Genomic DNA, 57,671 nt, shown 5'->3' with positions numbered 1-57,671 from the left:
GCAGGTCGGTGACCCGGGTGATCTGCCGGGTGCGGGCCGCGACCTCGGTGAGGGTCGTCAGCCCGATGTCCGGAAGTCCGAGATCGGCGCTCAGCACCGCCCCCGACACATAGACACCGTCGAAGCCCCGGCGCTCGATGAGCCGCGCCGAGAGCGGGTTGAAGGCGCCGGGCAGCCGCAGCAGTTCACCGGAGGCCAGCCGCCGGCGGAAGGACTGGCGCTTCTCGGTGGGGGTTCGCGTCGTGTAGAGCATCGCCCGCTCCTCAGAGAATTCCGGGTCGCCCGGCGGGCGGCAGCTGGCCCGCCCGGACGACGAAGGTCAGGTCCCGGACCTCGTCCGCCGTCAGCTCCGGGAGCCGCAGCGCCAGACCGAGGAACCGCTTCACCTCGTCGTCGCCCAGCACGGGTGTCGCGAGGGTGCGGAACTTCTCGACGTACTCCTCCCGGGCGAAGGGGCGGGCCCCGGCGGGGTGCGCGTCCGCGACGGCGATCTCGTCCTCGACGGTCCGGCCGTCCAGGAACGTCACCACGACCCGGCCGCCGTACGACTGGCTGTCGCCGGCCGCGTGGTACCGCTCCGTCCACACCGGGTCCTCGACCGTGGTGATCTTCTGCCAGAGCGCGACGGTGTCGGGGCGTGTGGCCCGCTCGGTGGCGTACGAGTCGACATGGTGCCAGCGCCCGTCCTGGAGCGCGACGGCGAGGATGTAGGGCAGCGAGTGGTCGAGTGTCTCCCGCGAGGCGCGCGGGTCGTACTTCTGCGGGTCGTTCGCGCCCGAGCCGATGACGTAGTGGGTGTGGTGCGAGGTGTGGACCACTATGCTCTCGACCCCGGCGGGGTCCGCCGCCTCGGGGTGTTCGCGCAGCAGCCTCCGCGCCAGGTCGATCCAGGCCTGGGCCTGGTACTCCGCCGAGTGCTCCTTGGTGTAGCTGAGCAGAATCGCCTCCTTGGGCTCTCCCGGACCCGGGAGCGGCACCTCGTACCGTCCGTCCGGGCCGTCGAGCAGCCAGGCGATGACCCCGTCCTCGCCCTCGTAGATCGGGGCCGGGCTCGTCTCCCCGCGCATCGCCCGGTCCACCGCCTCCACGGCGAGCTTCCCGGCGAACCCGGGCGCGTACGCCTTCCACGAGGAGATCTCGCCCTTGCGGGACTGGCGGGTCGTGGTCGTGGTGTGCAGCGCCTGGCCGATGGCCTGGTGGATCACCTCGGGGTCCAGGCCGAGCAGCGTTCCGATGCCCGCCGCGGCCGACGGGCCGAGGTGCGCGATGTGGTCGATCTTGTGCTTGTGCAGGCTGATGGCGCGCACGAGGTCGATCTGGAGCTCGTAGCCGGTCGCGATGCCGCGGACGAGCGCCCGCCCGTCCCTGCCGGCGTGCTGTGCCACGGCGAGGACCGGCGGGATGTTGTCACCGGGGTGCGAGTAGTCCGCGGCCAGGAAGGTGTCGTGGTAGTCGAGTTCGCGGACCGCGACCCCGTTGGCGTACGCCGCCCATTCGGGACTGGTGCGCACATCCGGCCCCAGCGCGAAGAGCGTCGCCCCCGCGCCCCCGCGGCTCGGCGCGTGCGACAGGGCCTGCTCGCGCGCCGACGACGGCGCCGAGCGGCCGACGGAGGCCGCCGCGACGGCCGCGTTGTCGATGAAGCGGTTGACGATCATCTCGGTGACGGAGTCGCCGACCTCGACCGGGTCCGTGGCCACCTGCGCCATCTTCCAGGCCAGTTGCTCCTCGCGTGGGAGGTTCTCCTCGCTGCGGTGGGATCGGAGGGGGTGGTTTCTCATCGGGGCGTCTCCGTTGCTGTGGTGGGGCCGGGGCCCTCGGACGCGTCCCGCTCGGCGGGACGCCAGGACTGGCGGAAGTGCTCGACGCTGTTGTGCAGATGAACCTGGGTGGCGTGCAGGGCGAGCGCCGCGTCGCGCCGGGAGATGGCCCGGGCGATGAGCGAGTGTTCCGAAGCGGAGGCCTCCAGCCGGCCCTGGGAGTGGCCGGCCATGCGGCGCACCCGGGCGACATGGGTCCGCAGATTCTCCATCGCGTCGGCGAGGAAGGAGTTGTCCGCCGCCTCGCCGATGGCGGTGTCGAACCGCCGGATGAGCGCGAAGTACTCGCTCACCTGGGCGTCCGAGACGGCCGGGCCGCGGAAGAGGGTGTGCCACCGGGTGAACTGGTCCCCGAAGGCGGCGAAGACGACGGGCTCGCCACGGACCGCGGCGAGCTGCGCGGCCTGGGCCTCCAGACAGGCGCGCAGTTCGAAGAGGCTCCGCACATCGCGGTCGTGGACCTGGGTGACGACGAGGCCCCGCTTGCCCGACGGCTCGACGAGGCCCTCCGCGGACAGGCGGCGCAGGGCCTCGCGCACGGGGGTGCGGGAGACTCCCAGCCGCTCGGACTGCTCCACTTCTAAGAGGGGAGCACCGGGGGGCAGGACACCGTCGAGTATCTCCGACCGCAGGTGTGCGTAGGCACGTTCCGCGGCGGTGGGGGAAGTGGTCGACATGGGCGGAGTGTATACACGAGTTGGTCCCTCGGTCACGATAGACCGCTATATCTGCACAGACTCTTGTGGGCACCCCGCTGTCTGTATACATTCCGTCTCCCACGACACTCCGTCCGAGAGACAAGGACGTCTCCATGAAGTTCACCCGTACCGCCGCCGCAGCAGCGGTCGCTGTCCTTGCCCTCAGCGCATGCGGCAGCGGCAGCGACACCTCGTCGGGCGACAAGCCCCGGGGCGGCGGGCAGTTCCAGGCGCTCGACCGGCTTGAGATCATCGCGCCCGCGGCGCCGGGCAGCGGCTGGGACCAGGCCGCCCGCGCCGTCCAGGACGCGCTGAGATCCACCGACCTCGCGAAGGCACCGGAGGTGAAGAACGTCCCGGGGGCCTCGGGCACCGTGGCCCTCGCACAGGTCGCGCCCCAGAAGGGCAAGAAGGACCTCTGGATCGCCTCGGGCCTCGCCATGATGAGCGGTGTCATCAGCAACGGCACCGATGTCACGCTGGACGACCTCACCCCGCTCGCCCGGCTCATGGGCGAGTACGAGGTCATCGTCACGCCCGAGGACTCGCCCTACGACTCGGTCGAGGACCTCTTCGCGGCGATCAAGAAGGACCCCAAGTCGGTCTCCATAGCGGGCGGCTCGGCCGGCAGCGCCGACCACATCTTCATCGGCCTGCTCGCCGAGCACTACGGCGTCAAGCCCGCCGACGTCAACTATGTGCCGTACAGCGGTGGTGGCGAGGCGACCACGGCGATCCTCGGCGGCAAGGTCCAGGCGGGCGTCTCGGGCCTCAGCGAGTTCTCCGCCCAGATCAAGGACGGCAAGATGAAGGGTCTCTTCGTCTCGTCGCTCAAGCCCATGGAGGGCGTCGAGTTCGCCCAGACCGCCGCCGACGTCGACCCGTCGCTGGAGTTCCAGAACTGGCGCTCGATGATGGCCCCGGGCGGCATGGACGCCGCGACCAGGACCCAGCACGTCGAGGCCCTGAAGCGGATGCACGACTCGCAGGCCTGGAAGGACCTCGTCGTCAAGAACGCCTGGAACGACAACTTCATCGCCGGTGACGAGTTCGGCACCTGGCTGAAGGAGGAGAACACCCGGGTCAAGGGAGTCCTCGACAAGCTCGGCCTGTCCAAGAAGTAACCCCCGAGTCCCGTGGTGGGGTGCCCGCCGCTCCGTGCGGGCACCCGCCGACCGGCGTGAGAAAGGCACTCCCATGAGCACCCACCCGACACCACCCGAGCCACCCCCGGCCCCGGCCCCCGAACACCGGGGTGCGGCCCTGGGCGAGTGGGCCGTGACCGCCGGGCTCCTCGCCATCGGCGTGGTCATCCTGCTCGACGGCATCGGGCAGGCGGCCTCCACCTCCGCGTCGGGGGTCGGAGCCGGCTTCATGCCGAAGGTGGTCGGCGTTCTGCTCATCGTCCTCGCGGCCGTCCTCGGTGTCCAAGTGGCCCGGGGACAGCGCGGTGAGGCCGATTCGGCCGAGGGCGACGTCGATGTCCGCACCACCAAGTGGATACCGTTCGCCGTCTGCACGGCAGCCGTGCTGATCTTCATCGCCGGTGTCGAGACGCTCGGCTATGTCATCGTCTCCGCGCTCGCGTTCTGGCTCACCGCCTGGGCCGTCGGGGCCCGGAGCCACCTCAGGTCGGCGGGTATCGCCGTCGTGCTCTCCCTCGTGGTGTACCTCGTCTTCACCCGGGCCCTCGGCATCTCGCTCGCCCCCGGTGTGCTGGAAGGGGTGCTCTGATGTCGGGCTGGGAAGGACTCCTCCACGGGCTCTCGCACGCCGTCACCCCGGAGAATCTGCTCTTCGCGCTGATCGGCACCATGGTCGGGACACTGATCGGTGTACTGCCGGGCATCGGCCCCGCGCTGACCATCGCCCTGCTCCTGCCGATGACCTACGGCCTGGAGCCGGCCGGCGCGTTCATCATGTTCGCCGGCATCTACTACGGCGCCATGTACGGCGGATCGACCACGGCGATCCTGCTGAAGACCCCCGGCGAGTCCGGTTCGGTCATCACCGCGATCGACGGCAACAAGATGGCACGCGGGGGCCGCGGTGCCGCCGCCCTGGCCGCCGCCGCCATCGGATCGTTCGTCGCCGGGACCATCGCCACACTTCTGCTCGCCTTCTTCGCGCCGTGGATGGTGGAGGTCGCGATCCGGCTGGGCGCCCAGGACTACTTCGCGCTCATGGTGGTCGCCTTCCTCACCGTCAGCGCGCTCGTCGGCAGCTCACCCCTCCGCGGCCTCGTCTCCATGGCACTCGGGCTCGCCGTCGGCCTCGTCGGACTCGACTTCCAGAGCGGCCAGCAGCGTCTGACCTTCGGACAGGTGCCCCTGCTCGACGGCATCGACACGGTCGTCCTCATCGTCGCCCTCTTCGCGATGGGCGAGGTGCTCTATGTGGCGGCCCACCAGGCGTCGAGCCGCTTCGACATCATGCCCGTGCGCAAGGGCAAGCGCTGGATGAGCCGCGAGGACTGGCGGCGCTCCTGGCGGCCCTGGCTGCGCGGAACCTCCATCGGCTTCCCGCTCGGGGTGATCCCCGCGGGCGGCTCCGAGATACCGACCTTCCTCTCCTACACCCTGGAACGGAAGCTGTCCAAGCGCCGGGAGGAGTTCGGCCACGGCGCGATCGAGGGGGTGGCGGGGCCGGAGGCCGCGAACAACGCCAACGCCGCCGGCACCCTCGTACCCCTGCTGACGCTCGGCATCCCCACCTCCGCCACGGCGGCCGTCATCCTCGTCGCCTTCCAGCAGTACGGCATCCAGCCCGGCCCGCAACTGCTGGACACCCAGGGCGCGCTCGTCTGGGGGCTCATCGCCAGCCTGCTCATCGCGAACGTCATCCTGCTCGGGCTGAATCTGCCGCTCATCGGCCTCTGGGTGAAGATCCTCAAGATCCCCAAGCCCTATCTCTTCGCCGGGATCATGGTCTTCGCGCTGCTCGGCACCTACGCCGTGAACGGCAGCCCGTTCGATGTGGGAGTGCTGCTCTTCTTCGGTCTCGCCGGCTATCTCATGCGCCGGTTCGGCTTCCCCGTGTCACCGATGATCGTGGGCGCGATCCTCGGGCCGCTCGCGGAGGTCCAGCTGCGGCGGGCGCTCGACATCGCGGGCGGTGACATCACCACGCTGGTGTCGACGCCGTTCACGATCGCCGTGTACCTCACGCTGGCCGCCGTCCTCCTCGGCGGGTTCCTGCTCCGCAGGGCGGCGCGGCGCCACAGCCCCGTGCCCGCCGGAGCCGGCCGCGACGACGAGGTTCCCGAGCTCCGGGAGTCCTCGGACCGTTGAGACTCCCCGGGCCCCCGAGGGTCCCCGCGGCCCTCCTGTTCCACGCGTTCCTCCTCCAGCTCGCCGCGTACATCGTCCGGCCGACCTCGGCCTACCGCGCGATCGAGCTGGGGGTGGACCCGCGGCTGGTGGGCCTCATCGCCGCGAGCTTCGCTCTCCTGCCGCTCGTCGTCGCCGTCTCGATCGGGCGCTGGAACGACAGCGGCCATGTCGGGCCGAGCCTGGTCATCGGCGGTCTGCTGATGACCGGAGCGGGGGTGGGGGTCCTCACCTGGTCGGAGAATCTGGCGAGCCTGCTGATCTGGAACGCCGTCGTCGGCCTCGGGCACCTCCTCGCGATCGTCGGCCAGCAGACACTGGTCGCCCGGCTCGGGCGCGAGCGGCTCGACTCCGCCTTCGGCACCTACACCTTCGTGGGCTCGCTGGGCCAGGCGGCGGCGCCGCTGGTGCTGTCGGTCGTCGGGGGGAGCGCGGTGCTCCCGGACACCGGTCTCCTCTTCGCCATCTACACGGGCACCTGTGTGGCCCTGCTCGCGGTGACCGGACTTCTGGCCCCGCCGGGGACCGCCGACCGGAAACCCGGCGGCGGTCAGTCGCTGCGCTCCGCCCTCCGTGTCCCCCGGACGACCCGGCGCACCATGACGGGCGCGATGCTGCTCAGCATGCTCGTCCTCGCGGCGGTCGACCTGATACAGGTCTACCTCCCCGCTCTCGGGGTGGAGCGTGAGATCCCGTCGGCGACCGTCGGTGTGCTGCTGGCGGTGCGCGCGGCGGCGACGATGGCCTCGCGGCTCGGACTGGCCCGGCTGGCCGACCGGGTGGGCAGGACCCGGCTCGCCCATGTTTCCACCATCGTCGCCGGCGCGGCCGTGGGCGCCCTCGCCGTTCCCGGGCCGGTCGTGGTCTCGGGGCTCCTGCTCGCCGTCGCCGGATTCGCCCTCGGGATCGGCCAGCCGCTCTCCATGTCGATCGTGACCGCCGCCGCGCCGCCCGGCACCGTCTCCACCTGGCTGGCCCTGCGCCTGAGCGGCAACCGCGTCGGCCAGTCACTGATCCCCGCCGTGCTCAGCGCGTTCACGGGCAGCATCGGGACGGGCGGGATCTTCGTGGTCACGGGGATCGGACTGCTCGGCACGGCGGCCGCCGCGCGGTTCCTGATCAGCGACGATCCCTGACCGGTTCGCCCGGCCCGGGGCGGCCCCGGTTCTCCCGGGCCCTGGTCGCGAACACCCAGCGGTTGCCGGCCAGCGCGTCGTTCGGCTCGGGCAGCGGGCCCCGCCCGAGCCGGCGGGTGAAGTCGAAGGGGGTGAGGACCGACGTGGACCAGCCCCGGCCCGCCAGATCACCGGTGGAGTCGGGCCGGGGCTCCCTGTCGAACAGACCCAGCAGATCGATGCCGATCTGCTCCGCCGTCGCGGTGTAGAGCGGACTGTCGCGGTACGCCAGCAGATCCGGCTCCAGTTTGACCTCGAACGCCAGGGCGCTCCCCTCGGTGCTCAGCCGGTCCACCGTCCCGATGAGAGACGACTCCGTGGCGGGAGGCAGATAGAACAGCAGCCCCTCGGCCAGCCAGACGCTCGGCGCGGCCGGGTCGAAGCCCGCGCCGGTGAGCGCCCCGGCCCAGTCGGCGCGCAGATCGACCGGGATCGGCACGCGCGCGGCCCTCGGCGCGGCCGAGACCCCGTCGAGCACCCGGTGCTTGAAGGCGAGCACCCCCTCCCGGTCCATCTCGAAGACCACACAGCCGGAAGGCCAGTCGAGCCGGTACGCCCGTGCGTCGAGCCCCGCCCCGAGCAGCACCACCTGACGGGCGTCCCCCGAGCGCACCGACCGGAGGAGGAAGTCGTCGAGGACCCTCGTCCGCAGACCGAAGTAGCGCGCGAAGCGCCCCCACAGCGGGTTCGCCTCCCCGTCCGCGACCTGCTCCGGGCGGACCGGCCACCCCGCGGACGCCGGCGCGGCGCGGACGAAGTGCTCCGCGTAGACGTCCCGTGCCAGGGCGTCGTGACGGTGGGTCTCGATCGCCCGTGCCGCGGCGACCAGCAGAGCGGTCACGCCGATGCCTCCCTCCACTCCCTCGGTACCGGTGTGAGGGGGCGCTGTGCCGGTCATCTGTCCTCCTGGGACGAGTGGGGACCACGGAACGCCGCGCTCACCGGCTCCCCCGCTCCGGCAGCAGCACGGGCTTGACCACACGGCCCGCGTCGCAGTCCCGCTCGGCCTCGTTCACCTCGGCCAGCGGGTAGGTGCGGATCAGCTCGTCGAAGGGGAACCGTCCGGCCTGCCACAGCCCGGTGAGCCGCGGGATCAGCAGGCCCGGCACGGCGTCCCCCTCGCAGATGTGGGAGATTCTCCGGCCCCGGTCCAGCGTTCCCGGCTGGAGCGCCAGCGCGGTGTGGAGCCGGGCCACCAGGCCGAGGTGCCCGGCCGGGCGCAGCGCCCGGAGCGCGTCGTTGATCAGCGGGGCGGAGGCCGTGGTGTCCAGCGCGTACTGTGCGCCGCCGTCGGTCAGCCGCGCGATCAGGCCGGGCAGGCCGGCCGAGGCGGAGTGCAGCGGGACCGCGCCGAACCGCTCGGCGAGTGCCAGCCGTTCGGGGTGGCGGTCGACGGCGACGACCGTCGCTCCCGAGGCGGCGCACGCCATCACCGCGGCCAGGCCCACCGCGCCCGCGCCGAGAACCGCCACGGTGTCGCCGGGCCCCGCCCCGAAGGAGTGGAGAACCGCCCCGGCGCCGGTGAGGAAGCCGCAGCCGAGCGGCCCCAGCAGTTCGATCGGGAGCGAGGGGTCGACCCGCACGGCGTTGCGGGCCGCGACGATCGCGTACTCGGCGAACGAGGACTGGCCGAACCACCGCGGGGCCAGCCGGCCCCCGGCCGCGTCGGTGAACCGCGCGGCGCTCTCCGCGCGCCCCCCGAAGAGGTTGAGCGGGGCGAAGGACTCGCAGTGGGCCGGGGCGGCGCCCAGGCAGCTCCGGCAGCGCCCGCAGGAGTCGAAACTCAGCACGACATGGTCGCCGGTACGCAGACCGGTGCCCGGGCCGCCCGTCTCCACCACGACCCCGGCCCCCTCGTGGCCGAGGACCGCCGGCAGCGGTGAGCGGCCCGCGGGACGCCGGACCACGAGATCGGTCCGGCACATCCCGCAGCCGGCGATCCTGACGAGGATCTCGCCCTCGGCCGGACCCTCGTGCAGCAGCACCTCCTCCACCGCGAACCGGCCATCGGGCGAGCGCAGCACCGCCGCGTCGAACCGCATCCCCATGCCTCCCACGCCTCCTCATGCCTCTCACGCCTCTCACGCCTCCTCGGGACGGTGCAGAACGAACGGCCGGAGATTCCCGTACAGCCCCCAGGGCCCGCCCGCGACGCCCACGCCGCTCTCCTTGACGCCCGCGAAGGGCTGCGCGAGGGAGAGTTCGGCGTGGTGGTTGATCCACGCCGTCCCGCACTCCAGCCGCTCGGCCACCGACTCGGCCCGGTCGAGATCCGTCCCCCACACGGAGCCGCCCAGCCCGAAGCCGGTGCCGTTGGCGGCGGCCACGGCCTCGTCGAGACTCCCGTACGGCAGCACCGGCAGGACCGGGCCGAACTGCTCCCGCGTCACCACCGCGCTGTCGGGCGGCACATCGGTCAGGATCGTCGGGGCGTGGAACCAGCCCGGCCGGTCCAGCCGCCCGCCGCCGGCCGCGGCCCGGGCGCCGGCGGCCAGGGCCCGCGCCGTGCGGCGCTCGACCCGGGCCAGCTGGGGGGCGTTGTTGACCGGGCCCATCCGGGTGTCCGGATCGAGGCCGGCGCCGACGACCGTGCTCCTCGCCCGGTGCGCGAGCGCCTCGACGACGGCGGAGTGGAGCCGGGCCGGGGCGTAGACGCGTTTGACCGCCATGCAGACCTGTCCGCAGTTGCGGAACGCGGCCCAGAAGAGCCGGTCCGCGATCCCCTCCACATCCACGTCCTCCAGCAGGACAGCGGCGTCATTTCCCCCCAGCTCCAGGGTGACCCGGGCGAGCGAGGCCGCGGCTCCGCGCGCCACGGCCCTGCCGGTGGGAGCCGAACCGGTGAAGGTGACATGGCGGATGCCCGGATGGGAGGCGAGCCGGGCGCCGAGGGGTTCGTGGCCGGTGACGACGGTCAGCACGTCCTCGGGGAGCGCCGCGGAGACGACGGACACCAGCCGGCGGGTGGCGAGAGGGGTGTGGGGGGAGGGCTTGAGCACCACCGTGTTGCCGGCCGCGAGCGCGGGCGCGAACTTCGCCGACGCGAGCTGGAGGGGAAAGTTCCACGGGACGATCGCGGCGACGGGCCCGAGCGGCCGCCAGCGGATCTCGCCGCGCACCGGCCGGCCGTCCGCGATCGGCCGGCACTCGGGGGCGAGCCCGGCGAAGTACCGCAGCCGGGCCGCCGTGCGGGCGATCTCCGCGTACGACTCGGCCAGGGGCTTGCCCTGTTCCCGGGTGAGCAGGGGAGCGAGGTCGGCCCCGGCCGCCTCCACGGCGGCGGCCGCCGCGAGCAGCGCGCGGGAGCGGGCGGCGGGGTCGGCCCGCCAGCCGCGCCAGGCCTCGTGGGCCCGGCCGACGACGGCGTCCAGGGCGTCCGGCCGCAGATCCGGGGCCTCGTCGAAAGCCTCGCCGGTCGCCGGGTCGAGGACGGCGAAGCGCTCGCCGCCGCTCCCGGGCACACGACGGGGCCGGGGGGTCGCCATACCGGCGGTCAGCCCGCGGTGGTGACGGCGGCCGCGTGCTCCCGGGCCCGCCGGTCCATCTCCGCCCGGAAGGCGGCCACCAGCCGGGGCTGAATCCTCCCGGTGGTGCGGTCGCCCCCCTCGCAGACCGCCCCGCGCACCCCCACGATGTCCGCGCCCACACGGGTCAGCACCCCGAGATCGCCCACCCGCACACTGCCCGCGAGAGCGGCGAGCAGACCGGCGTCGTGGGCCCGCCGGACGAACTCCGCGCACGCGTCCGGCGGAACGTGGTCGAAGAGCCGGGTCCCGTCCTTGACCGCGGTGTCGAGCATCGCCGCGTCGGAGCCGGAGCGCAGCGCGATATCGGGCAGGGCGAGCGGATTGACACAGCCGATCCGGTGGGCGTCGGCATAGCCCGATGCGACGACGAACGCGTCCGGCCGGTACTCCTTGACCGCCCGGACGACCCCGCGCATCACCTCGACCGCCTGCTCCGGGGTCGTGCATCCATAGAGACCGACCTTGATGTACGCGGCTCCGGAGACGGCGGCGCCGAGCGCCGCCTGGGCCACCGTGCCGGGCTTGTACGGCACGTCTCCCACGGTGGCGGAGACCGGTTTGTCCGCCGGGACCGCTTCGCGGATCTCCCTGATCACCCACGGGAAGTTCGCGCCGAGCGAGCCCTCGTCGGGCTTCTTGACATCGACGATGTCGAGATGCTCCGCCGCCTTCGCGCAGTCGAGGGCCTCCTCGACACCGTCCGGGGAGATGAGAAGCAGCACGGTGGATTCCTTCCTCCGCGTGTCCACCCGGCCGCGCGGCAGAGATGCGGAGTCGCCTGGATCACATGCGGTCCGCTTCATCATCACCGCGGCCCGGGGCCCTCGGTAGGGCGCTCGGCGCCCGAAGAGAGATCTCCGCGGTGCGTGCCGTGTGCCGTGCACGCCGGTACGGAGCGGCGCTCGCCGATCCCTTCACGCCCCTCGGCACCCCGGCTCGGGACGCACCCCCGCCGACCTCCCCGGACCCGGAGGAGCCCTTGACCGCCCAACCGTCCGGCCAGCGGGCGCCGGTGCCGCCCACCCGCGCCCACAGCGCCGTTGACCTGCCTGTTAGCATCCGTGCCTCGTTACATGGTGACACCATCGGTCAGGGGAGACCGGGGTGGACTGCACCGGCGGCATCCCACGATGCCCTTCTTTCTTCTTCTGCCTTCGGGCAGTCAGGTTCTGGGGAGGACCCTGTTGACCGGATCGACTCAGCCGCGCCCGCGTGCGTCGGCGACCGGACGTGCGACCCGACGTGCGGACGGCCCGAAGGGGGTACGCCGGGGAGCCGCCGCGGCGGTGGCGCTGTCGGTCGGAGCGGGGCTGCTGACCACCGCCCCGCAGGCCCGGGCCCAGCTCCCGGCGCAGCCGCAGCCGCAGCCGCAGGCCAGGGCCGCGGGCGAGACGGTGCTGCCCGCCGCGACGCGGACCACGCCGCGTGAGCTGAGGGTCAGCGGACTCGGCCAGACCGGCTTCGCCTCGAAGCCCGAGGGCTCCGCGCACTACCGCTGGACCGAGTACGCGACGGGCAGGAGCTGGGATCTGTCCTGGCTGAGGAACCATCAGCCCCGGCCCGGCGCGTCCGACACCTTCCACGAGTACCGCTTGGGCACCTACCACTTCAGCGGCCCCGACGGAGGGGGCCGGGGCTCGGTCACCGTCCCCCGCGAGCTGCGCACCCTCAAGGTCGCCGGCACCACCGTCATCGCCGCGCGGATGGACGGCACCCGGACCGGGTCGCTTCATCTGCTGAAGCCCGGACCGGGCGGCTCCACCCTCCAGCGGCAGATCAGCGGCTTCCCGGGCAGCCCGTCGCCGGTCACCGTGGCCGTGCGGGACGCCCGCACCGCGCTGATCACCCACCGGGTGCTCGACGGGGAGACAGGACCCGGCGCCCACCAGGCGACTCTGGTCGATCTGGAGTCCGGCCGGATGACCCCGTTCCTTGAGCCCGTCCAGGGACGCGACTCACGCCGGTATCTGCTCTCCGACCAGTACATCGGATGGCGCGCGGAGAGCGGTGAGATCCGGCTCCAGCGCCGGGACGACCCGAACGCTCCGGAGATCGCCCTCACCGCCGACTCCCTGGCGGGGACCTCCGGCCACATCCTCGTCGGCGACCATGTGGTGGCGCGGGAGGCGGGCGAGCTGGGCGCGCTCGTGGCCCTCCCGCTCGACGGCGGACCGCGGCGGCAGCTGCTCGAGAAGTCGCACGGCTCCACGCTGGGCGGCGGCCCCGGCGGCGCCGCGGACGGATCGGGTGTCCACGCCGGTGGTACCGGCGCCGACGACTGGGCCGTGCACCGGGTCACCCAGGAAGCGGACGGCACCCTCGCCGTCACCCGGCTGGCCGGCCTGCCGCCGATCGAAGCCGCGGTCACCGGCCTCGCGTTCTCCCGTTCCACGCTCAGCTGGACCGACCGCACGGCGCCGTCCGCCGGACAGGTCCGGTTCCACTCCCGTACCGTCCCCGCCGGGAAGAACCCGCAGGCCGGGCCGGTACGCCAGGGCGCGCTCCACCAGCCGTCGTGCGCCGCCGGCATCGCCTGCGAGGAGCTGTACGGCGCCGGTGACGGGTCCGTGGTCCACCAGCAGCGCGAGCGGCTCTTCCGGCAGGACGCCCAGGGCCGGGTCACCGAGGCGACCGCCCCCGGACTCGCCTGGAGCACGGTGCGGAGCGTCAGCGGCAGCCATACGCTCACCTCCCGCGGCGACGGACGCCACTTCCTCCTGGACTGGCGCGAGCCCACCACCGCCAGGGAGTACCGGGCCAGGGCCGCGGCGCTCTGGGAGGGCCGGCTGTGGACCGCGGAGAAGCCGGGCAAGCTCTCCCTGACCCGGCTGGGCTCCGCCGACCCGGCGGTCACCGTCAACACCGGCACCGCCTGCGTCCCCGATGAGCTCCAGGCCGTGGGCCGCTGGGTGTACTGGCACTGCGACGCCGAGAACAAGGCGGGTGTCCTCGACCGGGCCCGCGGCGGCTCCGTCCCGGTGAGCGACAGCCCGGCGCTGCTGGGCGACGGCGTACTCGTCCACCAGGACCACGGCAGCGCCGCGCTCTGGCGCACGGCGCTGACCTCCGGCAAGGCGGTCACCGGCCGGCTGGCGCAGGTCGCCCCCGACGAGGGCGGCTCCATCGGCGACCGCAGGCAGCTCCGCTGGACCCTGGACCCGCACACCAACCGGGTCGCCCACGTGGGGCCGGGGGAAGCCATCCATCTGGTGGAAGCGGCTCCCGCCGCCGCCCCGGCCTTCCGGGACCACGCGGGCGGGGACGGCGTCGCCGACCTGCTGACGCTGAACTCCTCGGGCGCGTTCACCTTCCAGCAGGGCACGGGGGCCGGCGGTTACGCCGGGAAGGTCTCGGGCGGCGGCTGGAAGGCGAGGACGGTGGCCGTGCCCTTCGGCGATGTGAACGGCGACGGCTGCAACGACGTGCTGGTGCGGCGGCCCGACGGCGAACTGCGCGCCCACCGCCCCGGCTGCGGCAAGGCGCTCACCCCGGCCTCCCCGTCGACCTCGCTGGGCCAGGGCTGGTCCGCGTACAACGTCCTCACCTCGCCGGGCGACCTCACCGGCGACCGGCGGCCCGACCTGCTGGCGCGCAAGGCGTCCGACAGCACGCTCCACCTCTTCGCGGCGAAGAGCGACGGCACCCTGGCGGCGGGCAGGAAGATCGGCTCCGGCTGGACGTACACCCACATCACCGGCGCCGGCGACCTCAACGGCGACGGGGCCGGCGATGTCGTGGCCCGCGCCCGGGACGGGGTGCTGTACCGCTTCGACGGCACCGGCAAGGGCACGCTGAAGAACCGGGTGAAGCTCTTCACCGGCTGGGGCAACGCGTACAACACCATCGTCGGCGCCGGTGACATCACCGGGGACGGCCGCCCCGACCTGGTCTCCCGGGACTCGGCGGGCGACCTCTACCGCAACAGCGGCGACGGCAGGGGATCGTTCGGCCCCCGCACGAGGATCGCCGGCGGCTGGAAAGGGTACACGGTCATCTTCTGATCCCGCCTCCCGGTCTCCTGATCCCGCCTCCCGGTCTCCGTCCGGATCGGGCTTCCCGGTTCCGCCCGCCCGTGCCCCCGGCCGCTCAGGCCCGGGGGCACGGGCGCGCCGGAGGGAGCGGAGTGACCTACTCGTACGGGATTCTGAGCACCGCCCCCTCGGTGCCGGTCTGCACCCGGGAACCGCTGTCGCCGAGCGCGTTCCAGATCTCCAGCCGGACGGTGCCGCCCACCAGGTCGCCGAGGCCGCCGGTGGCCGCCTTGACGCCCACCGCCTGGGTGTACTCCTCCCAGCCGGTGACCGGGTCGGTCGCGAAGTAGCGGTAGGTCTCCGTCCGGTCGAAGGTGCCATCGCCGGTCAGGTCGTAACCCACCCGCACCTGGGGCGCGAGCCCGACGGCCGTGCCCGCGTCCACCCGCAGGCGGAAGGCGGTCGCGGCGCCCGGTACCAGCCTCCCGTCGACCCTCCTGATCTCGTAGACCGCCGGGCGGTACGGAGTGCCGTCCCGGTTGACGCCGTCCGCCGACGCCAGGGTGTCGGCGCCCGGCTGGTCGTCGGTGGCGGTGGTGAGGATGCCGCCGGTCCTGAGCCGGAAGGTGTTGCCGGTGGACGGACCGGGGTCCCCGGGGTCCGGGTTTCCGCCGCCGCCGGTGCCGGTCGCGGTCGAGCGGGCGGGCACGGACAGGGACGCGCCGTCCGAGAAGGTGACCGTGCGGGCGGCCGGGCCGTGGTTGTGGGCGACATAGGTGCGGACGCCGTTCCCGGCGAGGACGGCGGAGGTCGGGATGGAGCCGCTCACCGTCATGTCCGGCGCGCCGAGCGCGTCCAGCGTGGCGATCCAGTGGTAGGTGTGCGCCCTGGACTCGCCCTGCTCCGGGGTGTAACCGGCGTGGCCCGCGTCCCACCGGGACTTCGCCCGTGCCGGATCGGCCAGTGACTCGAACTCCCACAGCAGATCGCGCCACTCCTGGGCCGGACCGCCGTTCTCGCGTTCCATCTCCGCGATATTGCGCGTGATGGCCGCCTTCTCCCGGGCCAGATGGAGCGAACCGCCGGTGACCGGGAGCACATTGATGCCGTGGATCTCCTCCGGGTTCGCGGTCCACCAGGTGGCGTACGCGCCGCCGCTGCCCCAGACCATCCCGACCGTGTCATGGCGGAAGGAGTCGGGGAAGACCTGCCGGCTCGCGTCGAACCAGTACTGGGTGATCGCCTCGGACTCGGTGGTCAGCAGATAGCTGCCGAGATCGCGCAGCGCGGTGTCGCCGGTGGCCGAGCCCCACAGCACCAGTGCGGCGCTGAGGTTGACCGACTCCGACGAGGCCTCCTGGTTGTTGCCCGCCGCGAAGCCCTGGTGACCGGAGGCCCAGCTGTGGCCCGCGTAGACGTCGAAGCCGCGCAGGAAGGGGTAGGCGGAGTCGGTGCGGCTGGGGTTGGCGGTGTCGCGCACCAGGTGCCCGACCATGGCGCCCCAGGCCGATTCCGCCGCCCAGGCCTGGTCGTACTGGGCGATGACCGCCGCCGCGTAGAGGTAGTAGCCGTAGTGGAAGTGGTGGTCGTTGAGTTCGGTGTCGCTGCCGTACGAGGCCGGGTAGCCGGTGAGGGTCTTCCACTCGCCGTCGTAGCCGAACTGGCCGGAGCCGCCCGCCGTGAACCACTCCTGGAGCCGGCCCTTCATCAGTCCGATGAGCTTGTCGCGCACGGCGGGCAGGCCGATCTGGTCGGCGATGGGCACCAGCTGGGCGAGCCGGCCGAGCGCCTTTCCGGTCCAGTAGGTGTCCGTCGCCCCGGAGAACGGGTCGGAGGCGTTCGCCACCTCGTGGAGGTAGCCGGTCAGCCGTGCCCGGTCGACCCGGCTGGACGCGGGCAGGGCGGGCAGCACACCGCTGCCCCGCTGGCTGGTGGTGAAGGACGCGGACTCCCGCACCTTCATCGTGCCGCGCGGCGAGACATAGGTGTACGGCGTGAGCGGGTCGGTGGTGTGCAGCCACTGATGGCGGTAGAGGGCCTGGAGGGTGCCGCGCTCGGTGCCCTCCCTGGCCTCCGTGGTCAGGGTGTACGTGGCCCTGACCGTGCCGCCGGTGGACTGCCAGTCCACCCGGGAGCCGGTGACGAAGCTGAAGGCGTACTTCCGGTAGACCGCGAGCGCGTCGGTGGAGGGCAGGACCGCGAGCGAGAAGTACTCCCTGGAGCCGAGCGGGGCCGTGATCGTGGAGCCGGAGACGTTCCAGTCGCCGCCGGTCGGGGCGAAGAGGGCGTAGTGGTGCCCGGCGACGGTGATGCCGAGGACATTGCCGCTGTCCGCGAAGACGGTGGGCGCGGAGGCGGTGGTGACACGGGCGTCGCCGCCGGAGCCCCTGGCGTACACGAAGGGCAGACCGTGGCCGATGGTCGCCCGGAAGGTGCGGGTGCCGTCCGCCCAGTAGGGGGTGACCGTCCAGTCGGACCAGGCGTCGGCCCTGGTGTCGGGGGAGTTGAGGCCGCTGAGGCCGATGGTGAGGTCGGCCCGGTGGGGGTACTCGTACTGCCGGCCGTCGCCGACGATCGCGGGCGCGGTCGGGTAGCCGACTTCGAGGCCGGAGGCTTTCGCCTGGTAGGTGAGGGGGTGGCCGTACATCGGGGTGGAGTACGGGTTGTCGCCGTAGCGCTGGTAGGCGAGGGAGGACCACCAGTCGTTGGTCGGGACCGGTTTGTTCCGGGCGGCGGCGGTCAGCTTGGGGGTGACCGGTGTGCCGGTGTCGGTGGCCGGCCCGGAGGTTCCGGCCGGGCGGGTGTCGGTGTAGCTGCCGGAACCGGCGGGGACGGTGCCGGCGGCGGCCGGGGCGGCGGCGGGAGCCGGACCCGCGAGGGTCAGGGCGACGGCCAGGGCGATGGCCGGGGAGGGTCCGGGGAGAGAGGTTCGCATGGGCAGCACCTCGGAGTCCTGGGGGTGAGGAGCGGGGGAAAGCGCTCTCACGTGCCCAGGAACGTAGAACTCCTGAATCGTGAGTGTCAAGGGAGCCCGCTGACGGGACCGGAGGCCCCGGGCCCGCGATCCGGAGGCCCCGGACCCGGAGGACCCGGAGGACCCGCACCCTCAGGGCCCGCCGGGCCTGGACCGGGGGTCCCGAGCCCCCGGGGCAGGGCCCGCCCCCGCCTCCGCGACAGAGAACCGGAGAATTTCCCTGTCCGCGATGTCGAGAACCCGTGTCCGGCTCCGTCCCCGGGGTGAAGGCGGCCAGGATGGGTCGCACCAGCACCGAGGAGAGAGACACCATGGCCAAGTACCTGCTGCTCAAGCACTACCGGGGCGCCCCGGCCGCGGTCAATGACGTGCCCATGGACCAGTGGACACCCGAGGAGATCACCGACCATGTGCGGTACATGAACGACTTCGCCGCCCGGCTCGAAGGCACCGGCGAGTTCGTCGACGGCCAGGCGCTCGCCCCCGAGGGCACCTTCGTCCGGTACGACGGCGAGGGCCGCCCGCCCGTCACCGATGGCCCGTTCGCCGAGACCAAGGATCTGATCGCCGGCTGGATGGTGATCGATGTCGACAGCTACGAGCGCGCCGTCGCACTGGCCGGAGAGCTGTCGGCGGCCCCCGGGGCGGGCGGGAGGCCGATCCACGAGTGGCTCGAACTGCGTCCGTTCCTCACCGAGCCGCCCACCGTCACCGAGTGACCACCGAAGGGGACGAGGCCCTGCTCAGAAGCCTCACACCGAGCGTGCTCGGCATCCTCGTCCGCCGCGGAGCCGACTTCGCGGCGGCCGAGGACGCCGTACAGGACGCGCTGGTCGAGGCGGTCCGCGTCTGGCCGGACGGCCGGCCCCGGGACCCGAAGGGCTGGCTGGTCACCGTCGCCTGGCGCAAGTTCCTCGACGCGGCCCGCGCGGACACCGCGCGCCGCAGACGCGAGGAGCTCGTCGACGAGCAGCCGGAGCCCGGGCCCGCGCCCTCGGTGGACGACACGCTCCGGCTCTACTTCCTCTGCGCCCACCCGTCGCTGACACCGTCCTCCGCCGCCGCGCTCACCCTGCGCGCCGTCGGCGGGCTGACCACCCGCCAGATCGCCCGGGCCTACCTGGTGCCCGAGGCGACGATGGCCCAGCGCATCAGCCGCGCCAAGCGCACCGTCTCCGGCGTGCGGTTCGACCGGCCCGGCGATGTCGCCACCGTGCTGCGCGTCCTCTACCTGGTCTTCAACGAGGGCCACTCCGGCGACATCGACCTCGCCGCCGAGGCCATCCGGCTCACCCGGCAGCTCGCCGCGGCGATCGACCACCCCGAGCCGGCCGGACTGCTGGCCCTCATGCTGCTCCACCACGCCCGGCGCGCCGCGCGGACCACGCCCGACGGCGCTCTGGTGCCGCTCGCCGAGCAGGACCGGGGCCGGTGGGACACCCGGGCGATCGCCGAGGGCATCGGCATCCTGCGGGCGGCACTCGCCCGCGACCGGCTGGGGGAGTTCCAGGCCCAGGCCGCCATCGCGGCACTCCACGCCGACGCGCCCACCGTCGAGGAGACCGACTGGGCGCAGATCGTCGAGTGGTACGACGAACTGGTGCGCCTCACCGACAGCCCGGTCGTCCGGCTCAACCGCGCGGTCGCCGTCGGCGAGGCGGAGGGACCGCGCGCCGGCCTGGCGGCGCTCGCGGCGCTGGAGGAATCCTCCCCGGGCCCGGCGGGCCCGGGGGAGCCCGTGCCCCGTCACACCGCGGTGGCGGCGTACCTCCACGAGCGCGACGGCGACCTCGCGACGGCGGCCCGGCTCTACGCCGAGGCGGCCCGCCGGGCCCCCAGCCTCGCCGAGCGCGACCATCTGACGCGCCGCGCCGCCCGGCTCAACGCCCGAGGGCGCCTCTGAACCCCGCCCCGCCGTCGCCCCCTGGCCGGAAACCCCCGCTGCCGGTATCCGCCGGGGCCCGCCCGGTGGGGCCGGATGGCTGGTCGCCGCCGGGGACGGCCGTCCGGTGCGGCGGATTCCGCACGGCGGGCCGTACGGTGCCCGCATGGCCGCACCTCACCGCGGGAGCCGGCGCCCCGGGTACCTCGTCGCGGCGGCGGTGTTCGCCGTGGGCATGGCCGGTACCACCCTGCCGACACCGCTGTACGGGATGTACCGCGCCCAGATCGGGTTCTCCGAACTGATGGTGACGGTGGTGTTCGCCGTGTACGCGGTGGGTGTCATCACCTCCCTCCTGCTGGCGGGCGACTACTCCGACCAGGTGGGCCGGCGCCCCGTCATCCTCTGCGCCCTCGGGTTCGCCGCCGCCGCCGATCTGTGCTTCCTGTTCGAGGCCGGGCTGCCGCCGCTCTTCGCGGGCCGGCTGCTCTCGGGGTTCTCGGCCGGACTCCTCACCGGCGCGGCGACCGCCGCCGTCCTGGAACTCGCCCCGCCGGGCCGCGCGGCACGCGCCGGGTTCGCCGCCACCGCCGCCAACATGGGCGGTCTGGGCTGTGGCACGCTGCTGGCCGGAGTCCTCGCGGAGTACGCCCCGGCACCCCTGCGGCTGCCCTTCGCGGTCCATCTGGCGCTGGTGGCCCTCGCCCTGGTCCCGGCCCGGCTGCTGCCCGAGACCGTTTCCCCCACCCGCCGGCTGCCCCGCGGACGGCCCCAGGGGATGGCCGTGGCACCGCGGGCGCGTGCCGTGTTCCCCTCGGCGGCGATCGCGGCCTTCGCGGGCTTCTCGCTGCTCGGGCTCTTCACCGCCGTCGCCCCGAGCTTTGTCGCCGAGACGCTGGGGATCGACGATCTCGCCCTGTCCGGGGCCGTGGCCTTCTCCGCGTTTCTCGCCTCCACCCTGGGACAACTGGCGACCGGGCGGCTGGGCGTGCGCCGGTCGCTGCCCGCCGGGTGTCTGATCCTGGTGGGCGGGCTCCTCCTGGTGGGCGCGTCCCTGTGGGGGGAGTCGCTGCCCCTGCTGCTGGCCGGCGCGCTCGCCGGAGGCTTCGGCCAGGGGCTCGCCTTCCGGGCCGGTCTGACGGCGGTCGGCGACGCCGCGCCGCGCGAGCACCGGGGCGGGACCATCTCGGCGTTCTTCGTCGTCGCCTACACCGGAATCGCGGTACCCGTGGTCGGGGTGGGCGCGCTGACGATTCCGCTGGGGCTGCGGGGCGCGGGCCTGGTCTTCACGGCCGTGGTGACACTCCTCGCCCTGGGCGTCGGGCTGTATCTGCTCCGCCGGCCCCCGACGGAGGAGGACGCCCCGGCGGACCCTTCGGCGGACGCCCCGGCGGACCGCCGGTAGGAGCCGCGCCACCCCCCGGGAACCGCCCGCGCGGGGCGTGCGCGCCGACAGGCGGCGGGCCCGCCCCCCACGGAGGACGGACCGTCCAGCGGTGTCCGGACCGTCCTCCGTGAGGGGCCGGGGACGCCGGGAGGTCCGCCCGCCGGCGGGGCGATGCCCGCGTCGGAGGCGCGCCTCGATGGCGCCGGAGGGAGCCGTTTCGCCGTCAGGGCCGGTGCGGCTCCCGGAGGAAGGCGAGAAGCGCCGAGGTCAGCTCGGCGGGCGCGTCCTCCTGGACGAGATGGCCCGCACCCGCGACGCGTTCGAGCCGGGCGCCCGGGATGAGCGCCGCCAGCTCCTCCCCCCGGGCCGGGGGAATCCAGGTGTCGTCCTGGCCCCAGCACACCAGCGTCGGTACGGAGATCTCGCCGTACCGCTCCTGCACCTCGTCGGTGTGGAGCTGGTCGGCCTGGGCGATCTGCCGGTAGAAGGCGGCCTGGCCCGGCGCGTCCAGCCAGGGCCGGGCCAGCCGGTCGAGAACCGCCGGATGGAGGCCGGGGCTGCTGGCCGAGCTGATGTACTCGCGCACCAGCGCCCGGTGCAGCGCCGGCGGCAGCCGCTCGAAGACCTCGGGGTGCTCGCCGACGAGACGGAAGAACGGGGACCCCCACGGCGCCAGGGCCACCGGGTCCACCAGCGCGAGGGCGCGGTAGCGGACGCCGTGCAGCAGATGCGCCCGCAGAGCGACGGCCCCGCCGAAGTCATGGGCGGCCACCAGCGGCTCCACCAGGCCCCAGTGGGTGAGCAGCTCGGTGAAGACCCGGCCCTGGGCGGCCAGGGAGACATCCTGCCCGGCGGACTTCTCCGAGCTTCCGTAGCCGGGCATGTCCCAGACGAAGACCTGGTGGCGCCGGGCGAGCGCGCGGGCGACAGCGCGCCAGACATAGGAGGAGAAGGGCGTGCCGTGGAGCAGGACGACCGGGTCCCGGCCGGGTTCTCCGAGGCTGTCCCAGCGGACCTCGCCCGAGGTGCTGGGGAAGGTCTCGGTCAGCTGCCATGCACTCACGGGCGCTCATCCTCTCGGCTGTTCCCCGGCTCGGCCGGGCTTGATCACGAGCCTTCCCGGTCCGCGCACTCCCATGACCCCCGGACGGCCGTGGACACCGCCGGCGGAACCCGTCCGCCGGATTGCGGTCGTGGACCGGTACCGGGTGTGGGACAGTCGGGCGGGTGCTGTCGGACCGGGCGGGGCGGGGCCCGCGGTGTGGGTATCCGCCTCTCCCGCAGGGGCGTTGAGGGGGAGTGCGTGGCACGGGTGATCGACGGCCGCTTCGAGCTGCTGGCGCGGCTCGGCGGTGGTGGCATGGGGCTGGTGTGGCGGGCGCGGGATCTGATGCTGCACCGGGAGGTGGCGCTCAAGGAGGTCCGTCCGCCGGACCCGTCGCTGGCCGAGTACGACCCCGAGGGCGCCCGGGCCCTGCGCGCCCGGGTGCTGCGGGAGGCGCGGGCCCTGGCTCGTGTCGACCACCCCGGAGTCGTCACGATCCATCACATCGTGGACCTGGGCGAGGGGGGCTATCCGTGGATCGTCATGGAACTGGTCACCGGGGGCTCGCTCCAGGACCGCCTGAACCGCGGCGCCCTCACACCGGGGGAGGCCGCCGGCGTGGGCCGGGGGGTGCTGGCCGGACTGCGCGCCGCGCACGCCGCGGGCATCCGGCACCGGGACATCAAGCCCGCGAACGTCCTGCTGCGGCCGGACGGCCGTCCGGTCCTCACCGACTTCGGCATCGCGGAGATCCAGGGCTCCACCGTGCTCACCGCCACCGGCTCCGTCATCGGCACGCCCGACTACATGGCTCCCGAGCGCGTCGGCGGCGACGCCGGCGGAGCGGCGGCCGACCTCTGGTCGCTGGCCCTGACGCTGTACGTGGCGGTGGAGGGACGGAACCCGCTGCGCCGGGCGAATGCCCTGGCCACCCTCGCGGCGGTGCTCGGCGAGGACGTCCCGCCGCCGCGCGCGGCCGGACCGCTGGCCGGGGCGCTGATGGCCGTGCTGGTACGGGACCCGGCGGCGCGGCCGGACGCGGAGGCGCTGGACTCCCTGCTGGCGCGGGTGGAGTCGGAGGCCCCCGTGTCCGAGGCCGGCCCGGTGACCTCGTATCCCCTCGCGCCCCCGGCCGTCGCCTCCCCGGAACCGGAACCGGAACCGGAACGTGAGCCCGAGCCGGAACCGGAACCGGAGCCCGTTCCGGCGCCGACCCCGCCCCCGGCGCCGACCCCGCCCCCGGCGCCGACCCCGCCCCCGGGGCGGACGCCGATCCGGGGGCGGCGCGTCCGGGCGTACACGGCGGCCTTCGTCGCGGTGCCGCTCGGTGCCGTCCTGCTGTGGACCCTGCTTCCGGACGGCGGCACGAACAGCGCCGGAGCCGGAGCCGGTGGCGGCGGCCGTTCCGCCGGATCGGGCGAGGGGCCCGGCCCGGAGAGGATCAGCATCGGAATCAAGTTCGACCAGCCAGGCATCGGGCTCAGGGACGGGAACGGCGGGTACCAGGGGTTCGACGTGGCCGTGGCGACCTATGTCGCCCGGGCCCTCGGCTACCGCCCCGCCGACATCATCTGGAAGGAGGCGAGCGGCTCCGAGCGGGAGAACATGCTCCTGAGCGGCGACACCGACTTCATCGTGGCCACCTACGCGATCACCGACAAGCGCCGGGAGACGGTCGATTTCGTCGGCCCCTACCTGGTGGCCCGGCAGGATGTCCTGCTGAGCGTGGACAATGTCGCCATCAGCAGACCCGCCCACCTCAACGGCAAGAAGGTCTGCGCGGTGGTGGGCTCGTCCGCGGTGGCCGCTCTCCAGGCGTGGGTCGCCCCCGGGGCCCTGACCGAGGGGCGCGACACCTACGCGCGGTGTCTGACCGATCTGGCGAACGGCGTGGTGGACGCGGTCACCGCCGACGACGCCATCCTCGCCGGTTACGCCTCCCAGAAGCCGGACGCCTACCGGCTCGGCGGCTTCCGGCTCACCGAGGAGCGGTACGGGATCGGCATCCCGAGGAACAGCCACCACAAGGCCGGTATCCAGGCCGCGCTGGAGCGGATGGAGACGGACGGCTCCTGGCGGAAGGCACTGCGGAAGCACCTGCCGCTGCTCCAGCGGGAGACACCTCGGTCCTGACCTCCGCGCCGCGCGATCCGCGCCCGCTCCGGGACGGTGCGGCGTCAACCAGGGCCGGGGGAAAGGCCGTTCGGTTCTCCGCGCGCGTGGTGAAAAGCAGCCACCGGAGGGTGGAGCCGACCACGGAGCGGCCCCGGCGCCGATCGCGTTCTTGCTAACGTCGACGGCATGGAGCTTCGGACGCTTGAGTACTTCGTTGCTGTGGCGGAAGAAGGGTCCTTCACCAAGGCCGCCGCGCGCTGCCATGTCGTCCAACCCGCGATCAGTCAGCAGATCCAGGGCCTGGAGAGGGAACTGGGCGAGCCGCTGTTCGACCGAGGGCCCAGACGTGTCGTCCTCACCGCCGGTGGCGCCGCCCTCTTACCGCACGCCCGGGCCGCGCTGGCCGCCGCGAAGGCCGCCTCCCTGGAGTTCGCCGGCCGTGCCGGGCGCCTCGGCGGCTCGCTCGCGCTCGGAACGGTCGGTGGTCTGGAGGCCACCCGCTTCCCCTATCTGCTGGGGGAGTACCACCGGCGCCACCCCGGGGTCACGGTCGATGTGACGGGGCAGTCGAGCCCCTCCCTGCTGGCAGCCGTCCGCAACGGCACCCTGGACGGGGCGGTCATGGCGGAGCCCAGGGAGGACCTCTCCGAGATCCTCGGCTCCTGTGTTCTGCTGCGGGACTGGATCGTCGCCGCTCTCCCCGCCGGCGGCTCGGCGGACCGGCCGCTGACCCTCGACGAGGTGTCGAAGGCGCCGGTGATCACCTATGGACCCGACAGCGGCGTCCACGGCTTCATCAGCGAGGCCTTCGCCGCCCGGGGCCTGCCCTTCGAGATCGCGTACGCGACGAACAACGTGGCCCTCCAACTCGCCCTGGTCGTCGAGAAGGTCGGCATCGCGCTGGTTCCCCACTCCAGTCCCGCGCTCTCCGCCGACAGTCGGGTCGTCGCGGTCCCGCTGATCCCCGCCATCTCCTTCAACAAGGTCTTCGCCTGGCGGCTGGACAACCAGATGAATCCGCCCCTGCGGGCGTTTCTCGAGATGTGGTCGGAGTCGGACGAACCGGGGGCCGGGTCCGAAGCCGCCGGATGAGGGACCCGCCGGGCGGTCACCCCGGCGAGGGGGGCCGTTCACACCATCGCGGCGGACACCGCCATCGCCCCCGGACGCAGCGGGGTGGCGCCCGGCCGGGCCCACTGGCTCCAGCGGAACCGGCGCGGCGCGAAGGAGGCGAACAGCCCGGCGGCGGCGCTGACCGAGAACGCCGCCCAGGCGGGGTACTCCGGCTCACGCGGCGGTTTCCCACAGCTCTCGGCCCGAGCGCACTGCGCCGGCATGCCGACGCCGGACACACCAGCCCGATCCGGGCGGACGGCCGGCCGCCACCGCTGATCGCGGGTGCCGGCGCGGGCGGCCCGGCGGCCCGGACGCGGACCCGGTTGCGCATGCGGATGACGGTGCGGGGACATTCTCTGCATGGTCAACAGGGGGCCACGGGCGAGCCCTCGCCGGAATCCGTACGGACACTCATCCACCTCTCCGGCCGCGCCGCCCGGGTCAGGGTGAGTCCGCCGACAGCCGGTCGGTCCTCTCCCGGACCGGTGCCCAGGCATGCTCCGCCCGGAGCGGGGCAGGCGCAGGCCGAGGCGGGAAGCGGGCGCCGGGCGCCACCGGCGGAGGGATCGGCCGGACGGCCGCCGTCCCCGCTCTCCCCTACATCACGCAGAGAGGAACCCGTCATGAGTGTGCACCCCTGGAACTACTCGTCCCTGGCCGGCTACACCGCCGGCTCCGACCTCAACGGCTTCCGGGTCGAGGCCGTGGACGGTGCCATCGGCAAGGTCGACAAGCACACCGAGGACGTGGACGCCGCCTGCCTGGTCGTGGACACGGGTCCGTGGATCTTCGGCAAGGAGGTCCTCATTCCGGCCGGCGCCGTCACCCGGATCGACCTGGTGGAGAAGAGCGTCCACGTCGACCGGACGAGGGACCAGATCAAGCGCGCCCCCGAGTTCCACCGCGAGACACACCTCGGCGACAGCGGCTACCGCGATCTGCTCGCCGCCCACTACTGGCCGCCGCGCGCGTGACGACCGCCCCGGCGGCGGGTGACCGCCGCCGGGGCGCCGATCGCCGTACCGCCCGTCGCGCGTCAGGACGCCGACGCGGGGCTGCGGGAGCAGCGGCCGAGCCGGGGGATGTGGTCTCCTGGCCGGTGCCGATCATGAGAAGTGCCCCCGAGCCGTGCCCTGGGACGGGCCCGCGCCGGGGGCCGGGAGGTTGCCGTGGTGCGGAGTGTGGGTGTCGAGGAGGAGCTGCTCCTGGTGGACGCCGTCAGTGGTGAGCCGAGGGCGCTGGCGACGGCGGTGCTGGCCGCCGCCTCGCGGGAGGCCGGCGGGCAGGAGGAGGTCTTCGAGGCGGAGCTGCACCGGGAGCAGGTGGAGTTCGCCACCCGGCCGCAGACCGACATGGGTGAGCTGGCGGCCGAGATCGACCGCTGCCGGGCCGAGGCGTCCCGCCACGCGGAACGGCTCGGGGCGTCCGTCGCCGCGCTCGGGACCTCTCCGCTGCCGGTCAGCCCCTCGATCGGTTTCGGGGAGCGGCACCGCTGGCTGGAGGAGCACTTCGGACTGACCACACAGGAGCAGCTCACCTGCGGCTGCCATGTGCATGTGTCGGTGGAGTCCGACGAGGAGGGTGTCGCGGTTCTGGACCGGATCAGGCCCTGGCTGTCCGTGCTCCTCGCGCTGAGCGCGAACTCGCCCTTCTGGCAGGGCCAGGACAGCGGATACGCCAGCTACCGCAGCCGGGTGTGGGGACGGTGGCCCTCGGCGGGCCCGGTGGAACTCTTCGGCTCGGCCGAGCGGTACCACGAGCAGGTACGGGACATGGTCGGCACCGGTGCGCTGCTGGACGAGGGGATGATCTACTTCGACGCCCGTCTCTCCGCCTCGTACCCCACGGTCGAGATCCGGGTCGCCGATGTCTGTCTGGACTCCTCCACCACGGTCCTCATCGCCACCCTGGCCCGCGCCCTGGTGGAGACCGCCGCCCGCGAGTGGAAAGAGGGGCTGCCGCCGTCCCGGCAGCGGGTGGAGGTGCTGCGGCTGGCCGCGTGGCGGGCCGCCCGGTCGGGTCTTGAGGACCGGCTGCTCCACCCCCTCACCATGCGGCCCGCACCCGCCGAGGCGGTGGTGCGCGCGCTCTTCGAGCACGTACGGGACGCGCTGGACGACAGCGGCGATCTGCCGGCCGTCCGGGAGGCGCTGGCCGCGCTGCTCAGGACGGGCAGCGGCGCGCACGTCCAGCGCGAGCTGCTGGCCGGCACCGGTGAGCTGCGCGCCCTGGTCGGCGCGTGTGCCCGGCGCACCCTCGGACAGCCACCGTATGGCTCTCCCGGTTAGCGCGCCCGGGGGTGGCGGGCGTCGTATGGAACCGGGTGCCCGACGGCGCGGACGGCGGGCGGCCGCGCCGGGCACCCGTTGTCGCGGGCCCGCCCGGGCCCGCCCGCGCGAGAGCGAAGGAGCAGGACCATGCCGGCAGGATCGAGCCCCAAGCGGGAGCGTCAGTACGAGCACGTCAAGGAGAGCGCGCGCAGGCGCGGTGAACCGGCGGGCCGGGCGAAGGAGATCGCGGCCCGCACGGTGAACAAGGAGCGGGCGCGGGCCGGGGAGTCGAAGACGGCGAGCCGGACCTCCACCCGGGACCCGAAGTCCGCCTCCCAGCGCGGTGGACTGCGCTCGCACAGCGGAGCGCAGGGACCCACGAAGGACCAGCTCTACGCCGAGGCGAAGAAGCGGAACATCGACGGCCGCTCCACCATGAACAAGCAGCAGCTCGCCCGGGCCCTGGGCCGCTGACCCGTCCGCCCGGACCCCGGGGGCGGGCCGCCACCGGTCCGGGCGCGCCCCGCATTCCGCCGCCCGGACCGGGTACCCGCCCGTGAACCTTCCCCCTCGACTCGCTGGAGGACCCCATGGCCGTACGTCACCGGCTGATCCGCAGGCCGCCCGAGGCGGTGTGGGCGGTGCTCGCCGACGGGTCCCGCTACGGCGAGTGGGTCGTCGGGCCGGACGCCTCCCGGGAGGACGGGAGCGACTGGCCCCGGCTCGGCGCCACGATCGAGTACACCATCCGCCTCGGCCCCTGGTCCGGGAGCGGGAAGACGACCGTGCGGGACGTGGAGCCGCCCCACCGCATCGAGCTGGAGGCCGACAGCGGGCGGCTGGGCACCGCCCGGATCGCCATCGAGGTGCGGCCCTGGGGCGAACACACCCTGGTCGTCGTCGATGAGCACCCGCTGCGCGGACCCGGCGGCCATCTCCACAACGCGGCGTTCGACGCCCTGCTCCAGCTCCGGCACCGCCGGATGCTCGGCCGGCTCGCCGAGGTCGTCGAGCGGTCGCCCCGTGCCCCGGGCGAGAGGCCCCGGCCACAGCCGGGTGCCTCGTCCCGCGCGTGAGGACCGGGGAACCGGAGGCGGCACGCGCTCCGCGCCGGTCACGCGCCGGCGGCTTCGCCCCCGGTGGCGCCGGGAACCGGCCGCACCTCCTCCGGGCGGGCCGTCAGTCCTGGTCGATCCGTTCCCGCAGGACCTTCCCGCTGGCCGCGTCGATCTCGACATCGGCCTCCGTCCAGTCGCCGGTGTCGGCCACCTCGGTCTCCCAGACGACGACGTTGTCGCCGCTCTCGTCGCTGTCGCCCAGCTGAAGCCCGGTGACGGTGCCGGGGTGCTTCCGGGTGGCCGCGTCGACGGCCTGCTGAGGGGTCCGGGTCGCCTGGGCGAGCAGGCCCGCCAGCTCGCGCTTGTCGTCCGCGTCCTGGTCCCGCTCGGCACCGGAGCGCAGCACCTTCCCGCTGACGGCGTCGATGTCCACGACATGGGCGGTGCCGTCCTTGAGGGCCACCGTCGCCGTCCACCGCGGGGTCCCGGGGGGCGGTGACGCCTGGGGGGAGGGGCTGCTGCCGTGGTGCACGCGTCCCAGGTCCAGCTCGACGAGTTCGCTCTGCGGCACCTCCCCGGTGGCCGTCGACGCCGCCTTCTCCCAGCCGACCCGCGTCGACTCCACCAGCGCCCTGCGCTGGGTCCGCTCCCGGGAGAGGGACGCCACCGCGGAGGGTGTCGCCCCGGCGGAGGGGCTGTCCTCGGCCGCCGAGACCACCGAGTCGTCACCGGTGCCACCGCAGCCGGCGACCAGCGGCACCGACACGGCGAGGGCACAGAACAGGGCGGCGGCGCGGGCCCGGCCCGGCCGAGCGGGTGCGGCGGGCCTCAGGGAGCCGGGCGGCTGCGGCGCACCGGAGCCCTGAGGCGCCGGCGCGGACGGGATTCCACTCTGCTGAAGGGGCATACAGCCACCCGTAACCCCTCGCCCGCCGCTCCTACCCGCCCGCCGGGCGGCGCCACCCGATCGGACCCTCCCCGTCCGCGCCCTACTCCAGCCGGAGGGCGAGGAGGGCGATGTCGTCGTCCTTCTCCGTGCCGAAGGCCTGGAGCAGCATGTCGCTCAGCGCCTCCGGATCGGCCGGCCCCGACGCCACCGCCTCCAGGAAATCGCCCAGGCTGTCGTCGAGGTTGCGGCTGCGCTCCTCCACCAGTCCGTCGGTCACCAGGACCAGCCGGGTCCCGGGGGCGGTGTGATGGACCGTCGGCTCCGGGTGGGGGAGACCGAGCCCCAGCAGCGGGCCGTGCTCATGGAGGAACCGCGCCCGCCCGTCCGGCTCCACGAGCAGTGGCGGGATATGGCCGGCGTTGGAGAGACGGACGCGGCGTCCGCCCGGTTCGACGAGGATCAGACAGAGGGTGACCGTGACCCCCGGGCGCGAATGCGCCAGCAGGATCTCCAGCCGGTCCTGGATGTGATGCGGGGGATGGCCCTCCAGGGCGTACGCGCGGAGGGCGTGCCGGATCTCGCCCATCACCGTGGCGGCGGCCAGCGAGTGACCGGCCACGTCGCCGATGGCCACCAGCAGCCCGTCGGCGGTCTCCAGCGCCTCGTAGAAGTCGCCGCCGATCTCGGCCTGGGCACCGGCGGGCACATAGCGGAAGGCCATCTCGACCCCCGCCACCGTGGGGAGCCGGTCCGGCAGAAAGGTCTTCTGGAGGGTGAGCGCCAGGGAGTGCTCCTCCGCGAGGCTGCGCAGCGACTCCAGCGCCAGCGCGCCCGCGACCGCCAGGTGCTGGAAGAGCTCCCGGTCGTCGGGGCCGGACAGGGCCTCGGCCGGGACCGCGAAACAGAGCGCCGGGCGGCCCCGCTGCGTCCGCGCCACCAGCAGCGAGACATCCCCCTTCAGATGGTCGGACGGCACCAGCGTCCGCCACAGGGGCTGGGGAATGTCCGCGATCTCGGCGCCGGTGCCCGAGCCGAGCGCCTGGCCCGAGACCCGGCTCAGCACACCGGGGTGGGTGGGCAGCAACCGGGCGGGCTTCCCGGGGCCCGCGGCCATGCTGTGCACCACCTGTCCCTGCGGGGTCAGGAAGACCGCCGTCGCGGGACAGGAGAGCAGGGTCGCCGCACCGCCGGTCGCGGCGGCGGCGAAGGAGTGGAAACCCACCGCCCGGTACACGTCCAGGGTCGTCTGGTTCAGCGTCCGCAGCCGGACGGCCAGCCGCTCCGCGCGCTGCCGGGCCCGGGTGTACCGGAGGGTGGCGATCAGCGTGGCCAGCAGCTCGTCGCGGTCGATGGGCTGATTGAGATAGGCGTCCGCCCCGCCCTGGAGTCCCCGGGCGTGATCGTCGGCGCCCAGCATGACCGCCGACACATGGATCACCGGCACACCCGCCGTGCGGGGGTCCGCCTTGATCGCCGCGCAGAGCTGGAAACCGCTCATGTCCGGCAGATTGATGTCGATGATCGCGGCCTCCGGGAGCGGTGCCCCCGGCAGCTCCAGCAGTTCGAGCCCCGCCGTCCCGTCGGCGGCCTCCAGGACGGTGTGGCCGGCGCGCCGGAGCCAGCTGCCGAGCACATAGCGGGTCGTCGCGTCGTCGTCGACCACCAGGACCGTGGCCGGCGCGTCGTCATCCGGAAGTGGGTTCACGGGCCGCTCTCCAGCCGGGGCTCCGAGCCGTGGGGGACGGGGCGGCAGACCCGGACACCCGCCCCCGGCGGTGTGTCCAGGGGGCCGGTGTCCGTGCCGGACGCGAGATACGGCAGCCGCACCTCGACCCGGGTGCCCTGGCCCTCCGCGCTGGTCAGATCGAGCGTGCCACCGAGCAGCTCGGTCAGCCTACGGGCGTAGGGCAGACCGAGCCCGGTGCCCGGGCGGCCCCGCTGATGGGCCCCCGGCACCTGGTAGAACTCCTCGAACACCCGCCGCTGCTCCGACTGCGGGATGCCGATCCCGCTGTCGGTGACGGTGAAGGCGAGCCGGCACCCGTCCGGCTCCTCGACCGTGCCGACCGTCAGACTCACCTCGCCCTCCTCCGTGAACTTCAGCGCGTTCGAGAGCAGATTGCGCAGAATCCGGGTCAGCAGCACCTCGTCCGCCTGAACCTCGGGGAAGGTCTCCAGATCGGGCAGTTTCACCACCACATGGCTCGTGCGCACCATGCTGCGCAGCACCCCGCCGAGCTGACCGACCAGCGTGTGGAGATCCACCGCTTCCAGCCGGACCTCCAGCTGCCCGGACTCCGCCTTGGCGACGTCCAGCAGATCGTTGACGAGCGAGAGGAGCGTCTGTCCCGAGGACGAGATCAGCGAGAGCTGCCGGTGCTGCTCCTCGTCGAGCCCGTTCGACTCGGGCTCCAGCAGCAGCCGGGAGAGCGCGACCACCGCGTTGACCGGCGTCCGCAGCTCATGGCTGACATGGGTCCAGAACCGCGTCTTGGCCTCACTCGCCTCCCGCAGCTGCCGGGACTTGTCCTCCAGCTCGGTGTGGAGGGCGACCACACCGCTGTTGGTGGTCTCCAGCTCCTGCGACAGCTCGGTGTAGAGAGCGAGGACACCCCGGTTGGTCTCCTCCAGCTCCTCGTTGAGCCGGCGCAGCTCCTCCCGCTGGGCGCGGGTCTCCTCCAGGGTGGCGATCAGGTCGCGGGTCTGCGCGCGCAGGTCCTCGGCCATGGTGGCCGGAGCCGTGCGCCGCAGCGCCTCCCGCAGAGCCCGCCGGCCGTCGGCGGCGGCCACGCCCGCCGGCACCGGCTGCTCCAGCACGAGCCGGCTGTACGGCACACCGGCCTCATGGCGGACCCGGTGCACCAGCCGGGTCGCCAGCTCCAGGGCGGCGGGCGCGGGCTCCGCGCCCGCCGTCCACTGGAACGTCACCACCAGGGCGGGCCCGCCCTCCTCCTGGAGCCCGAACGCGGCGGTCAGCTCGCCGGCGCCCAGCCTGTCCCGGCCCAGCTCGCTGAGCGCGGTGGCCAGCCGGACCTGGTCCTGCCGCTCCATCCGCAGCGATTCGGCCGCCTCCTGACCGCTGCGTCTCAGCGAGAAGACGTCCTGGACGGAGGTGATGGGCACCGTCAGGAGGTGCCGGGGGTCATCGGTCCTCACCTCACCATGCTCCCTTGACGACGACGATGCCCGCGTCGTCTCGTCGTACGGCCGCCTCCCGCAGCAGCTGGGCCGCTATCACCGTCGGACCCCGGTGGAGCAGACCCGGCATCGCGTCCATGCTCCAGCGCTCGGTCAGCCCGTCGGTGTGGAGCACCAGCGCGCCGCCCGGGTCCAGCGGCTGTTCGAAGGTGCGGAAGGTACGGATCTGGTGCCCGACGATGCCCGGCGCGGACAGCAGACTCCGCCGGGCGCCGGAGCCGACGACGAAGGCGCTGACATTGCCGACCCCGCAGAGCAGCACGCGTTTCCGCCCGGGTTCCACCCGGGCGACGGCGACCGCGCCGCCGCGGGTGCCGCGCAGCGCGCCATGGACCTCGCGCATGATCATTTCGGGATCGCGCGCGGTGGTGCGGCGGAAGGTGCCGATGGCGGCCTCGCTGGAGCGCGCGGCGAGCGGTCCGTGGCCGAGACCGTCGCAGAGGATCGCGAGCAGCGCCGGACCGGTGTCCGGGTCCCGGGCGCCGTCGTCGATCCGTACCGCCCAGGCGTCGCCGCAGGCCGTCTCCCCGCTGATGGGGCGGGTGAGACCCGCCGCCACGGGGTCCGGCCGGACCGGGGTGAGCACATCCCGGCCGGCACGGGGCCAGAACTGGGCGACCATCACCGTGCCCCTGCCCGGAGTCGAGTGGAGATCGAAGACATCCGCGAGCCGGGCCACCGCCCCCAGGCCGATGCCGAGCGTGCCCGCGCTGGAGACCCCGTCGGAGAGGGCCGTCGACACATCGGCCATCCCGGGACCGGCGTCCACCGTGATGAACTCCACCGCCGCGCTGGTGTCCGTGCGCAGCACCCGCAGCAGGAGCCCGCCGTCGACGGCGTGCCGCTGGAGATTCGTCGCCGCCTCGGTGACCGCCAGGGCGACCTCGGAGGCGCGATGGGCGCTGAGGCCGATACGGCGGGCCAGGGCGGCGGCGGCACCGCGAGCGGCGGCGGGGAGCGCGGGATCGTCCCGGAACCAGGCGATGTCCTCGCACTCCAGGACGGTCGGCGCGCTCACCGTGCCCACTTGACCAGGGTCACGGTCGTGCCCCGCCCCACCTCGGTGTCGAGCCGGAACTCGTCGACGAGACGGCGTGCGCCGCTCAGCCCGAGCCCCAGCCCGCCACCGGAGGTCCAGCCGTCCGTGAGAGCGAGATCGACGTCGGGGATGCCCGGACCGGAGTCCTCGAACACCGCCCACGCGCCGGTCCGTCCGATGCCCCGCACCAGACCCACCCGCACGACCCCGCCACCCCCGTACACCAGGGTGTTGCGGGCCAGTTCGCTGGCGGCGGTGATGAACTTCGTCTGATCGACCAGCGAGAGCTTGCAGCGCTGCGCCAGCTCACGGGCGAGCCGTCGCACCCGCACGACATCGTCGTTCGCCGCGATCGGCATGGTCTGCGGCTCGCCTTCGGGAGCCCAGGAACTGTTCATGCCCGGCCCGCGCTGCTCCGCCCCAGCAGGGCGAGTCCCTTCTCCAGGTCGAGAGCGGTCCGTACGCCCCCGAGCGACAGACCCAGTTCCACCAGGGTGATCGCGACGGCCGGGCGCATGCCCACGACGACCGTCTCGGCGTCCAGCATGCGCGAGATGGCGGCGATGGTCGCCAGCATCCGTCCGACGAAGGAGTCGACGATCTCCACCGCCGTGATGTCGATGACCACGCCCCGGGCGGAGCGGGCGACGATCTGCTCCGCCAGGTCCTCCTGGAGGTTCAGCACGGTCTGGTCGTCCAGGTCCACCTGGATGGAGACGAGCAGGACCTCGCCGATCCGCAGGATGGGCACGCGTTCCGTCATCGGAGCGTGTCCTTGCGGGAGACCATCTCGACACCGGCCTTCTTCAGTGCGAGCTGAAGGGCGTCGGCGAGGCTCGCCTTTGTCACGATGTCGCCGAATTCGATTCCCAGCGCCACGATGGTCTGCGCAATCTGCGGGCGTATCCCGGAAACCGTGCACTCGGCGCCCATCAGCCGGGCCGCCACAATGGTCTTCAGCAGATGCTGTGCCACCTGGGTGTCCACCGCGGGAACACCGGTGATATCGATGATCGCCTGCTCGGAGCCGGTGTCCACCAGCGCCTGGAGCAGCTTCTCCATCACCACCTGGGTCCGCGCCGAGTCGAGGGTGCCGACCAGCGGCACGGCTATCACCCCGTCCCACAGCTTGACCACCGGGGTGGAGAGTTCGAGGAGCTGATCGGCCTGCGCCGCGATGATCTCCTCACGCGCGCGCGTGTACGTCTCGATGGTGAACAGGCCCAGATCGTCCAGGAGGCCGCTCAGCCGCAGATACGCCTGGACATCCGCGGCGGTCCCGTCGGTGAGGACCGGCTCCAGGACCCGCTTGAGCGCGAAGACGCTCAGCGCGGTCTCACTGGGCGTGAAGCCCTGCCGGGCCCGGTTGCGCGACAGCTCCGTGAGCAGCGCCCGCAGCTCCGACAGCTCCTCGCCCAGGGCGTCCCGGGCGCCGGCCCGCAGCGCCTCGACCAGGGCGGCGTACAGCTCGCGCAGTTCCCGGTCGAGCTCGGCCTTGCTGATCCGGCCCACCAGACCCTGGGAAACATGGGAAACCCACTGGGCAGCGTGTTCCTCCGCGCCTGCTGAGAGCAGGGTCACCAGCCTGGCCGAACTATCCTGCTTCGCGACCATGGCCACTCCTTGAGGGTCGTTTGATGCGATCATGCGATCGTGATGCGCAGCGTACGACATGGCGGACGGTCGGCCCTATTCCTCTGACCGACCGGTCACCTGTCGGGAACTGCCGCTGGATTATGCGGTGCGCTCGTCCATTTACCCCGCGGATCGGGTCACGCATTCCTGTGTCCGTGCTCACATGCGCGGGAGGTGCGCCCCCGGTCCCCGCGCGGGACGGAAAAGGGATTCCCGGCACGGAACCGCGTGGACGGAGTCCCTGGCCGTGACCCCGGCTCCGCGCACGGCGCGACGGCTCCCGGAGCCGTACCCCCCCCGGACCGGAGGACGGGGGAGGGCACCGCTCCCGGGACGGCGGACCGGGCCCCGTGTCCGGGCGGGTCCGGCACCGGCGGCCTCCCGGCCGGGCACCCGGGAATCGAGCCGGCCGGCGCCCAGGGCGGGTCAGCGGGGGCGGGGCAGCACCGCCGGGCCGCGCGGGGCGAGGAGGAGGTCCTCGTACGCGTGGTGCCGGCGGGTCGTGGTGCGGTGGTGCAGCAGCCCGGCCGCGCGGGCGGGCTCACCGGCGTCGACGAGGGCGCGGGCGAGGGTGTCCTGAACGATCTCCCGCTCCACCCGCACCCCGCCGATCCGCTCCGTCCGTCCGCCCAGGCCCTCCAGCAGCTCCACCGCGGCGCGCGGCCGGCCCGCGGTGATCTCCGCCAGCGCCCGCACCACCGGGGCGAGGACATCGCGGTAGTCCGGGCGCGGGTCGCCGGCGGCCCGGCGGGCGAGGAGAAGGAGATCGTCGGTGGCGGCCTCCACGGCCAGCGCCAGCGCCAGATTGAAGGTGTGGAAGACCTCCGCCATCCCGCCCGGCGCGGCGAGCAGTTCCCGGACCCGCGCCGGGTCGCTCCGGCCCGCCGGTGTCTGCCCCGCCAGCAGCAGCCGCCAGTTGGTCGCGGCCCGCATGCCCACATCCGTGACCGCCAGCGCCGTGTCCGCCCGCCGGCGGGCGTCCGGGAAGTCACCGCAGGCGATGGAGTGCAGCGCGGCATGCCAGTTCAGATGCCGCGACTGCACCGCCTGCGGGTCGGTCGCGAGCCACCGGTCCAGGAACTGGGCGGAGTCGGAGCCGCCGCCCAGTTCGTGCTCGGCGTGCGCGAGGGCGTGCGCCGCCGTGCCCGAGCGGGGGCAGAGCCCCAGCGTGTGCACGGCCAGCTCGTACGCCTCGCGCACCCGGCCCTGCTCGGCGCGGGTCGCGGCCAGCCAGCTCATCCACGGCCAGCTGTCCGGGCCGGCCACCGCGGCCTGCTGCTCCATCAGCACCTCGCCCTGGGTGCGGTAGGCGGCCTCCTCGCAGGAGGGGAAGGCGCCCAGCAGCAGCCCCGCCTCCTCGTCGGCGGGCCACCGCGCGAAGTGCGCCACCAGATGATCGGCCGTCAGCCGGTACTGCCGGTGCGTATGGAGGAAGACCCCGTAGACCAGGCTCGCCTCCCGCTCACCCGCGCCCAGCGCGTCCCGGTGCGCGAGCGACAGCTCCTCCTTCAGCGTGGTGTCGTCCAGGCTGTCGCCGACCACCAGGGTCAGCAGCGCACGGGCCACCCCGCACCCCGGGTCCGACGCCACCCACTCCCGCAGCAGGGGCAGCGCCCGCCCGCTCAGGGCCAGCAGCTCGGTCACCGCCCGCTCCGCCACCGGCGCCTCCACCCGGCCCGCCGGGCGCCCGTCGCTCACCGCCGCCCCGTCACACGCTGGGCCGGATGATGGCGGTGCAGACGATGCCGCTGTTGCCGCAGTTGTTGCGCGGCAGACTCAGCGGCAGACCCGCCTGGTTGCCGCTCGCCGCCCCGCTGCCGGCCGCCGTGGCACCCGCCGACTGCGCGGCGCCCTGGTTGGCACAGGCGTTCCCGAAGGCCGCGTTCCCGATGCCGATGACGCTCGCGTGCGCGGCGCCCGCCGGGAGCAGCGCCGCCCCGGCCACCGCGCCCAGCACCGCCGCCCGCACACCCGCACGCCCCGCGCCGCCACCCGTGCTCCGCATGTCCAAGCCCATCGTGCTCCTCCTCGGTCGGCGCCGCGAGCGCGGCACCCGTGGGACCGGCCCGGCAGAACGAACCCGGGCCGCACCTCGCCCAACGAGCGAACTACCCTTCCGTCACCGGAACCGTGGCCGTGGAACCCGGTCCGGTCCACGGGGGAGGGCGACGGAACGGCGTCCGCGTGACCGGGGCATCCGGGCGGCCCGGCAACGGGTCGTACGAGCGGGTGGGTCCGCCGCCGCGGCCTCCCGCCAGGACTCGCCCGGGCCCGTCCGCGAAGGCGCCGGTGCCCGCCGTTCGTGAACAGCGTGTTGCCGGTCCGCCGCACCGGGGCCGGACGGGCCGATACTGGCCGGACGATTCCGGGGCGGGGGCAGCGGTGGACTGGTGGCCGGGGCTGGGCGGGCTGGCCGCCGGCCTGCTCATATCGGTGGTGACAGCACCGGTCGGGGTGTCCGGGGCGGTGTTCCTGCTCCCGGTGCAGCTGAGCGTGTTCGCCGTGCCCAACCCGGCGGTCACCCCGACGAATCTCCTCTTCAACGTCGTCGCGGGCCCCGGCGCCCTGTGGCGCCACCGGCGGACGGGCGCCCTGCGCGGTCCGCTCACCCGGCGCCTGGTCCTGGGCACCCTCCCGGGTGTGGTCGCCGGCGCGGCGATCCGGGTCTTCGCGCTTCCCGGCCCCACGGTCTTCCGGCTCCTCATCGCCGGTCTGCTGCTCCCGCTCGGCCTGTGGCTGTGCCTGCGCACGCTGCGGCCGGTACGGCACCGGCCGGCGGCCGAGCCGGCGGCGCGGACGGTCACCGGACTCGCCGTCGCCGTGGGCGTGGTCGGCGGCATCTACGGCATCGGCGGCGGCTCCCTCCTGGGGCCGGTTCTGGTGGGCAGGGGGATGCCGGTCGCCCGTGTCGCGCCGGCCGCCCTCGCCGCCACCTTCGCCACCTCGGTCGTCGGTGCCGCCACCTTCGCCCTGCTCTCCCTCACCAGCGGCGGGGAGATCGCACCGGACTGGTATCTGGGGCTCTCCTGCGGCCTCGGGGGACTGGTCGGCGGATACCTCGGCGCCCGCGTCCAGCCGTATCTCCCCGAGACGGCGCTGCGGCTCCTCCTCGGCGGGCTCGCCGCCGCGATCGGCGCCCTCTACGCCCTCCGGGCGCTCGGCTGAGGCAAGGAAAGCGCCCGGCGCGAGACACGGGGAGCGGCGCCGGTCCGCGCGGCCGGACCGGCGCGGCCCCGCTGCCGCGCCCCACCCGCGCCCGTCCCTCAGTGCTCGGTGAGCATCCCCTCGCGGAGCCTGCCCAGGGTGCGGGTCAGGAGACGGGAGACATGCATCTGGGAGAGGTTCAGCTCGGCCCCGATGGCCGCCTGGGTCATCTCCTGGCCGAAACGCATCTCCAGGATGCGCCGTTCGCGGTCCTCCAGCTTCTCCAGCAGCGGCGCGAGCGCGCGGAAGTCCTCCACCAGCTCCATCGCCGGGTCGACATCGCCGAGCACATCGCCGTACGACCGGCCTCCCGAGGAGTGCGCGGGAGACTCGTCGGACTCGGCCGTCGGGAGGTCGAGGGAGCCGGCGGTGTAGCCGTTGGAGGCCACCATGCCCTCGATGACCTCGTCCTTGCTCAGGTCGAGGAACTCGGCCAGCTCCCCGACGGTCGCGTCGCGGTCCAGGACCGTGGCGAGTTCGTCGCGGGCCTTGGCCAGCTCGGTGCGCAGCTCCTGGAGCCGGCGCGGGACATGGACGGCCCAGGAGGAGTCACGGAAGTACCGCTTGATCTCCCCGACGATGTAGGGGATGGCGAAGGTGGTGAACTCCACCTCACGGCTCAGGTCGAACCGGTCGATCGCCTTGATCAGGCCGATCGTCCCGACCTGGACGATGTCCTCCATCTCCCCGCTGCCGCGGTTGCGGAACCGGCCCGCGGCGAACCGCACCAGGGACAGGTTCATCTCGATCAGGGTGTTGCGGGCGTACTGGTACTCGGGCGTGCCCTCCTCCAGGATCTGGAGGCGGTCGAAGAAGACCTTGGACACGCCCTTGGCGTCCTTGGGTGCCATCCGGAGCGGCTCGGTGACCCTGGGGAGATCACCGGTCGGGGCGGGGCCCGTGGTGCGCTCGTGTGTGGCGCCTTCACGGTACGGGGCGGGTATGACGCTCGTCATCGCGGCCAGGCTCCCTTCGAGCGGAGGTGTGGAGCTGCGCCTGCCCGCGCCCATGACATCCACACCTGGCGGGAGCGATTCCTCCACGGACCGCTCAGCTCGGTGGCCTGGAACCGCTCGTGCCGGGGGTCGCCTCGATGAGCCGGAAGATGTTGGGGGCCGGCAGGGGGGTGACGGCGCGCAGGGTGAAGCCGGAGGCGGCGCAGAGGGCGGCGAAGTCGTCCTCGGTGCGTTCGCGGCCGCCGACGTTGACGAGCATGTTGAGATCGCTGAGGTAGACACCGCTGTACTGGTCGGCGGGGACCGTCGGGGGCAGTACGGGCTCCACGATCAGCAGGGCGCCGTGGTCGGGGACGACCTCGCGGATGTGCCGCAGGATCGTGGCGCACTGCTCGTCGTTCCAGTCGTGGATGATGCTCTTGAGGAGATAGAGGTCTCCGCCGTCCGGGGCGGAGGCGAAGAAGTCGCCGGTCCGGAGGGTGACGCGTTCGGTGAGCCCTTCGGCGGCGAAGCGCCCGGCCGCCTGGGCCAGCCCCTCGGCCGTGTCGTAGAGGATGCCGCGCAGACCGGGGTGGGCCCGGAGAATGCCGCTCAGCAGCGTCCCGTCGCCGCCGCCGATGTCCACCACGGTGGTGAAGCGCCCGAAGTCGAAGTGGTGCGGGGCGGCTTCGGCGGTGGACCGCGTGGCCTGGCTCATCGCCGCGTTGAAGACGGCGGAGAGCTCCGGGTGCTCCTTGAGATGGCCGAAGAAATCCGTTCCGAAGACGGTGCGGAACGTGGTCTCGCCGGTACGGATTCCCTCGCCCAGCAGCTCCCACGCGCGGACCATCATGGGCTCGGTGAACATCGAGGCCATGGCGAGCATGGAGCCGGGGCTGTCGGAGCGCAGCAGATCGCCCGCCCCGGTCGTGCGGAAGACCCCGGGCGCGGGCTCGGCGAGCAACTGGAGTCCGGCCAGGGCGCGGAGCAGGCGCAGAGTGGCCCGCGGGTGGGTGGAGAGGGTGCGGGCGAGGCCGTCGGCGGTGACGTCGCCCGCGCCGATCCGGTCGAAGACCTCCAGCCGGGTCGCCACTCCCAGGACCTCGGAGGCCATCCGGCCGAAGACGAGCCGGCCCACGACGGCCTGGGGCGGCGGGCCCGCCGCGGGGGATTCCGCGCCGTCCGCCGGTCCGTGCTGATCCCCGGCCATCGCGTGCCTCCTGGCATATTGGGTAACCCAGACCTTAGGGGTACGTGTTCGGCGCGTCCCGTTCCGGCGGGCCCGGAACTCCACGAGGAGCCCGGGCGTTCCCCAGGCGGGCGCGACCCAGCGTGTTGTGCCGAGGGAACAAGAGATAGTCGAGGTGGTACCAGTGCCGATGTGGGACCGGATCAAGGATCAGGCCAAGGCCCTCCAGCAGCAGGGCCAGGGGGCGGGCGGCTCGTCCGGGCACGCGCGGCCCGGTACGGGAGGGGCCGTGCGCCCCGGCTCGGGCCAGGGCTCCGGCTCCGGCTCCGGCTCCGGAGGGTCCAAGGCGCAGTTGGTCGGGATGCTGAAGGGTCAGCTCGACTCGCTCAAGACCGAGCTGAAGAGCGGGGCGTACCGCGATGCCAGCATGGCCACCTGCGCTCTGGTGGCGGCGGCCGACGGGCATGTCGACCCCACCGAGCGGCAGAATGTCGAATCCCTGATCCTCTCGAACAATGTGCTCCAGAACTTCCCGGCCGACCAGCTGCGGAGCCGGTTCAACAAGCATGTCGACGTGCTGATGACGGACTTCGCCCGGGGCAGGGCCGAGGCGCTCCAGGAGGTGGCCAAGGCGGCGAAGAAGCCCGCCGAGGCGCGTGCCGTCGTCCAGACCGGGATCGTGGTGGCCGGCGCCGACGGCTACATCCAGCCCGCCGAGGAGCAGATCCTGCGCGAGGTGTGTGCGGCTCTGGGGCTGTCCCCGGCGGAGTTCGGGATCTGAGACATCCGGGCCCGCCGTGGATGTCCGCCCCGGGACCCGCCGGCGCGAGCCGGTGCGGCGGGCCCCGGGGCGGGGCGGGGCGGCGGGTTACCGCGAGGAGCGGGAGAGGCGGGCACATGAGAGGGACCGGTTCCCATGTGCCCGCCCCGTCTGGGGAGTTTCTCTCGGGTCGGGCCGGATCGGTGAGCGAGGCCCGGTGCCGGGCCTCGCGAGCCCGGCACGATCCGGAAGAGACGGCCTAGGGGGCCACCGGTCTCCCGGCGGCGCTCTGTTCGAACCGCTCCCGCGGGCAGACACAGAGGTAGGCGTCCTTGCCCGGCTTCTCGATGGCCCGGACGACGGTGAACCCGGCGTACTCGAAGATCCTGCGGGCGGCGGTGTTGCGGACATCCGGCTCGACCACCACCCGGCGGGTCCCCGGGTCGGCGAACAGCTCCGTCATCGCCCTGGTGATCGCCGCACGGGTGAAGCCGTGCACCGGGGTGTCGGTGGGAGCGACCAGGAAGTGCAGCCCCACATCCCCCGGTTCGGCCGGGTAGAGCCCGGCCAGATCCACATACCGGGGGTTGTACCGCTCCATCAGGAAGGCGGGCTCTCCGTCGGCCAGGCCGATGAAGGCGTCGTAGTGCTCATGGGCCGCCTTCATCAGATACTCCCGCTCGACGTCCTCGACCCGGGCGTCCTGCATCATCCAGTACACGGCCTTGGGGTGGGTGACCCACCCGTGGACCAGTCCGGCGTCGGCGAGGGGGTCGAGCGGCCGGACGGTGAGGCCGGCCGCCCGACGGGGAGCCGGGCCGCCCGGGTCCCCCTTCGGGGGGCGGACACGGCTCGTACGGCCGGTGCGGCGCCCGCGGTCGGTGCGGTTCGCGCTGTCCGCGCGGCTCACGCGGCGGCTCCCCGGACGGCACGGGGTGCCGCTCTCGTCCGGGGGCGCCCCCCGCCCTCCGTCCCGCCTTCGGTGCCCATGGCCCGGTCTCCGCCCGGGATCACCCGCAGGGCGGCGGAGCGCAGCCGTCTCGCCGCCCCGGCACCGCCGGTGGCCGGGATTCCGGGGCGGGGGCCGGTGTCCGTGGACAGGACCACGGCCGGCTCCGCTCCTTCCGTTCGCGAGGGGCGGCCGGCCGTGGCCGGGCCGTCACCGGGCAGGTGCGTGCGCATGCAATGCCCTTCTGGGTGGGATGCCTGGGGCGCCTCCCGGAAGGAGACGCCCACCGGGAAGTGCGTGAACTTAGGCTAGCCTGACCTAACTTCAATGTCATCCCCGTGTCCGGGCACCGGCGTGTCGTCAGACCCCCCGCCCGAACCCCGTGAGGGTGCCGGGGTCGACGGCGTGGCCCAGCAGATGCAGCGGCGCGGCACGCACACCGGCCGCATCCGCCGCCGCCCAGTGGGCCAGCCCTGTCGCTCCGTCGACCGGGCCGCGCACCAGGGGGACACCCGCGCCGGAGGCGTGCAGCAGCGACTCCAGCCGGCAGGAGGCGACCGTGCCCGGCAGCCACGGCTGGGCGAGATACCCGGCGGCCGCGGCCTCCGGCAGCCCCTCGGCCACCCGCCGTTCGACGGCGCCGACGGCCAGCAGCCCGCCGCCGACGACCAGGACGTCCGCCCGCTCCCGCATCCTGGCGAGCGCGCGGTCCGTGTCGAAGCAGTGCGGGAAGGAGTCATCGACCACCGTCGTGCCGGGCCTCAGCCGGCCGATGTCGAGCAGCGCCCCGCCGCCGCTGACCGCGGCCACGATCAGACCCGCCCCGTACACCGCCCCGGGAAGCCCGCCGCCGGACTCCAGCACCTCCACGGCATCCGCGAGCCCCCGCGCGCACAGGCTCTCCGCCATCTCCTTCAGCCGAGGCCCGCTCCCCGGCACATCGCACAGCAGCAGCCGGGCGGGCGGGCGCCGGCCCTCGGCCACGGCCCGGGTCAGCAGCAGCTCCAGCGACGAGGCACCGATCGAACCGAGCCCCACGAACGCGACGGTGAGCCCGCCCAGCTCCCGCCGGGTCGCGCCGAGCGCCGCGCGCACCGTCCTGACCACGGAGACGACGGTCATCGCGTGCCCGGTGGTGACGGCGGCACCCGCGCCCTCGGCGCCACCGGCACGGAGCACATCGAATCCGTAACCGGTCAGCGAGGGGATCATCCCCGCGAGGGAGACGGTCCGCGCGCCGAGGGAGGAGGCGAGAGCCACTCCCCGGCCGGTATGGCGGAGCAACTCCGCACCGGGGGCCAGTTCGTCCGCGAAGACCGGCGCGCACACGAACCCCGACCGCCCGAGCGGGGTGCTCAGCGTTTCGAGGAGACGCGGCCCGCCGTCGGGGAAGAGCAGGCTCCGCAACTCCTCGCGCGGCAGCGCCGACTCCGGCAGCCGCGCCAGCCGCGCGAGATGGGCCGGGGACGGCAGATAGCCGATCAGCGCGGCGTCCATCCGCTCGCCCTCCGCTGCTGTCGTCCCCGGCCGCGCCCCGGCCGAAGGCGCCGGGCGGGCGGCGTCCGCGCGGGCCAGCCCGTCCCGTACCGCGTCCGCCAGACCCGCCAGTTCCCCGGCGGAGAACGCCGCCCCGGACCCGCGCACGGTGACCCGGAGACGCTCCCCGTCGAGACGCGCCGCCAGAAACACATCCGTACCGGCCGGCGGGGTGAACTCGCCGGCGCTGTCGTCCTGGGCGACGGTCAGCGTCTCTCCGCTCCGGGGCCCCAGGGCGGAGAAGTCCAGCAGGGTGAAGAAGAACTGCGAGGCCAGGGGCAGCCCGCTCGGAAGCGGCGGCACCGGGCCCTCGTGGGTCCGGGCCGCGACGGCCTCGGCGGCGATCCGCCGCAGATCGTCGCCGAACCCCGGATCGGCGGGCCGCCCGGAGCCCGGACCGCCCGGCCGCAGCGGCACGGCGTCCGCGAACGGGCCGAACACCCGGTTCACATCCGGCAGCGGATGGTCCCGGCCGGACACCGCCAGGCCGAGGACCAGATCCGCCCGGCCGGTCGCCGCCACCAGCGCCCGGTAGTAGGCGGTGAGCAGCGGTGCGTACAGCGTGGCACCGGCACGGGACGCCAGCGCGCGCAGCTCCCCGACCCGGTCGGCCTCGATCACGAACCCCTGGGTGTGGAACGGCGCCGGCTCCCGGCCGTCCGCGCCGTCCGGGCGCAGCACCGGCCTCCGGTACGGGGCGCCGAGCCGCGCCCACCGGCCGGCGCCGGGCTCTTCACCGCCGGCCGCCTCCGCCGGGTGGTCCGTGCGCTGTTCCGCCCGGCGGGCGAGATGGGCGGCGCAGTCGCGGAAGGTGGTCCGCAGCGCGGGGAGTTCGGGCCGCTCCCCACGGGTCAGCGCGTCGTACCCGGCCATCAGCTCCCGTATCAGGAGGGCGGCGCTGTAGCCGTCGCCGATGATGTGGTGCGCGTGCACCACCAGGACGTGTTCGTCCGGCGCGACGGTGAGCACCCGCAGACGCAGCAGCGGCCACGCCCACGGTTCGAGGCGGCGCGCCCGCTCGGCGGCGACACGCTCGTCCAGCCGGTCCGGCCCGGTGAGGGTCTCGAACTCGACCGGCAGCCGCAGGGAGGGCGGAAGCTCCTGCTGGACGGCCGGGCGGGCCCCGGCGGGGAAGACGGTGCGCAGCATGGGATGGCGCGCGACGAGCAGATCCACCGCCGCCTGGAAGTGGTCGGTGCGCAGCGGCCCGTACAGACGCAGCCGGGTGAGCCAGGACGATCCGGCGCCCGGCGCGATGGCCTCGGCCAGCAGAAACCCCCGCTGGCCCGGAGTGAGCGGAAACGGCGCGGGCCCGGCCGGGTGCGGCTCGGCGCCGCCCACTGCCTCCCGGTCACCCACTGCCTCCCGGTCACCCACCGGAGCCTCGTCCGCTGTCCGTGCCGAGGCGTCGGCTGCCGCGCTGTCGATGGCCGCGGCGAGGGCCGCGAGGGTGCGGTGCCGGTAGACGACGGTCGGCCGGGGGAGCGCTCCGCCCTGCCGCTCCAGCCGGGCGAACACCTCCAGGACGAGCAGCGAGTCGCCGCCCAGCGCGAAGAAGTCGTCCTCACGGCAGACCTCGCCGGTCCGGAGCAGCGCGGACCAGATCCCGGCCAGCCGGACCTCGGTCGGGGTCGACGGAGGTGTGCGCCGGTCCGGGTCCGCCGGGCCGCCGGCCGCCGTGCCCGGTGCGCCGGAGGGCGCGCCGCCGGCGGCTTCGAGGGCCAGCAGCCGGCGGCGGTCGACCTTGCCCGTCCCCGTCAGCGGCAGCGCCTCCACCGGGGTGACGCGGGCCGGGACCATGTACGGCGGCAGGGTCGCGGCCAGATGGCGCCGGAGCGCGGCGGCGTCCGGCCGGGGCGCCCCGGGCCTGGCGGTGACGAAGGCGGCGAGGCGGCCGTCCCGGACCAGCACGACGGCGTGCGCGACGTGCGGATGCGTCTGGAGCACCGCCTCGGTCTCACCCGGCTCGATCCGGTGTCCACGGATCTTCACCTGGTCGTCCAGCCGTCCGAGGAACTCCAGGGTGCCGTCCGGGGAGCACCTGACCCGGTCGCCGCTGCGGTACCAGCGCCGCCCTCCGCGTACGGTGAACGCGGCCTCGGTCAGCTCCGGTTCGCCCAGATACCCCGGGGTCAGACCGGTTCCGGAGATGAGCAGCTCACCCGCCTCACCGGGCGGCAGGGTCTCGCCCCCGGGGCCGGCCACCCGCACCTCCGCGCCGGTCACGGGGCGTCCGATCGGCAGCCGCCGCACATCGTCGCCGGGCCTCGCGGTGATCACATGGCAGGTGGTGTTGATGGTGGCCTCGGTCGGCCCGTACAGATTCGCGATGCGCGAGCCGGTCCCGAAGAGGTCGAACCAGCGGCGGACATGAGCGGGCGACAGCGCCTCGCCCCCGACGTGAATCCACCGCAGCGCCGACAGATCCGGCCGCGCGGACCCCCGCCGCACCCGGTCCTCGGCAGCGGTCAGCAACTGCTCCCACAGCGTGGGGACGGAGCTCCACACGGTGATCCGGGTGCGTTCGACATGGGTCAGCAAAAGGTCGGGATCGCGTACGAGACGCCAGTCCACCGCCACCACGGCGGCGCCGACGAGCAGTGGGGCGAGCAGCTGGCGGACCGAGGCGTCGAAGCAGATCGACGCGGTCTGGGCGAGGCGGTCGCTCGCGTCGTAGCCGAAGGCGCCGATCGCCCAGTCGAGATAGTTCTCCATCGACCGGTGGGTGATGGGCACGGCCTTGGGCCGGCCGGTGGAGCCGGAGGTGAAGATGACATAGGCGGTCGAGCCGGCGTCGACGGGGCCGTCGGGCGCGGGGGCCGCGCCGTTCCGCGCGGTGGGCGCGGGTCCGTCCACCGGCACCAGGGTGACGGCGTCGCCGAGCGCGTCGGCCGCCGCGCGGGTGGGCGCGTGACAGACCACCGTACGGGCACCGGAGCGGGCGAGCTGGTCCGTCAGACGCGCGGTCGGATGGCCCGCGTCCAGCGGTACCCAGCCCGCGCCCGCCCGCAGCACGGCGACGACCGAGACGACGGTGTCGGCGCCCGGCTCGGTGAGGAGCCCCACGAGGGAGCCGGGTGCCACCCCGCGCGCCAGGAGCCCGGCCGCGAGGGAGCGGGAGGCCCGGTCGAGTTCGCGGTACGTCAGGGTGGTGGCGCCGGTGTCGACGGCGAGGGCGTCCGGGGTGGAGCGGAACCGGGCCAGCAGCCGGGGGACCAGCGTGGCGAAGCCGGTCTCCGGCGCATCGGGCGCGGGTGGGGCGGGCTCCTCGGGGGAGGGCCTCCGCGTGGCGCCGAGCGCGGCCAGTCCGTCCTGGAATTCGTCCGCGAGACGGGCCACCGTCGCCGGTGCGAAGAGCCGGGCGGGGAAGTTCCACGAGAAGCGCAGCGCCGACGCGTCCTCCCAGCACAGCAGGCTCAGCCGGGTCGCCGGGGTCGCGGTCCCGGCGGCGGTCGGGCGCACCGACACCGGGCACGGCCCGTCCGGAGCGGACGGGAAGCGGGCGAGGCTGAAGCCGGCGGGGCTCACCGTCCGGGGGCCGTGGGCACTGCCGGGCAGCAGCCGGGCCAGATCGAGACCGGTCGGCTCCGCGTGCCGCTCGCCCTCCAGCCAGATGTCCCGCAGCCGCTCCGCCAGCGCGGGCAGCGGCTCGTCCGGGTCGGTGTCGCAGAACAGCGGGAGGGTGTCGGCGAGCGGGCCCACGAGCCGGTCCAGACCGGCGAACCGGCCATCGCGCCGGGCCCGCGCGACATTGACGGCGATCCGGCGCTGCCCGGTCCACCGGGCCAGGGAGCGCACATGGGCGGCGAGCAGCAGATGGAACAGACTCACGCCGTGCGCGGCGGCCCGCTCCTCCAGCGCGGCGGTGAGCGCCGGGTCCAGGGCGCGCCCATGGGTGGCGACCGGACCGCCGGGAGGGGCGGTGGGATCGCCGTCGTACGGCAGCCGCAGCTCCTCGCGCCCGGTGGCGATCCGCTCCGACCAGTAGCGCAGATCCCCGTCGAGGGCGGTGCCGGAACGCTCGGCGGCGGCAGCGGCGGCGTACCGCCCGAAGTCCGTCTCCAGGGCCGGCAGCGCCGGTTCGCGCCCCTGGGAGAGCGCGGTGTAGAGCGACCACAGCTCCTCGCCGAGGACGCTCAGACTGTATCCGTCGCCCGCCGCATGGTGGATCACCAGCACCAGATGGGCGACCTCAGCGCTCTCCCGGGCGAGCACCGCGCGCAGGGGAGGCTCGGCGGAGAGGTCGAACGGCCGGTTGCAGAGCGCGGCTTCGGCCTCCGCGGGGCCGGAGGGGCACTCGCGCACCTCGTACCAGGCGGAGAGGGGGGCGGGGGGCGCGATGTACTGCCTCGGCAGGGTCGTGCCGCCCCGGCCGTCCGGGGTGTTCCCGGCGGTCTCGATACGCATCCGCAGCATGGAGTGCCGTGCGGCGAGCGCGGCGAGGGCCCGGCCGAGCAGACCGGTGTCCAGGGGGCCCCGGATGGTCTGGCGCACATGGCCGCGGGGCGGTACGTCCGGATGGAGCCGGCCGCCGGTGTGCAGGGCCAGTTGCACGGGGGTGAGCGGGAACGGGGTGCCGTCCGGGACGGGAGCGGGGGAGAGGGGGCGGAGGCCGCGCTGTGCGGTGCCCCCGGCGGTCCCCGGCGGGGGAGAGGTGTCGAGGTGGGCGGCGAGTTCGCGGACGGTCCGGTACTCGAAGAAGAGCGTGGCGGGCAGCGGGATGCCCAGCTCGCGTTCGAGCCGCCGGGCGAGATCGACGGCGGCGAGCGAGTCGAGGCCGAGGGAGAAGAAGGGCTCGTCGTCGAAGTCGGCGGTCGCCGGCAGCCGCAGCGCCGCGGCCAGCAGACGGCGCAGCAGCGCGGTGGTGGTGTCCCTGTCGGTGTCGGTGCCGGTGTCGGTGCCGGTGCCGGTGGTCCGGGCGGCCGGGGCCGGGGGGAGCGGGGGTGCCGGGTCGTGTCCGGCCGGTGTCCCGGGCGCCGCGCGCACGGGTCCGGTGGCCGGGGGCGCCGCGGGGGCCGCGCCGGGCAGGGGGAGGGGCGCCGCCGCGTCCGTCGGGCGCGGGGCGGACAGTTCGCACGGGGTCTGTGGGGTCTGTGGGGTGTGCGGGGTCGGATCGGCGATCAGGAGCTGTGCCGCGTCGACCCCGCACCCCGCCCGGAGCGCGGCCAGCGCGGGGGCGGTGGCCAGAGGCCGCCCGCCGGCCGGTCCGGGGACCCCGCCCAGGGCGGCGGCCAGCCCGATCCCGGCGAACGCGCCGAGGTTCACCGACTGCCACGGCCGGCCGGCCCGGCGCTCCGAAGCGGCGAACGCGTCCAGGAAGGCGTTGGCGGCGGCGTAGTCGCCGAGCCCGCCCGCCAGCCCCGGCAGCACGGCCGAGACCGAGGAGAACGCGACACAGACCGAGGGGCTCAGCCCGTGCCGCCGCAGCCCCAGTGAGAGCAGCAGACTGCCGCGCGTCTTGGCGGCCAGGACCTCGGCCATCTCCTCGGGGGACGTGTTCCGCAGCGTCCCCGGCCGCACCACCCCGGCGGCGTGGAAGACGGCGTCCAGACGGGGGAGTCCGGCGACGAGGGCGAGGAGGGCGTCGACATCCCGCTCCACCGACACATCGGCGACCCGGTGGTGGACGGTGGCGCCGAGCGCGGTGAGTTCCCCGGCCAGCCCCGGGGGGAGGTGGGGGGAGCGGCCCGCGAGGACCAGAGTCGGGCGGCCGAGCCCGGCGAGTTCCCGGGCCAGCGCGGCACCGATCCCCCCGCCGCCGCCGGTGATCAGGAAGGTGCCGTGCGGCGGCAGCGGGGACGCCGCCGCGCCGGGCGCACCGGTCAGAGGGCTGACCGCACGGGTCAGCCTGCGCCCCGCGCGCCAGGCGACCACGGCGGCGGAGCCACCCGCAGTTCCGGTCGCCGGACCGTCCGTCGCTCCGGTCGCCGTGGCGCCCGCCCGCAGTTCGGCCAGCACGGCCGCCCACCGCTGCGACGGGGTGTCGAGCGAGCAGAGGTCCACCGCGGTGGCGGCGACTCCCGGTGTCTCCCGGGGGAGAGCCAGGAGCAGCCCGCCGAGGACGGCGTGGGCCGGGCGCGGCCGTTCGGGCGCCGTCCCCGTGGTGTGGACGTCCTCGGTCAGCACCAGCAGCCGGCCCGCCCGGGTCCGGTCGAGCAGCGCGAGCGCCGTGTGGAAGGCGTTCAGCGCGGTGTCCTGCGCCCGGTCGAGCGCTGCGGGGCCGGTGAGGTCGGGAGCCGGGCCCGCCACCAGGACAACGGCGTCGGGCGGACCGTCACCCGCGCCGTGCGGACGGATGCCCTCGGCGGCGAGCCGCTCCGCGAGCGCGCTCACGGAAGCGGCGTCGGGACCGGTCAGCGCGACCGTGCGCACCTCGCGGCGGTCACCGGACGGAGCGGCCTCCGTCCACGCGACCCGGTGCAGCAGGGCGTTCGCGGGAGGGCCGGGCCAGTGCCGGGCGCGCTGGAAGGGGTAGGGAGGCAGCGCGACACGGCGGTGACCGGCGTCGAGCGCCGTCCGGTCCAGCGGTACGCCGTGCGACCACAGCCGTCCGACGGTCTCCAGGAGCCGCCGGGGCGCGTCGTCCTCGTCGCCCCCGCCACCGGGGCCCGGCAGCGCGGGCAGCACCAGCACCCGGTCACCGGAGCGATCACGGCCACCGGCGGGCCCGTCGGCGGGGGCGCCGGACCCGGTGGAGCCCGCCCCCTCGGCCGCCGCGCGTACCGCCCCCGTCAGCGACGCTCCCGGTCCCACCTCGACGAAGGTGTCGTAGCCCTCGGCCGCCAGCCGCTCCACCGCCCGGCCGAAGAGCACCGGCCGCAGGGCGTGGGCGCGCAGATACGCCGGGTCCAGCGCCGGCCCCCACTCGCCGGTGACCGTGCTCAGCAGCGGCAGGGACGGGGCGTGGAGGGTGAGCGCCCGTGCCGCGTCGGCGAGCCCCTCGGCGATGGGCCGCATCAGCGGTGAGTGGAAGGCCCGGGACACCGGCAGCCGCTGTACGGCGAGTTCCCGCGCGGCCAGGGCGCGGGCCGCACGGTCCACGGCGGGCACGGTGCCGGAGAGGACCAGCAGTCCGGGTCCGTTCCGCGCGGCGACGGCGAGTGTCCCCTCGGCGCGGGCGGCCTCCCCGGCGAGCGCCCCCGCGACCGCGCCGGCCACCGCGTCGGCACCGCCGCGTACGGCGATCATGGCGCCGGGCTCGGTGAACGCGCCCATGAGACGGCCGCGTTCGGCCGCGAAACGTACCGCGTCCTCCAGGGTCAGCATCCCGCTGACGCAGGCGGCGGCGACCTCCCCGACGCTGTGCCCGGCGACCGCGTCGGGCTCCACGCCCCAGCTCCGCAACTGCCGGGCGAGTGCCACCCCGGAGGCGACCAGCAGGGGTTGGGCCACGTCCGTGGGGGGCGGCGCGGCGTCCGGGTCCGCGCCCGGGTCGAGACACCACTCCAGGAGGGTCCGGCCGCGCAGCGGGCCGAGGAGGGCGGACGCCTCGTCCAGGGTGTCCCGGAACACCGGGGCGGCACCGTGGAGGGCGCGGCTCCGGAGGGGGTGCCGCCCGCCCTGCCCGGGCAGCAGGAAGACGACGCGCGGACGCCGGGAACGGATGGTGCGCCCGACGGTCCTGGTGTTTCCGGTGTTTCCGGTCGTTCCGGCAGCTCTGGTGCCCCCGGTGGTTCCGGTGCCCCCGGTGGTCCTGGCGGTCCTGGTCGTTCCGACGGCCCCGGCGCCCTCGGTTGTTCCGGCTGCCCCAGCGTCCTCGGCACCCTCGGTCGCTCCGGCGGCCCCGGCGGCCCCGGCGCCCTCGGTCGTTCCGACGGCCCCGGTCATCGTGGCGGTCCCGGTCATCGCGGCGGTCCCGGTGGTCCTGGCGGTCCCGGTCGTCCCGGCAGCCCCGGCGCCCTCGGTGGGCCCGGTCGTCCTGGCACTCCCGGCAGCCCCCTTCGTCCCCTCGCCCCCGGCAGCTGTCCCGGCCGTGACGATCGCGCGGAGTCGGCCCCGCAGATCGCCGCCGCTGTCGGCGACCACGGCGAGCCGGTGCGGACCGTCGTCCCGGGAGGTGCTCGCGCTCAGACAGACATCGCCCGCGCTCACCTCCGGGTGACGGTCCAGATGGTCGGCCAGATCCGCCGCCGCCTCCGTCAGCGCCGCCGCGCCACGGGCCGAGAGGGTGAGCAGATGAGGCCCCCGGCCGCGCTCGTGCCCGGCGCGGGGGAGCGGGGGCGGCGGGGCCTGTTCGAGGATGGCGTGGGCGTTGGTGCCACCGAATCCGAAGGCGTTGATCCCCGCCACCAGCGGTCCGGGCGCGTCCCACTCCCTGGCCTCGGTCACCACGGCGAAGCCGGCCCGCCCGGGTGCCGGGGAGTGCGGTGTGTGGTGCAGCGAGGCGGGAAGCGCGCGCCGGCCCAGAGCCAGGACCACCTTCACCAGGGCGGGCAGGGCCGCCGCGTTCAGCAGATGGCCGATGTTGGTCTTCACCGAGCCGAGCAGCCGGGGCTCCCCGTCGGAGCGCACGGGAAACGCGTGGGCGAGCGACTGGAGTTCGATCGGATCACCCACGGCCGTACCGGTGCCGTGCGCTTCCACATAGCTCACCGACGCGGGGTCGACACCGGCCTCCTCGTACGCCCGGGAGATGACCTCGCGCTGCCGCAGCGGATTGGGCGCCAGCAGGCTCAGCGACCGGCCGTCGTTGTTGACGGCCGTCCCGCGCACCACCGCGAGTACCGGATCGTCGGCGAGGCGGGCCGCGTCCAGACGCCTCAGAACGAGGGCCGCGCCGCCCTCGCCGGGTACGAAGCCGTCGGCGGCGGCGCTGAAGGCGCGGCCCCGCCCGGTGGGGGAGAGGGCCTGGGCCGCCTCCAGCAGCCGGTGGCCGGTGGGCGTGAGATGGAGGTTCACCCCGCCGACGACCGCGAGGTCGCACTCCCCGTCGAGCAGGCTGCGCCGGGCCAGGTGGAGGGCGACCAGACCCGAGGAGCAGGCCGTGTCGACGGCGAGCGCGGGCCCGTCGAGATCGAGGCTCTGGGAGACCCGGGCGGCGAGGAGGCCCGGCAGGTTCCCGGTGAGCACTCCGGGCAGCGGGGAGCCGTCCCCCGCCGCCCGGTCCAGGATCTCGCGGTAGCCGCTCTCCCCAACGGCGGCGAAGACGCCGATCCGCCGGCCACGCCTGCGCGGCCCCGCGTGACCGGCCCGTTCCAGGGCCTCATGGGCGAGTTCGAGGAAGAGCCGCGCCTGGGGGTCGAGGGCGCGGGCCTCCTCGTCGCCGATGCCGAAGTACCCGGCGTCGAAGCCGGCCGGATCGTCGAGGAACGCGCCCCAGCGCGCGGGGGCGGGCCGCTGTCCCGGGCCTGCCGGTGTGTCCCATCGCCCGTGCGGTACGGGGGTGACGGCGTCGCGCCCGTCGGCGAGCAGCTCCCAGAAGGCGTCGGGAGTGGCGGCTCCGGGGAAGCGGCAGGCCATGCCGGTGATCGCGATCGGGGCGGGGGCGGTCCGCGCCGCCGGGGTGCCGGCGGGGGCGGGCGCGGGAGCGGGCCGGCGCGCCGCCGTGACCTCGGAGGGGCCGGCCGCGGTGGCGGACAGCAGATGGTCGGTGAGCGCCGCGACCGTGCCGTGGTCGCGCATCACCGCCGGCGCGAGCGTGACGGCGAAGGCGTCCTCCAGCGCCACCAGGGCCTCCATCGCCTTGAGCGAGGTCCCGCCGAGGGCGGCGAACCGCTCGTCCCGGCCGATGGCCCGGCCGTCGGCCACCCCCAGCACCCGTGCCCACACCTCCCGTACGACCCGCTCGGTCTCCGCCCGCGAGCGGGGAGCCGCCACCGGCGGGGGCTCCGGGTGCGCCGTGCCGGTCCCCGGCGGCGGACCGTCGGCGACGGCGACGGGGCCCGGGTGCGCCCCCGCCCCCGCCTCGTAGCGCTCCCGCAGCCGCTGTCGCCGCAGCTTTCCGCTCGTCGTCCGGGGGAACGCGCCCGGCGGCAGCGTCAGCACCCGTACGTCGTCGTGGCCCAGGGCCTCCCGCACCCGGGTCGCGACCCGTTCGAGGACCTCGGCCGCGCCGCCCGGGGGCCGGGCCCAGGGGATGTGGACGACCACGCGCTCCCCGCCGGTGACCGGGTCGGTCGAGCCGATCACCGCCGGTGCCCCGGGCGGCAGTCCGGGTGTGGCCGCCGCCACCTCCTCCATGTCCGGGGCGTGGAAGGTGCGGCCGTTGAGGAACAGCACATCCTTGTGCCGTCCGGTCACACAGAGCCGCCCGTCCCGGAGGAACCCGAGGTCGCCGGTGCGCAGCCAGCCATCGGTGAACGCGGCCGCGCTCGCGCCGGGGAGGCCGTGGTAGCCGCGGGCGAGCTGGGGGCCGCGGACCATGATGTGCCCGACGCGCCGGTCGCCGAGCGGGCCGCCGTCCTCGTCGGCCACGCGCAGCTCGCACCCCGCCACCGGGAGCCCCACGTCCATCAGCTCCACGGCGCCGTCGCCCGGTTCGGTGTCCACCGCGAGACCGCGGCTCAGCGCGGCGCGGTCCAGGACCAGGGGGACGGCCACCTCCCCCGGCGGCGGAAAGGTCACCGCGAGGGTCGCCTCGGCCAGCCCGTACACGGGCTGGGCGGCGGCCGGGTCCAGCCCCGCCGGGGACAGCTTGCGGGCGAAGGCACGCCACACCGCGGGGGCGATCGGCTCGGCCCCGACCAGCATCAGCCGTACACGGGAGAGGTCCAGCCGCGCGATGTCCTCGTCGGGCACCCGCCGCACCGCCAGCGCGAGGGCGAAGTTGGCGGCGGACAGCACGGTGGCCCGGTGCCGGGCCGCCACGTCGAACCACACACCGGGCCGCTTGGCGAACGACAGCGGTCCTATCTTCACCTGCTTGGCCCGGGCGGCGAGGGGAGCGAGATGGGTGCCGATGAGGCCCATGTCGTGGAAGTACGGCATCCAGCTGACCACCACATCATCGGCGCCGAGCGCGGCGGCGGCCCGTATCTGCGCCAGATTGGCCAGAACCCCCGCATGGGTCACCTCGACGCCCTTCGGACTTCCGGTGCTGCCCGAGGAGAACTGCAGAAACGCCACGTCCCCGGGGTCGGCGGAGAACGGCTCCCGGAGCGCGGGGCCCTTCCGCAGCGTCTCCAGCCGGAGGGCGTCCACGGCGTCGGGGAGTCCGGACAGCAGCGCCCCGGCCGCCGCGTCCACCACCACGGGCGGCCGGCCGAGATGCTCCCAGACCGGCAGCACCCGCCGGGCGTCCGGGGCCAGCGGAACGGGCACGAGACCGGCGGCGAGCGCGCCCCAGAACATCGGCTGGAAGTCCTCACTGCGGTCCGCCAGCAGCGGCACACAGGTCCCCGGCGCGACCCCCGCCGCCCGGAAGCCGCCCGCCACGAGGAGCGAATCGTCGAGAAGCTCGCGCAGGGTGACGGTCAACTCCCCTCCGTCGCCCCGGACATGGACGACAACCTGCTCCGGGGCCTCGTGGGCCGCGTCCAGCAGTACGCGCGGCAGAGTCATGTCGTCCATCGGTCCGTTCCTCGGCGGTGTGGCTGTGTGCACTGATCATCTTCCTATGCCTGCGCCCGGCCCCGGCGGACGCCCGGACGGACCGGCCGGCACCCAGCGGTCCGGATGGTGCCGCGATCGCCGCACGGAGCACGGTCACCGCGCCCCTTTGCCCACCCCCGCTCCACGGCAGCGGACGGCGCCCGGCTCCCGCGCGGCCCGTGGCGTGGCCGGCCGGATACGCGCGAGGGCCCGTGATCATCCCACGGGAGCGGGAGCGGGAGCGGAAGGACGCGTGGAAGGGTGAGCCGTGTGGGACCGATGAGTTCCCGGGGCCGCCGGGGTCAACCCGCTGATGGCCGCTGATGGCCGCTGATGGCCTCCGCCGACCCCCGCCGGGGCCGGCAGCCGAGAGCACCGAGGAGCGCTGTGATCATTATCGCCGGGACGCTGTCCGTGGACCCCGCCACCCGTGACGCCTGTCTGGCCGGGTGCGCGAACGTCGTCGAGCAGGCCCGGGCCGCCCCCGGCTGTCTGGACTTCGCGCTCTCCGCCGACCTGGTGCGGCCGGACCGGATCAATGTCCACGAACGGTGGGAGTCGGACGCGGATCTCGAACGCTTCCGCGGCGCGGGCCCGGAGCCCGAGTGGACGGCGCAGATCCTGGGCGCCGAGGTGAGCAGATACCGGGTCGCCGGTGTCGAGGCCCCTTAGGGTCTGTCCGGCGGACACCGCCGGACAGACCCCCCGAGATCGCCCCGGGGAGGGCTCAGCGCTTGAGCGAGAAGGTGAAGTCGCCGGAGAGCCTGCCGCTCAGCCGGACCGCCGATACGGCCTTCCCCTCCGTGATCAGCCGCTCGACCCCGGCTCGCGGAAGGCCGCAGCCCTCAGCGATCAGCCCCACCGGCCGGACGGGTATCCGTGCCGTGAAGCGGACCGAGACGTCGATCGCCTCGCGGTCCAGATGATCCGATCCGCCGGTGTCGAGACGCCAGGCGCCGGCCCAGTCGAGGGAGACGCGATTGCGCCGCCGCACGGCCGGATCGTGGAGCAGCTCCGCTGCCAGAGCGGGGTCGTTGCCGTGCAGCCGGTCCAGCAGCCCGGGCCGCAGGGAGCGCACCCTCGCGCGCTCCAGGACCGTGAGCTTCGTGGTGTCCCCGCAGTTGGCGCAGAGCGCGAGGAGCCAGGCGTCGAGGAGCTTGTGGTGTGCGTTGACGCGGAATTTTCCGCTCGTCCGGAAGCGCTCGGACGCGCACCCGTGGCAGCGGCGGCGGACGAGTGGCAGACGGGTGGGCACGACGGCCCAGGTGAAGAGCACAGAAGTACACCGATTCCAGTGAGAAGTCCGCAGCAGGAAGGAGCGCGGCGCACAGGCGCGACGCGCGACGATTCAGCGCTCGGGAGGTCTCACAGGGTGTACAACGGTGTGTCCTTGCCTGGACGACTGGGTGCGGCAGCACGGTAGTGGCCTCCGGCGCCACCGCTCCACCGGTTTTCCGGCGCCTCACCGGCGCCTCACCGGCGGCCACCCGGTGGAGGGGATTCCGCCGAAGTGGCCCGGCGCGCGGGGGCGCGGGAGGCGCTGGCTCAGGGGCGACCTCCGGATCTGACGCTGAAACCACTCTTCTGTTCGATTGCGCTCTGCCAGGCTCGGCCCATGGACGCATCTCCCGTGTCACGAGGGGATCTCGCCTCCGCCCTTCCGGCCTGGGCGCGGAAAGCCGGTCTGGTGACGGACGGAGCACAGGAGCGGAGACTCGCCTCGATGCGGCTGGACGTGCTCGCCGCCGGTGCCCTGCCGGCCGGAGCCCCGGCGGATGTGGTGCTGACCGCGCGGTGGGCGGCGTTCATCTGCTGGGTCGACGACCACATCGACCGGGAGGGGCTGGGCTCGGCCCCCGGTGAGCTGGAACGTTTCACCGCACCACTGGCCCACGTCCTCGCACCGGGCGCCCGGCGGGCCGAGGCGCCGCACGCCGCGGTCCTGGAGGCCCTGTGGGAACACACCCGCGTGGGCATGCCGCCCCGGTGGCGGCGGCGCTTCGCCGCCGACTACGGCGACTTCCTGAGTGCCTCGCACGAGGAGGCCGCCGTACGGCGGGCCGGGGTCCGGCTGTCGCCGGCGGAGTATGTGCGGCTGCGCCGCCGCACGATCACCCTGCTGCCGATGCTCGACGTGCTGGAGGCCACCGGCCACACCCCTCTGGTGGAACACCCGCGGATCGACGCCGGGGTGGAGACGCTGCGGCGGTCGGTCGCGGACATCGCGGGCTGGTCGAACGACCTGGCCTCGCAGGCGGACGACACGGCGGCCGGACAGGACAACCTGGTGACGGTCCTGATGAGGGAGTCACGCTGTACGAGGGCGGTGGCCCGGGCCCGGGCCACCGCGATGATCGGCGAACGCCGCGCCCTGTTCGCCTCGACCGCGTCCGCGCTGCGGGACGCGGTGCCGGGTCTGCCGGCGGACACCGCCCGCGGGC

General features: G+C 74.3%; 42 protein-coding genes (1 of these 42 running past the window's edge). 18 read left to right on the top strand and 24 right to left on the bottom strand.

What is annotated here, in order from left to right; all coding sequences use genetic code 11:
- The 3 genes in view from prpB to ABT122_RS00200 are tightly spaced (at most 10 nt apart) and all read right to left on the bottom strand, a layout consistent with a single transcriptional unit that may run on beyond the window.
- On the bottom strand, positions 1–253 hold the 5' end (the start) of the coding sequence (gene prpB, locus ABT122_RS00210) for a methylisocitrate lyase (RefSeq protein WP_351542853.1). It extends 650 nt beyond the left edge of the window; 253 of the gene's 903 nt are visible here — the first part of the coding sequence; its start codon is at positions 251–253; its stop codon lies beyond the left edge, outside the window.
- 10 nt (positions 254–263) lie between these two features.
- Positions 264–1,781, bottom strand: a complete 1,518-nt coding sequence (locus ABT122_RS00205; protein WP_351542850.1) for an MmgE/PrpD family protein — start codon at positions 1,779–1,781, stop codon at positions 264–266.
- On the bottom strand, positions 1,778–2,497 hold the full coding sequence (locus ABT122_RS00200) for a GntR family transcriptional regulator (protein WP_351542847.1): 720 nt from the start codon (positions 2,495–2,497) through the stop codon (positions 1,778–1,780). Before ABT122_RS00200 ends, ABT122_RS00205 begins: the two co-directional genes overlap by 4 nt.
- A gap of 134 nt (positions 2,498–2,631) precedes the next feature.
- Here ABT122_RS00200 and ABT122_RS00195 point away from each other — a divergent pair, with 134 nt between their 5' ends.
- From ABT122_RS00195 to ABT122_RS00180, 4 genes are all read left to right on the top strand, one after another.
- The gene (locus ABT122_RS00195; protein WP_351542844.1) at positions 2,632–3,642 is read left to right on the top strand and encodes a Bug family tripartite tricarboxylate transporter substrate binding protein; all 1,011 of its coding nucleotides are present in this window, start codon (positions 2,632–2,634) and stop codon (positions 3,640–3,642) included.
- 73 nt (positions 3,643–3,715) lie between these two features.
- Positions 3,716–4,252: a tripartite tricarboxylate transporter TctB family protein gene (locus tag ABT122_RS00190; protein ID WP_351542841.1), complete on the top strand. Its 537-nt coding sequence runs from the start codon at positions 3,716–3,718 to the stop codon at positions 4,250–4,252.
- Positions 4,252–5,808, top strand: a complete 1,557-nt coding sequence (locus ABT122_RS00185; protein WP_351542838.1) for a tripartite tricarboxylate transporter permease — start codon at positions 4,252–4,254, stop codon at positions 5,806–5,808. The genes ABT122_RS00190 and ABT122_RS00185 overlap by 1 nt, the downstream gene beginning before the upstream one ends.
- Positions 5,805–6,983 (top strand): MFS transporter, encoded by a 1,179-nt coding sequence (locus tag ABT122_RS00180; RefSeq protein WP_351542835.1) that lies wholly within the window; start codon positions 5,805–5,807, stop codon positions 6,981–6,983. Before ABT122_RS00185 ends, ABT122_RS00180 begins: the two co-directional genes overlap by 4 nt.
- Here the strand turns inward: ABT122_RS00180 and ABT122_RS00175 are convergent.
- The 4 genes from ABT122_RS00175 to ABT122_RS00160 are packed head-to-tail and all read right to left on the bottom strand — an operon-like array spanning position 6,967 to position 11,271.
- On the bottom strand, positions 6,967–7,920 hold the full coding sequence (locus ABT122_RS00175) for a class I SAM-dependent methyltransferase (protein ID WP_351542832.1): 954 nt from the start codon (positions 7,918–7,920) through the stop codon (positions 6,967–6,969). The genes ABT122_RS00180 and ABT122_RS00175 overlap by 17 nt on opposite strands.
- Positions 7,921–7,960: 40 nt before the next feature.
- Positions 7,961–9,064 carry an NAD(P)-dependent alcohol dehydrogenase gene (locus tag ABT122_RS00170; protein ID WP_351543207.1) on the bottom strand — a complete coding sequence of 368 codons (1,104 nt, stop codon included), beginning with the start codon at positions 9,062–9,064 and terminating at the stop codon, positions 7,961–7,963.
- A gap of 39 nt (positions 9,065–9,103) precedes the next feature.
- The gene (locus tag ABT122_RS00165) at positions 9,104–10,507 is read right to left on the bottom strand and encodes an aldehyde dehydrogenase family protein (RefSeq protein ID WP_351542829.1); all 1,404 of its coding nucleotides are present in this window, start codon (positions 10,505–10,507) and stop codon (positions 9,104–9,106) included.
- Between the two features lie 8 nt (positions 10,508–10,515).
- The gene (locus ABT122_RS00160; RefSeq protein WP_351542826.1) at positions 10,516–11,271 is read right to left on the bottom strand and encodes a (5-formylfuran-3-yl)methyl phosphate synthase; all 756 of its coding nucleotides are present in this window, start codon (positions 11,269–11,271) and stop codon (positions 10,516–10,518) included.
- A 564-nt stretch (positions 11,272–11,835) separates the two neighbouring features.
- Here ABT122_RS00160 and ABT122_RS00155 point away from each other — a divergent pair.
- Complete coding sequence (locus ABT122_RS00155) at positions 11,836–14,550, top strand: FG-GAP repeat domain-containing protein (protein ID WP_351542823.1); 2,715 nt, start codon at positions 11,836–11,838, stop codon at positions 14,548–14,550.
- A gap of 127 nt (positions 14,551–14,677) precedes the next feature.
- Here ABT122_RS00155 and ABT122_RS00150 read toward each other — a convergent pair whose 3' ends face one another.
- The gene (locus tag ABT122_RS00150; RefSeq protein WP_351542820.1) at positions 14,678–17,455 is read right to left on the bottom strand and encodes a glycosyl hydrolase; all 2,778 of its coding nucleotides are present in this window, start codon (positions 17,453–17,455) and stop codon (positions 14,678–14,680) included.
- A gap of 350 nt (positions 17,456–17,805) precedes the next feature.
- On the opposite strand from ABT122_RS00150, the gene ABT122_RS00145 reads away from it, so the two are divergent.
- The 3 genes from ABT122_RS00145 to ABT122_RS00135 all read left to right on the top strand — a co-directional run bounded on the left by ABT122_RS00145 (position 17,806) and on the right by ABT122_RS00135 (position 20,781).
- Positions 17,806–18,213, top strand: a complete 408-nt coding sequence (locus tag ABT122_RS00145) for a YciI family protein (protein ID WP_351543204.1) — start codon at positions 17,806–17,808, stop codon at positions 18,211–18,213.
- On the top strand, positions 18,210–19,397 hold the full coding sequence (locus ABT122_RS00140) for an RNA polymerase sigma factor (RefSeq protein WP_351542817.1): 1,188 nt from the start codon (positions 18,210–18,212) through the stop codon (positions 19,395–19,397). The genes ABT122_RS00145 and ABT122_RS00140 overlap by 4 nt, the downstream gene beginning before the upstream one ends.
- A gap of 145 nt (positions 19,398–19,542) precedes the next feature.
- Positions 19,543–20,781, top strand: coding sequence for an MFS transporter (locus ABT122_RS00135; protein ID WP_351542814.1), 1,239 nt, complete (start codon positions 19,543–19,545; stop codon positions 20,779–20,781).
- A gap of 205 nt (positions 20,782–20,986) precedes the next feature.
- Here ABT122_RS00135 and ABT122_RS00130 read toward each other — a convergent pair whose 3' ends face one another.
- Positions 20,987–21,826, bottom strand: coding sequence for an alpha/beta fold hydrolase (locus ABT122_RS00130; protein WP_351542811.1), 840 nt, complete (start codon positions 21,824–21,826; stop codon positions 20,987–20,989).
- A gap of 240 nt (positions 21,827–22,066) precedes the next feature.
- On the opposite strand from ABT122_RS00130, the gene ABT122_RS00125 reads away from it, so the two are divergent.
- Together ABT122_RS00125 and ABT122_RS00120 are read left to right on the top strand one after the other, a co-directional pair.
- A complete protein-coding gene (locus ABT122_RS00125) occupies positions 22,067–23,941 on the top strand; it encodes a bifunctional serine/threonine-protein kinase/glutamate ABC transporter substrate-binding protein (RefSeq protein ID WP_502976068.1) in 1,875 nt (624 codons plus the stop codon).
- 168 nt (positions 23,942–24,109) lie between these two features.
- A complete protein-coding gene (locus tag ABT122_RS00120; RefSeq protein ID WP_351542807.1) occupies positions 24,110–25,015 on the top strand; it encodes a LysR family transcriptional regulator in 906 nt (301 codons plus the stop codon).
- Positions 25,016–25,053: 38 nt separating this feature from the next.
- Here the strand turns inward: ABT122_RS00120 and ABT122_RS00115 are convergent, their stop codons facing one another.
- Entirely contained in the window at positions 25,054–25,275 is a 222-nt protein-coding gene (locus ABT122_RS00115; RefSeq protein ID WP_351542804.1) for a hypothetical protein, read from the bottom strand.
- A gap of 387 nt (positions 25,276–25,662) precedes the next feature.
- Here ABT122_RS00115 and ABT122_RS00110 point away from each other — a divergent pair, with 387 nt between their 5' ends.
- The 4 genes from ABT122_RS00110 (at position 25,663) to ABT122_RS00095 (ending at position 28,385) form a co-directional block, all read left to right on the top strand.
- Positions 25,663–26,013: a PRC-barrel domain-containing protein gene (locus ABT122_RS00110; RefSeq protein ID WP_351542801.1), complete on the top strand. Its 351-nt coding sequence runs from the start codon at positions 25,663–25,665 to the stop codon at positions 26,011–26,013.
- Positions 26,014–26,211: 198 nt separating this feature from the next.
- Entirely contained in the window at positions 26,212–27,327 is a 1,116-nt protein-coding gene (locus ABT122_RS00105; protein ID WP_351543198.1) for a glutamate--cysteine ligase 2, read from the top strand.
- Between the two features lie 129 nt (positions 27,328–27,456).
- Positions 27,457–27,783: a plasmid stabilization protein gene (locus tag ABT122_RS00100; RefSeq protein WP_351542798.1), complete on the top strand. Its 327-nt coding sequence runs from the start codon at positions 27,457–27,459 to the stop codon at positions 27,781–27,783.
- A gap of 116 nt (positions 27,784–27,899) precedes the next feature.
- Positions 27,900–28,385 carry an SRPBCC family protein gene (locus ABT122_RS00095; RefSeq protein WP_351542795.1) on the top strand — a complete coding sequence of 162 codons (486 nt, stop codon included), beginning with the start codon at positions 27,900–27,902 and terminating at the stop codon, positions 28,383–28,385.
- A 103-nt stretch (positions 28,386–28,488) separates the two neighbouring features.
- On the opposite strand, the gene ABT122_RS00090 is transcribed toward ABT122_RS00095, so the two are convergent.
- From ABT122_RS00090 to ABT122_RS00050, 9 genes are all read right to left on the bottom strand, one after another.
- A complete protein-coding gene (locus ABT122_RS00090; protein WP_351542792.1) occupies positions 28,489–29,274 on the bottom strand; it encodes a PepSY domain-containing protein in 786 nt (261 codons plus the stop codon).
- 82 nt (positions 29,275–29,356) lie between these two features.
- Complete coding sequence (locus ABT122_RS00085) at positions 29,357–30,961, bottom strand: SpoIIE family protein phosphatase (protein ID WP_351542789.1); 1,605 nt, start codon at positions 30,959–30,961, stop codon at positions 29,357–29,359.
- Positions 30,958–32,412: a sensor histidine kinase gene (locus tag ABT122_RS00080; RefSeq protein WP_351542786.1), complete on the bottom strand. Its 1,455-nt coding sequence runs from the start codon at positions 32,410–32,412 to the stop codon at positions 30,958–30,960. Before ABT122_RS00080 ends, ABT122_RS00085 begins: the two co-directional genes overlap by 4 nt.
- 1 nt (position 32,413) lies before the next feature.
- Complete coding sequence (locus tag ABT122_RS00075; RefSeq protein ID WP_351542783.1) at positions 32,414–33,481, bottom strand: ATP-binding SpoIIE family protein phosphatase; 1,068 nt, start codon at positions 33,479–33,481, stop codon at positions 32,414–32,416.
- Entirely contained in the window at positions 33,469–33,891 is a 423-nt protein-coding gene (locus ABT122_RS00070; protein WP_351542780.1) for an ATP-binding protein, read from the bottom strand. Before ABT122_RS00070 ends, ABT122_RS00075 begins: the two co-directional genes overlap by 13 nt.
- On the bottom strand, positions 33,888–34,256 hold the full coding sequence (locus ABT122_RS00065) for an STAS domain-containing protein (RefSeq protein WP_351542777.1): 369 nt from the start codon (positions 34,254–34,256) through the stop codon (positions 33,888–33,890). Before ABT122_RS00065 ends, ABT122_RS00070 begins: the two co-directional genes overlap by 4 nt.
- Positions 34,253–35,107, bottom strand: coding sequence for an STAS domain-containing protein (locus tag ABT122_RS00060; protein ID WP_351542774.1), 855 nt, complete (start codon positions 35,105–35,107; stop codon positions 34,253–34,255). Before ABT122_RS00060 ends, ABT122_RS00065 begins: the two co-directional genes overlap by 4 nt.
- 447 nt (positions 35,108–35,554) lie before the next feature.
- Positions 35,555–36,826 carry a tetratricopeptide repeat protein gene (locus tag ABT122_RS00055; protein ID WP_351542771.1) on the bottom strand — a complete coding sequence of 424 codons (1,272 nt, stop codon included), beginning with the start codon at positions 36,824–36,826 and terminating at the stop codon, positions 35,555–35,557.
- A 10-nt stretch (positions 36,827–36,836) separates the two neighbouring features.
- Positions 36,837–37,145, bottom strand: coding sequence for a chaplin family protein (locus tag ABT122_RS00050; protein WP_351542768.1), 309 nt, complete (start codon positions 37,143–37,145; stop codon positions 36,837–36,839).
- A 365-nt stretch (positions 37,146–37,510) separates the two neighbouring features.
- Between ABT122_RS00050 and ABT122_RS00045 the strand changes: the two genes are divergently transcribed.
- Positions 37,511–38,293 (top strand): sulfite exporter TauE/SafE family protein, encoded by a 783-nt coding sequence (locus tag ABT122_RS00045; protein ID WP_351542765.1) that lies wholly within the window; start codon positions 37,511–37,513, stop codon positions 38,291–38,293.
- Positions 38,294–38,391: 98 nt separating this feature from the next.
- Here ABT122_RS00045 and ABT122_RS00040 read toward each other — a convergent pair whose 3' ends face one another.
- Positions 38,392–39,288, bottom strand: coding sequence for an RNA polymerase sigma factor SigF (locus tag ABT122_RS00040; protein ID WP_351542762.1), 897 nt, complete (start codon positions 39,286–39,288; stop codon positions 38,392–38,394).
- Positions 39,289–39,382: 94 nt separating this feature from the next.
- Positions 39,383–40,477 carry a methyltransferase gene (locus ABT122_RS00035; RefSeq protein WP_351542759.1) on the bottom strand — a complete coding sequence of 365 codons (1,095 nt, stop codon included), beginning with the start codon at positions 40,475–40,477 and terminating at the stop codon, positions 39,383–39,385.
- A 163-nt stretch (positions 40,478–40,640) separates the two neighbouring features.
- Here ABT122_RS00035 and ABT122_RS00030 point away from each other — a divergent pair, with 163 nt between their 5' ends.
- Positions 40,641–41,237 carry a tellurite resistance TerB family protein gene (locus ABT122_RS00030; protein WP_351542756.1) on the top strand — a complete coding sequence of 199 codons (597 nt, stop codon included), beginning with the start codon at positions 40,641–40,643 and terminating at the stop codon, positions 41,235–41,237.
- 238 nt (positions 41,238–41,475) lie between these two features.
- Here the strand turns inward: ABT122_RS00030 and ABT122_RS00025 are convergent, their stop codons facing one another.
- On the bottom strand, positions 41,476–42,126 hold the full coding sequence (locus ABT122_RS00025) for a GNAT family N-acetyltransferase (protein ID WP_351542753.1): 651 nt from the start codon (positions 42,124–42,126) through the stop codon (positions 41,476–41,478).
- Positions 42,127–42,525: 399 nt separating this feature from the next.
- Positions 42,526–55,209, bottom strand: a complete 12,684-nt coding sequence (locus tag ABT122_RS00020; protein WP_351542750.1) for a non-ribosomal peptide synthetase/type I polyketide synthase — start codon at positions 55,207–55,209, stop codon at positions 42,526–42,528.
- Positions 55,210–55,617: 408 nt separating this feature from the next.
- Between ABT122_RS00020 and ABT122_RS00015 the strand changes: the two genes are divergently transcribed.
- Positions 55,618–55,902: a putative quinol monooxygenase gene (locus tag ABT122_RS00015; RefSeq protein WP_351542747.1), complete on the top strand. Its 285-nt coding sequence runs from the start codon at positions 55,618–55,620 to the stop codon at positions 55,900–55,902.
- 55 nt (positions 55,903–55,957) lie between these two features.
- Here the strand turns inward: ABT122_RS00015 and ABT122_RS00010 are convergent, their stop codons facing one another.
- Complete coding sequence (locus ABT122_RS00010; RefSeq protein WP_351542744.1) at positions 55,958–56,506, bottom strand: DUF1062 domain-containing protein; 549 nt, start codon at positions 56,504–56,506, stop codon at positions 55,958–55,960.
- Positions 56,507–56,845: 339 nt separating this feature from the next.
- On the opposite strand from ABT122_RS00010, the gene ABT122_RS00005 reads away from it, so the two are divergent.
- Positions 56,846–57,671 (top strand): terpene synthase family protein (locus ABT122_RS00005; RefSeq protein ID WP_351542741.1); only part of this gene is annotated, 826 nt, incomplete at its 3' end.

This window comes from Streptomyces sp. NPDC001985 (assembly GCF_040296845.1).
Lineage (GTDB): Bacteria > Actinomycetota > Actinomycetes > Streptomycetales > Streptomycetaceae > Streptomyces.
The sequence above is the reverse complement of the archived record's forward strand: the minus strand, read 5'-3'. Positions and strand labels throughout refer to the sequence as shown.

Excerpts from the sequence above, each read along its gene's own strand:
- ABT122_RS00205 (WP_351542850.1), bottom strand. The coding sequence starts at position 1,781 with ATGAGAAACCACCCCCTCCGATCCCACCGCAGCGAGGAGAACCTCCCA.
- ABT122_RS00200 (WP_351542847.1), bottom strand. The coding sequence starts at position 2,497 with ATGTCGACCACTTCCCCCACCGCCGCGGAACGTGCCTACGCACACCTG.
- ABT122_RS00195 (WP_351542844.1), top strand. The coding sequence starts at position 2,632 with ATGAAGTTCACCCGTACCGCCGCCGCAGCAGCGGTCGCTGTCCTTGCC.
- ABT122_RS00190 (WP_351542841.1), top strand. The coding sequence starts at position 3,716 with ATGAGCACCCACCCGACACCACCCGAGCCACCCCCGGCCCCGGCCCCC.
- ABT122_RS00185 (WP_351542838.1), top strand. The coding sequence starts at position 4,252 with ATGTCGGGCTGGGAAGGACTCCTCCACGGGCTCTCGCACGCCGTCACC.
- ABT122_RS00175 (WP_351542832.1), bottom strand. The coding sequence starts at position 7,920 with ATGACCGGCACAGCGCCCCCTCACACCGGTACCGAGGGAGTGGAGGGA.
- ABT122_RS00170 (WP_351543207.1), bottom strand. The coding sequence starts at position 9,064 with ATGCGGTTCGACGCGGCGGTGCTGCGCTCGCCCGATGGCCGGTTCGCG.
- ABT122_RS00165 (WP_351542829.1), bottom strand. The coding sequence starts at position 10,507 with ATGGCGACCCCCCGGCCCCGTCGTGTGCCCGGGAGCGGCGGCGAGCGC.
- ABT122_RS00150 (WP_351542820.1), bottom strand. The coding sequence starts at position 17,455 with ATGCGAACCTCTCTCCCCGGACCCTCCCCGGCCATCGCCCTGGCCGTC.
- ABT122_RS00145 (WP_351543204.1), top strand. The coding sequence starts at position 17,806 with ATGGCCAAGTACCTGCTGCTCAAGCACTACCGGGGCGCCCCGGCCGCG.
- ABT122_RS00135 (WP_351542814.1), top strand. The coding sequence starts at position 19,543 with ATGGCCGCACCTCACCGCGGGAGCCGGCGCCCCGGGTACCTCGTCGCG.
- ABT122_RS00120 (WP_351542807.1), top strand. The coding sequence starts at position 24,110 with ATGGAGCTTCGGACGCTTGAGTACTTCGTTGCTGTGGCGGAAGAAGGG.
- ABT122_RS00110 (WP_351542801.1), top strand. The coding sequence starts at position 25,663 with ATGAGTGTGCACCCCTGGAACTACTCGTCCCTGGCCGGCTACACCGCC.
- ABT122_RS00100 (WP_351542798.1), top strand. The coding sequence starts at position 27,457 with ATGCCGGCAGGATCGAGCCCCAAGCGGGAGCGTCAGTACGAGCACGTC.
- ABT122_RS00095 (WP_351542795.1), top strand. The coding sequence starts at position 27,900 with ATGGCCGTACGTCACCGGCTGATCCGCAGGCCGCCCGAGGCGGTGTGG.
- ABT122_RS00090 (WP_351542792.1), bottom strand. The coding sequence starts at position 29,274 with ATGCCCCTTCAGCAGAGTGGAATCCCGTCCGCGCCGGCGCCTCAGGGC.
- ABT122_RS00070 (WP_351542780.1), bottom strand. The coding sequence starts at position 33,891 with ATGAACAGTTCCTGGGCTCCCGAAGGCGAGCCGCAGACCATGCCGATC.
- ABT122_RS00065 (WP_351542777.1), bottom strand. The coding sequence starts at position 34,256 with ATGACGGAACGCGTGCCCATCCTGCGGATCGGCGAGGTCCTGCTCGTC.
- ABT122_RS00060 (WP_351542774.1), bottom strand. The coding sequence starts at position 35,107 with ATGGTCGCGAAGCAGGATAGTTCGGCCAGGCTGGTGACCCTGCTCTCA.
- ABT122_RS00050 (WP_351542768.1), bottom strand. The coding sequence starts at position 37,145 with ATGGGCTTGGACATGCGGAGCACGGGTGGCGGCGCGGGGCGTGCGGGT.
- ABT122_RS00040 (WP_351542762.1), bottom strand. The coding sequence starts at position 39,288 with ATGACGAGCGTCATACCCGCCCCGTACCGTGAAGGCGCCACACACGAG.
- ABT122_RS00035 (WP_351542759.1), bottom strand. The coding sequence starts at position 40,477 with ATGGCCGGGGATCAGCACGGACCGGCGGACGGCGCGGAATCCCCCGCG.
- ABT122_RS00020 (WP_351542750.1), bottom strand. The coding sequence starts at position 55,209 with ATGGACGACATGACTCTGCCGCGCGTACTGCTGGACGCGGCCCACGAG.